This is a genomic window from Emticicia agri (assembly GCF_004168285.1).
Lineage (GTDB): Bacteria > Bacteroidota > Bacteroidia > Cytophagales > Spirosomataceae > Emticicia > Emticicia agri.
On sequence record NZ_SEWF01000022.1, the window covers coordinates 57,672 to 115,342 of the forward strand.

Sequence of the window (57,671 nt, forward strand, 5' to 3'; positions counted from 1 at the left end):
CAACCCGCACCAATTTTGAGGCAAGTATGGGGGGTATCTATACAGTAACCATTACAACAGCAGCCAGTGCAGGAGGATGTAGCGTAACAGCCACTACAGAGGTGATTCCTGCCAATTGTGATATTTACATAAAGGCCACTAACCCTGCAAATAATCAGGAAGTTTATAGCCTGCCTCGTAAAACAGGTGGAGGTTTTAACCCTCTCACACTCAAAATTGAAAACCTGAATGGTACAACTGCCAATTTAACCCCATACAATATTCAATGGATGCTGAATGGTAACCCAATGGTAGATGCGCCAAATGCCCCTACCCTAAGCATTGATAAAATAGGAGAATATGTAGCCATATTAAGTCTAAAACTCAGACCGGAGAATACTTGCACTGCTAAAGTAGATATTAATGCCATCCCTTGTAAAGTATATGATCAGGTACCAACTTGCGGTACTGCACCAGGAAATATTGAAGTTCCTTCTACCACAGCAGCAGGCATCAATCTTGCTTCAGGAGATAAATTTACTGTAGCTGATTATACGGTAGTTGTAACAGAGATAACAAATGGTGGTGCGGGAGGATGGAATGGGAAAGGCTATATTGAATTTAGGTTGATAAATAATATAGCTATTAGTAAAGTTTCTGTATTGTTAGAAAATGCAGTAATCAATGAATGTTATCAGCTCGCTGGAGGAAAGATAATAACTGAATATGATAATGAATGGAAAGGTATTTTAGATGTTGATAATGCCATAGCTGAAGCTAAAGCATTTTTTGAAGGAATAGGGGATGTATTAGATGATTTGCGACTTTGGGGAAACCAATTTACTGATTCAGAAGAAGATAAGGATGCGATTAGAGAGTTATTATCGAAACTTAAAGAGTTTAGAAAAGAAATAGTTGAGGACATTGATTACAATCAGACCCAGATTAATGCCATACTAGTTGAACTAGATGCTGAAATAGCAGCTATAGATGATTATCTGTCAACTGCAGGAGGTAGGATGGCTAATCAAAGAACCAAAGAAGAATCTGCTGCTTTAGCAGATAAAGTTCAAGTGATTAAAGCCAAAGCTGGGAGCTTAGAAGCAAAAATTTGGCAACCAATTGTCAATGGCATTTGTGATAAGGGGCATAATGAAGTTGTTTATTATTGTGGTAGTTCTGATGGTATTATTGCACCGGGACAATGTGGGTTAATACCGGTTTGTGTGTGGGCAGATAGACAATATGTTTTCCCAAGTACTACAGCATTTGCTTGTGGAGTAATTGACGGATTTTACAATGACATTAAAAGTCAGGTGGAATCTACGGCTAATCTTTTTAGTTGTATAACTGCCATAGTTAGTAACCCAAGTTCTGCCCCTAAAAATCCTTCTTGCCGCAAAGCTATGGATCAATTTGCAGCTCCAATGAAAATGATTCTAGGTTTATGGCAAAGTGAAAATAGAAGACAACTCTGGGAAGGTGCAAAGAAACAGTTTAGTAATTATGTAGGCTTGTTTACATGTACAGGAAGTTATGCTTTTCCTAATGAATGTGATTATTTACAAGGGAGAATTGCAGGAGAATTTGTATCCGGATTCCTGATTAATCCGGGAGGTATTGCCATGAAAGGGACAAAAATGGCTTTAACAGCAGCTAAACTTGGAGGAGCCATCAAGGTAATAGACCAAGTTGCAGAGGTTCCTGCAAAAATATCCAGAGCTGTTATGAATACGGGTGGAAGGGTAGCAAAAGGCGTAACTAAACAAACAGCAAAATACTTATCATCCACTGGACAATTATTAGGAGAGTGGGTAGGTGGTGTATTTAAATTTACAAAGTCAACGGAAATAAATCCAGCAACTTGGAAGAAAGTAAGAACAATAGGAAATGTAGAGTTTGATGAATTAGGAACAGGTGGACAAGGCCGTAAAGTAGGAACAATTGAGGTTTGGCAAGAATGCGTAACAGGTGGTAGCGGAGGACGTTTAGCTTCTCCTAGTGGATGTAAAGAAGCAATAAAAGCTATAGCGGGAAGTGTTAGTAAATTTACAAAAGCATCAGAATGGTTTACTTTTATACGAGGTTGTAATAATTGCAAGTTATGGAACACTTTACTTGAAAAGTACAAGAATTGGGGAAGAAAATCAATAGATCATTTAGATGACATTGATAAAATAAAGAAAAAGTTCGGAGATGGTTTAAAAGTAGTTTATAACTGTTTTGGTTTTCCAGACTTTTCACCTTTTATTCCTAATATTGGAGGTTTTGAAGCTGCTGTTGAAATAACCATGAATAATGATAGGAGTAATGCAGATTATAAGAATGCTTATGAAAAGCTGACTGAAGAATTAACTAAAAGGAATATACCAGTTCCAAGTCATAAAAATTATATACCAATTATTATTGACTCAGACGGTTCACAGATAACTTATACTTGGCACCACCATGAGGATGGAAAGCATATGTTATTAGTTCCTCATTCTATAAATTCAGAATTTGATCATATTGGAGGGAAAGCAATTGTACAAGCAGGTCTTAAGGATAAATTGCCAGAATTTCGTAGTAAAGGAATTTGCGATTAAACTAAAAATATTACAATCATGAACTTGAATAATTTTATTTCAAAAAACTTTTTAATAGAGTATAACCTTCCCGAAAACTTAGAAAATATTGAAAAGTTTGAAGGGAATTGGGAAATTGTTATACCAGATTCTTATAAAAACTGGTTGCAGTCTTCCTCTTCAACGTTATTCAACTCTAATAGTAAAACTCTCTCTGAAAATGTGAATATTGGAGAAAGAATAAAGTTATATTCTATTAAAATGATAGAGTATAATTTAAAAGAACGAAGGCCTTTCAGACAAGAAGCAAAGATAATTTTTGAAAGTGAGGATAATATGCTTCAAATAGGAAAAACTGATTACGGACAATCTATATTTATAGGTATTAAAGGGAGTGAAGAAGGAAAAATATTCATGTTTGAAGATATGAATGATAGTGATATAATAGAAAATGAAGATGGTTTCTTCTTATTCCCAAGCTTTAAAATTAGCAATACTTTTGAAGATTTTCTTGAGTTAATTTTTGCGATATCGGAACCTTACTAATGAAGCTGTTTAAACTTTTCAAAAGTATCCCCAAATAGGTGTTAATTTTGAGGTGCGAATCACAAGATAAAACACCTAATGGGAATACTCAACAAAAGTACTATTGAAAAGTGGATTTTACCTAATTTAACAATTGGAAAGCGTGGATTTGAGACAACAGCACCTTTAATTGAAGTTGTTGAATGTATTTTTCACCGATTAAAAACAGGCTGTCAATGGAGAGAATTACCCACAAAAGAATTCTTTACAACGAAGCAATTGTCATGGCAATCTGTGTATTACTATCGCCGGGCGACCCCGTTTAATAAGTGGTCAAAAAGTGGATGTTGGCAAAAAGTTTGGATAGATATATTAAGTTCAAATCGGCACTATTTAGATTTATCCAGTATTGAATTTGATGGGTCTCACACACCTGCTAAGAATGGTGGTGATGCTATTGGTTATCAGGGACGTAAAGCATGTAATACAACAAATGCGCTATTTATGTCTGATAATCAAGGTATTGTGCTTGGGATGTCAACTCCTCAAGCAGGACAACATCATGATTTGTTTGAAATAGAATTCCTATTCAAAGAAATATGCAACCTTTTGAAAAAGGCAGGAGTAAACCTTAATGGACTATTTTTAAACGCTGACCCAGGTTTTGATGGAGAGAATTTTCGTAAAACCTGTGAAAATGAAAATATAATACCGAATATTAAGCCAAATCCAAGAAATAATTCAAAGGCACAAAGCTTTGAATCATTTCAAAAAGGTACTCACATATTCGATGAAGAATTCTACAAGAATAGGTCAGTTATTGAGCATTCAAATGCGTGGATTGATGGGTTTAAAGCTCTGTTAGTGAGGTTTGAGTTTTCAGTTAAAAATTGGGTATCATTCCATTTTATCGCATTCTCAGTTATCTTTTTACGTAAAATCAATAAAAAAAGAAAAGTTTAAACAGCCTCAATAATAAAAAATGCAAAAACAATAATGCAAAAAAAACTATCCATAGTACTTATTACCCTAAGCATACTATGGGGCTGTGCAGATGAATTGCTTCCCACTCCTACAGGCAATCAGCTAAAAGGAGTGATTAAAACTTTTGTCCTGAAAACAGCATTAGCTACAACCAAAACTATCTGGGAGTATGAGGAGAAAACCAAAAGAATAACAGGCTTTAAAACATATAATGTAGCCGATAATGCTTTACTGAATAGTGAGACTTATATAAGAGATACCAGTGGCAAAGTATTATCAGCAAAAGTAGTCTTTGCCGATGCCAAACAAAACTATGAACGTACTTACGAGTACAATAATCAGGGTAGGCTGGCAAAAATAACAGAAACACTGGGCTGATTCAGGCTTATACACACAGAAGAATCTCTTCTACATTAGTAACCCAACCCTTTTAGCATGCAGAATAGCTTCATCTGTATGCTTAAACTGGCAGATATGAATGTTTTTATTGGTGATGGCATTCAGCATTTCTAAGGTAATATTTTCTTTTTCTGCACTGATGTTTCTGATATATATAGCTGTAATCTGCTCAGGATATTTATTAGCAATAGCCCTATAAATTTCGGGGTCTTTTTGTGAGTTGTCGCCTAATAAAACAAATTTTTGTTTCGGAAAAGCATGCAGAATTCTTATGACCCGAGCCAGTTTTCCCTGATGTTTGGTTTGACCGGTTTTCAATAATTGATACCATTTTTTTATCTGATTCAGTAAAAAGGCTCCTTTGGGTAAGTCGTTATGCTTGAAAAATTCATTCAGGTAATCATACAGATTCCATTCGCTACTTGAAACATAAAAAAACGGATTGAGTAAATCAGGAGTTGTATAGGTCAGCGAAAGCAATTGATAAAATTTCACTACATCTGCAAAAGTTTTTCGGCTACGAGGATTTTTAGTAAACATCACCCGCAGTTTTTTACCCGTATTGGCAGAGTGAGAAACAAGCACAGTATCGTCAATATCAGAGATAAAACCATACTGAGTTGAATGTGGTATAAAAATTTTGCCTTTACCCGAAACAATTGACTGGTTTTGCTCATTTACTACATGAATGGTTATTTCGTGCCACCCGGCGTCCACTTCGGTGTCAGATTGCCATTCAAATTTAAAAAAACCATCCGATTCGGTCGTATTATACAATTGCTTATTACCCCATTGCAAACTTACACGAATATTAGCTAATGGTTTTACAAAAAACAGCCTTACTAATTGCAGCGTATTAATAATAAGATTATCACTGAATTTATCCGGTTTAGCGGGTTTCCCTGCAAGTACATGCCCATAAACAACCAGATTATGAGTATGACCGTAGCCATGATATACCTTTACGAAAACATCTGAATTTTTAATTTCCATATGACACAAACTAATACTAAAATACTTTTTATAGTTAATCCTGTTTCAGGGAGGAATAATACCAACTGGGCTGCTTTAATAACTGATTATTTTAAATCAACACAACACTCCATTCAAATTTACGAGCTGACAAAAACCTGTAATATAGAAACAATAAAAGAGCAGATTAAGTTATTTGCTCCTTATCAGGTGGTTGCTGTCGGGGGTGATGGTACAATAAAATTAGTGGCTGAATGTCTGCTTAATACCCATATTAAGTTAGGCATTTTTCCGGCTGGTTCAGCCAATGGAATGGCCGCTGAATTTAAAATCAATGCAGAGAATGCGCTGGATGTCATTGCCAGAGGCTTTTCAAAAAAAATCCACTTAACTAATATCAACAATCAGTTATGTATCCATTTAAGTGATATTGGGCTGAATGCCTATGCCATGAAAAGGTTTAAAAATCAGAAAGTAAGAGGGATGTGGGGATATTTTATTGCTTCTCTGAAAGTATTGGCTCAGAATCCAAAAATGGAAATCAGCATGCGTATAGACAAAAAAGTTGTTAAAGTAGAAGCTGAAATGATTGTCATTGCCAATGCCACGCAATACGGCACAGGTGCCGTTATCAATCCGGTTGGGCGATTGGATGATGAATTATTTGAGGTAGTGGTGATTAAGAAAATATCTATCCGGGAGGTTTTCAAAATGGTTTTTACACATAAGGAATATGATTTGAATAAAACCGAAGTTTTTCAGGCCACTTCGTTAGCCATGCACTCTGCCAGAAAGGTACATTTTCAGATTGATGGAGAATATCTCGGCAAAATACAAAGCCTGAAAGTTGAAATTATCCCCGATGCGCTCGAAGTAGTTGTACCGGAGGAAGAATAAAGAGATTCAGATAATAATCATTTATACATCAACAAAAAAGCACCTAACATTTCTGCTAAGTGCTTGATTATCAGTGTGGGAGTTGAGGGATTCGAACCCCCGGCCCTCTGCTTGTAAGGCAGTATTTTAAATAATAATACAACCTATCGAATCATTATAAAATATTGGTTATTAGTAATTTACAAAAAATATATTATAAATTTTTATCTTCATTTATCTATTTTTATTACTTTTGTTTACACCATGTTTACACCAAAATATTCAAATGGCTTCAATAAAAGTAATACTTTATACTTCAAAGACTCTTAGTAATGGAGAACACCCTATTGTCATTCAATTGATAAAAGACCGAAAAATTAAGAAAATTTCGATTGGTCATAGTTGTAAAGCTGAGCAGTGGGACTTTAAAGCAAACTTACCCAAGAAAAAACACCCTCAATATAGAGAATTAGAGATACTGATTGAAAAGAAAAAGAATGAAGCTAAAGCTTTACTCTTAACACTTGAGACAGAAAAAAATGACTTTTCATTTATTGAATATGAAAAGAAGTATCATAATAAGAATAAGCGAATCACAGTTTTTACTTTTCTTGATAAGATTGTTGAAGATTTAATTAAGGCAAATAGAGTTGGTAATTCAGATGTTTACAAAGATTTAAAACGTAAACTTTCAAGACATACAAATGGAAAAGACTTAACCTTCTCAGAAATTGACCAACTTTTTCTTAATAAGCTTGAACAGGACTTTAGAGAAAGAAAAATGTCTGAAGTATCAATGAGTACTTATTTTCGCACTTTAAGAGCTACCTATAACAAAGCTATTTCAGAGGGATATGCTAAAAGAACAGATTATCCGTTTGAAATTTTCAAAATAGCTAAGTTCAACACTAAAACTCAGAAAAGAGCAATATCACAGGATGATATTGAAAAAATCATCAATTTCTCTGCTGAAATCGGGTCAAAGCTATATGATTCCAAAAGTATTTTTATTTTTAGTTATTATGCTTGGGGTATCAACTTCAATGATATAGCGAAACTTGAATGGAAGAATTTTCATGAAGGAACATTAAATTATATTCGTTCAAAGACTAAAAAGCCACAAAGTGTTTTTTTATTGCCCCCTGCTATTGAAATTATGGAGTACTATCGAGAATACAGAGCAGATAATTACATTTTTCCAATTCTTGATTTTAAAGTTCATACTACGCCTGTGAGTATAAAATATAGAATCAAAAAAATGATGAAACAGGTTAATAAGGACATTAAGTATATTGCCCAACAAGTGGGTATTAAAGAAGATATTACTACCTACGTTGCACGCCATACTTTTGCTACAGTTATGAAACGAAATGGTACTTCAATTACAATAATTAAAGATTTATTGGGTCATGGTACAGAGCAAGAAACAAAAATATATTTGGACGATTTTGCAAGTGATACCCTTTATAAAGCTACTGAAGTATTAATCAGGAAGAGCTAGGGAGGAAAATGGAATTGTGTTAATTTTATAGATAAATCAATGAATTAGAAATAATTCAATCTCTCTTTAAAAATAATGTATAGGATAGAAGTATCTAAACTCCAATTGTGAAGTGGAATTGTCTATTTTTTAAAGAAATTTTGAACTACTAAATTCATCATGGCAGCATTGAAAATAAATAGGGAAACCTGATTATACACAAGTAACTAACTATCAAGAGTTTATACAAAAGAACAACCCCGAAAACAGCCAATTTCTTGAAATTTCGGGGTTTTTGTTGTATCTTAAGGTATCTCACACCATAAAATACAATTTGAAATACTCTATGCTTTAATAAGGTTACCCTATTCAGTTCTGAAGTCTGAATTGAGAGAATTGGATGAAGTAATTGAATAATTTCTTAAAACACTTATCTCAAAAGACTTACCATGTCTCTCCTTTCAAATTTTTCTCCATTGCTAAAAGATGCTATAACTACATAATTGTATTGTCCCATAGGTAAAGGCTGCGTAAGATCATTTTTCCAGCCACCATTCCATTTTGTATTTAAAGTGTTTGACTCAAAAACAATCTCCCCCCATCTGTTATAGATGACAAAAATAAACGTATCTACACTTTTACCAAATATTTCTAATTCATCATTGAGGCCATCCTTATTAGGTGAAAAGGCAGTTGGGATATATAGTTGTAAGTCTCTTTCACAAATAGTTAATTTTACGTCTGCCGATTCAATCTCTTTTGCACATACACTATTATAACTTTTTATTACCTTATAGATGCCTTCCTGATTAGTAGCCAATGTGCTGGATGTGGCATTGGGGATATTAACCCCGTCTTTCTGCCATTGAAAGAACCATGTTGGGTCATTGTCTGTCTCTAATAATGCATCTCCTGTTGCACAATGCTCTATATCAGGCATTACAACATTATTGTACTTAATCAAAGGGGCAGGAGGCGCTAAAGAGCAATCTACTACCGGAAATTGAAAATCAAGTCTGGTAAGTCCGATTTTTATGCCATTTCTTAATTCAGTACATTCAATAGAGAATACAAACAATCCTGTCTCACTTGCTTTTACTTTTATTTCACCCGTAGTAGAATTAATAATTAAGGAAGGAGTTCCAGGAATTGCCTCATTTTCAGAAAAACCTGACAACCATTGCACTAAAGGATATGGTCCTGATTGCACTAAATCACTATAATTATCTAAATTATTATACCCGTTTATAGGTGTAACTATTTTATAATTCAATTGGTCATTATCAGTATCAGTTGCATTTAATTTAAAAGTAAAATCTTTATCAAGACAAATATACTCACTCTGTGTTAAGGAAAACTCAGGAGAAGAATATTGAGGATATTTTTTTAGAGATGGAAACTCCATATACAAGACCATACTTGCATTATAAGCATCTTTAATATTATCAATATCATCGTTGCGACAGCAGCGCTCCCAAGCTATATAATAACCTTCATCATCACTATATATATTGGGATCAAGAGTAATGGGTAATGAATAATTATACGCCCTTACTTTAACATCTCGTAATTTTGAGCAAACAGGATAATCTTTAAACGTTACCTCAGTGTAGTTACTATAGGGAATAACTAAATCAGCAATTGGTGTATTGTTTTTTTTTTCTGAAAATCCGGGCTTCAATAAAATAGTCTGATTCTAATTGAGGGAGAGAAGCTGGAACTAAGGCATTTAAGTCGACCAATAAGGTTAGATTAACCATATACCTGCCCGGAATATTGTTAGTTTGAGTTAGTGCAATAGAGCCTCCTATAATATAAGAAGCCCTGGAGGTTTGCATTCCTAACAAACTAATAATAATTAACCAGGCAAATTTATTTTTATAAAATTTACGCATTTAATAGATTAGGGAGTTTCAATCTCAGCTGTATAATCTGCATTGTCTTCTGTAATAAAACCCTCTTCAAAAATAATTTCATAGCAGGCTTTATCTACTTTTACCTGTCCGGCTGAAATCAATCCGTTTTTAATTAACTGAAAGTTATTTGTACAATTGGCTGGTAGCATTATGTTAAGAGGCTTCCATTCGGTAGCAGTACCATTGCTCAAAATTGCCCGGATTTCATACTTATAGACATTCTGTTGAGGAGTGTAACTGGGGTCTATTTTGGTTGTACTATTACCCGGTACAGTCACCCATAGCTTTAATGGTTCACTGCCCTGCCCTCTGCGAATTTCATATTTTACGACTTCTGGTGTGGCATATGAGAATGAAAGATTTATTTCTCTGTTCTTAACATCCAATTGACCCGTAAAATTAAGAGGAGGCGTTCCTGCACTTGATGTCGGCGTCGCATAATTATATTTGTAACTTTTTACCAATCGTCCTTCATTATCTTTAATATACTGTAATCTTCCTAAGTTGTCATATTCATAGGATGTTTTTAATCCTGAGGGTTGTATTACGCTACTAACACCAATTAAAGGGAAATAGTCATAGGTTGTAGCCTGAGGAGTTGAGGTTCCAGACCCTATTGTTTGAGTACGTAATAAATTCTTCTTACCTGCATCCAAATAATAGTCCATAGAAACCATTGCATTGTTATTCTCTTTATATTCATTCAGATTCCCGAATTGGTCGTATTCCGTAAGTTCAAGGTTTTTACTAAGATTTTCATACGAAGTCTCTTCTAACCAGGTCTTAACATAATTTGGTGCAAAAAAGCCATTGAGCCCTGCATAATTTTTCTCTTTATGCCATTTGTTAAAAGTTGTATTGCTTAGAGTAAGCATTTTGGTATTTATACCATCATTCAGCTCTACTTTTTCTTCTACTAGCGCCAGAATGTTCCTGTCTTTCATCTCGGTATTTATTTCTGAAGACGGATAATCAAAGGTATACTTATAACTGGTAATTATTTCTCTATCGTAAGTATCAGTAACTGCATCCATTAATTTACTTTTTCCATCAATGCGTTTCAAGACAGAGAGTTGGCGGTACTCCGCATTGTTATAAGTATATCTATCTCTTGTAACAACAAACTTGGTTTCATCTGTTGGGTCGTAAATTTTCTCTTTCTTTTCTGTTACATAAGTCCAGTCTACTTCATCTTTTGATTGGCCAAAGACAAAAACTGAACATCCAGTATTCAAACCTATATTACTATTTGCTACACAACCAATCTTTAAACCCGGGTTACCAGGCTTATGTCTTGTATCTCCTTTCGTATAAATTATTGAATTAGATTTAACCAATTTATAGTTAGAATTGATATAGGAAAAATCTTTTTGCTCTAATAATTTCCCTCGTCTCATCGGATAAGTATCAGGTCTTGCAAATGGAAAAGATAACTCGGAAACCTGTTCAGTATTATAAATATAAGCGGTTCTGATACCTGTAGTTGCTACTTCATTGGCTGTCTTAATTTCCTCTACATAAGTATACTCCACATGGTTACCATTATCGGCAAAAAGAGGCATCTGGCTGAAAGAAGAACGGTTAAATTCCAGACAAAGATTATTCTCACCATTATCAAGACCTATAAGGTTCTCGGATACATGTGCATAAATAGGTTTTTGTACCAAATTACCAGACGATTGATTAGTGCCTACATTCAGATAAACATATTTTGTAACTGAAGTAACATTTGTATTGTCTTTATTTACAATGCTTTCAATCCTTAGTCCTCCGATGATTTTATTATAAGGCTGTCCACCGCCGGAACATAAAGTTCCAAAATTCCCTGAATTATACTCAGAAGGATTAGGATTGCCGGTAAAAGAGGAACTTTGTGCTATTTTACATACTTCTAAAGAAATATCAGCAGGAGAATAATCCGGGTCTCTTACCTGAATTTTTAGTGAATAAGTACCATTAGCTAAAAATTTCTTGTTATCTGTCAACCCATTCAGGCTATAGTTAGTACTACCAAATGATAAGATAAAATTAGTATTACAACCTCCTTCACCTCTTTGATTCCACTTACAAGGTGTTGGGGTATAGGTATTAAACTCATACCAGTCGCCCTGTTGATTGTTATAACATTGTGTGCCATTTACTACCAATGGTTTAGTTGCTGTCATGGGGCCAGTAGACGGTACATCACTACGCGATAAAGTAATATTATCAATACAGTCTGCGGCTGTATTAATTTCGAAACCAAAATCACTTGCCCAGGCCTTGTGCGATTCATAGTTGAAAAAAGACTGGCCACCTGTAGGATATTTTATATTGGTTATGATACCTTTTTTAGCAAAGTTGAAATCAGAAAATCTCTTTGCTCCGGCAAGAATCTCCAGATTGTTTTGTGGTAGAGCGATGAGATATTCGGGTATTAATGTGGTGTTAGTGTTCTGACCATTATAGAAGCCCCAGTGGTCTTGAGCATATGAAAGTGAGTAGGGTAAATCTGCACCCTCATAAGTAAACACATATGGGTTAACAGATACATTGTTTTTCCCAAACTCCTGTACTTTATCTAACCTGAGTTTACCTTTTTTAGGTTTGTCGCAGTCTACAACAAATTGATTATGATAAGATGATAAATTAAAGTAGGAATGAGATAATTCAAAAGACTTAATGGTTTCACCTCCCAAGGTTGAGAGTGTAACCCTATCTAAATACCCATCATTACTTGGTGTATTACTATTAATATTTATTAAATCTTCACGGGGTATTCCTGAATAAGTAAAATCAACCCTCCCGTTATTAAATACAATCGAATAAATTTTCTTACCATTCACCAAAGTTTGATTGATAGTAGTTCTATTGACTGAATAATTTCCACATTCTTCGGCATTGCCATAACAATATACATTAAACTCATTAGAAAAGCCGCAGGTATTGGTAGTATAATCTAAATACGTAAAGCTTATCTGCTCACCATTAGTAAGGATGATTTGCTTCAATTGCCAGGCAGTGGGAAATAGCCTTTGTGCACCTGTGCCTTTTGGTTCACTTCTACCACCTCTTGATGTTGAATACGTAATTGATTTACTTTCAGAAGTTTCGCAAGCCCTATTGGCCGAACCCCCATCTAATGATTCTCCAAAAAAATATCTAGTCCCCTCTTCATCGGTTATTATCCATTGAAATCTATTATTGGTGGGAGCCAATAACATCCATTGGATTTTAAGATTACTTCCATCGATGGGGTAACATTCAAAACTTGATGAATTTATTTTTTTGACAATAAATTTACCTGACCTCCCTAAAAAATTAAAACTATAAGAATCCGGGTCTGCATCCAATTCTTCAATCTGTATCTTATTATACAATAAGCGTTGAGCTTCGATAGTATTCGGAAGAGTACTTAAATCTACATTATGTTTCAAGTATCCAAAGTCAGGATCTTCATCAGGTAGACCTCTTACAGTACGAGTAATTGACCCACCAGCATTTAAAGCCCAACCTATACCTATATTTGAAGCATCTTCACCAACTTTTATACCTCCCGCATGATAACTTATACCAATGGGAACTTTGACATTTTTAATCCCTACTTCAAAAAAAGGGATATCAATACTCGGAGTGCCAGAAAACATTGAAACAGGTATATCACCAAATTTTGCTATAGCTGCTGCGTTCGGAGACGGAGGGACTACATCTGTGTATTTTTTTTGAGAATATGTATATACATTAGTAAACAATAAGATAGCCAGAATAGAGTAACCTATTTTCATGTGAATTAAATTTTTTATCATTATATAACATGATTGCGTTTGACAATTTTTTTTCATAATAACTAATTATTTCATCCTAGTATCTATCTTACAAAAATATAACAGGGACATAAACTCTATTAAATTTCCTAAAATACATAGAAAGTTGATTTTTTCGGATGGCTTTCAACCATCCGAAGGACTGATGTTGAATACCTTGTAAGTTGTTATCGATTTGTATATTTGCACGTAACACAAATTTATCCTCTCTAATCAAAATCAACTCGCTTTCTACTGTTGATACGTCTGATTTTTCGTAACTAAGATAAAAATTTCGTTGCATTTCCTTTAGAAGTTCCTTATCTGTAGTTTCAAATACATTTCCATCAGGCATATCTATAGATAGGCTAGACATATCAGATTTGGCAATAACTAAATACATTTTCCAGTTACCTGTTTCGAAATCAAACCCTTTTATAATATTTAAGGAGTCGCCCTTATACATCGGTTTAGTATCAATAGGGTCATACCCTTTTTCAGTTAATATGACAATGGGATTGAAGCAAAAAAATAGTAATATACTGCTTACAACTATTAGAATCGATAGTTTTTTTATCATTATAGTTTTCCTTTTTTCGTAATAATTTGTCCATTATTAGCTTTTAGTAATTCTTGATCTGTTTTAACCCCGCCATCGTACTGCACTCGAACATCTGACCCGTTTACAGTAGATTTTTTGTCTACTTTCTCTATAAATTGATCTACTACGCTTTTTTCAAAAAATTTATCTCCATCAACTGCGGTTCTACACCCTGCAACTAAATTAATCCAAGCACCACTTGCGAAAGCACTACTTTTAAAATCTGAAACCTCTAAGTAATCTGAAGAAGAATTTTGATAACCCACTTCTAAATCACCTGGCGTAGCATGACCGACATAGTAAAAACTGGTTATTTTATCATTTGTACGAGAATCACCTCCAGTTTTTTCATTAACATATTTTGTTATGTCTTCAGAATTATTTACTACCTGCACATCTATTCCAAGTTTTTTTGCCTGCTCTTTATACGATGCCAGCATTTTCTTGTCATGTCCGTACTTAGTAGAATTATCATTATAAATCAGCCATGTGACTTTTTCTTCGTCAGATTGTCGTTTATTAAGAGCGCGTTTAGCCCTATCCAACCCATTTGCTAAAAAATGTGTTTTATTGTCATGTTTTCCGGGTTGTCCAGATACCACAATTCCTTCCTTACCATCAGGGTCTATAAATTTTAAAGGATTGTTAAAGACATAACAATATGGATTCCATACTGGCATCTTCTCAGCCAGCGGATCAATTACCCCCCATCTACCAATACTAGGGTCATACATTCTCACGCCATAGTCTAAATAGCCTAAGTTGCCTTGCATTTCTTTTCCATTGTAAGTAAATCTATCTTTAGTCTCAAAGTTTGGCAATTTATTCTTATCTGCCACTACCTCTTTTTCGATGGCTAAGCCCCAAGGGTCGTAGTGGTTTTCTTGTATCACCACTGTAGGATAAGCTTGATTAGAAGCTGTGGCATTTTCTTTCTCCAAGCATCGGCAAGATGCCCGCAAATTCCCTAAATGATCTTTTAATTGATATTCATATTTACCAAATTTGGCTGTTGGAGTAGTAATTGCCGACTTATCTGCTTTATAAGCTTTAAGTTGTTCTTTGGGTAACCAGCGACCTTCTGAATTGCTAACAAATTCTAATGTATTGTTTAAGTAAACTGCATTGCCAATATAATCATAAGTTTTTGCACCATCAGTCATACTCAATTTTTGTCCACTTGTTGTATAAATATACGAATAAGTGGTACTTCCTGCCTTTATTTTACTTACTAATTTTGCGCTATTGTAAGTAATCATGTTATCTCCGGTTGAGACTCCTCTACCTGCATCGGTTTTTACACTACCGTCAGAGTAATAAGTGTAGGTGGATGCTTTGGCATAAGGGTTACTATTGACTGTGGCATTTCCGTCACTGATACTTGCTAGTTTATTTATGTTAGCATAGGTATATCCTAAATTATCAATTAGAGTATAGCCACTACCATCTTTCACATGACGTTTCAAGGATTTAATATTGCCGTTATCGTCATAAGTAATACCGTCGTTTGTATTGGAAGTAGATTCGCCTAATAGAAGAACCATATTCTCTGTCCTTTTTAAGGCGGCACGTGTTAAACGTTTAAACTTGTCGTATTTATAATCATATGTAAACAATTCGCTTGGGTAAATATCATAAGGGTCTGTAAATAATCCGTTTGTATTGTATTGGGCTGTGGTGATAGCCGTTTTATACGTTTGTCCATTGATATTTCCATCACCGGTATAAGTAAGACTCATACCAAAGAAATCATATTCTTTTGTAGCAGTCACTTTCAGATTGGCCGGGTCGTTGATTTTTGTAAGCCATCCTCTGATATTATAAGCATAATCGACCACCTGCGTGCGGCATCCCAATATTTTCTGTACCATTTCGCCTATTTCATTATAATTATAATGAGCAATAGGTTCCCAGTTTTCTGAATAATTTCCGTTGTCTATTTTCTGACAAACAGCAGTTGGTCGACCTCCGTAATCATATCCCGTTTTGGTTTTGGTAACTAATAAACCTATATTATCAACACTCTGATAAGTGGCTAAGGCCCTACCACTGAAATCAAGTGCTGAGCTAAAATAATCTGTTCCTTGCTTATGATTTTTCTTGACGGTGTGTATTACCCGTTGCTTATTATCGTAATAGATAGTTGTTGGCAATGACTGGTCTGCTACGTTTCCGTCTGTATCATAAGTAGCCTCCCAAAAACCCACCATCACTCCTATAACATGATTTCTATCAACCTTCCATTCGGTATTATCAGGTCTTCTGGTATTATCCTCATCTAATCTATAGGCTGCATCTATGGCATCATAACTATCGTAGAAAATCTTTTTAGTAGTTTTCTCCGGAACACTTGCATCAATAGTGCCTTTTTTCTCTTTCGTTTCCAGCATACGGTTAATACCATCATAGCTCATGATAAGCGTTACTGGCTGGTCATTGCGGTAATCTGTGGTAGTTTTGAGTAAATCATTATCATAATAAGTCATAGTTACAGCAACGGCACCGGGCACTTTTTTTCTTGCCATTAAACCTCTGCCATTGAATTCGTACTGAAAAATACCTTCAAGAAAAGAATCAGTGCCAAAAAGAGTAAACTCACCTGGAATAGTTCCCTTACTCGATTCCGGAGGGATTACACTTACCAACTGGCCTAAATCATTATAAATATAGTAAGTTTTCTGCCCCCCTACATCTTTACACACTACTCTGCCATCTCGGTCTTTATACTCATTAGTTATTAATGATTCACCTATTCCTCCTCCGGACTCAGTCGATATTGTTTTATATAAAGTATTGGCCTGATAGGGATTTGTATCTTTTTTCACTTTTACAGATACTGACGTCACATTGTTTATAGTTTGAGTTACTTTTTCAACTTTAAACATCAAGACCTCATTAGTATTATTAGCATAAGTAAGGTCTGTAATAGTATTTAGCGCTGCATTATCGTGTCCTGCTCCCTTTTGACTTGTTGGTCGGCTTAATGGAGAAGTTTCTAAGTCAGTAACTGAAAAAGGGGTACTACTGCTCTTATTGCTCTGATACCAGGTAATTGTATTAGATATGGCAGTAGCAATAAATTTACCATTATTATTAATTACAGGATAAGGCAAATATCCAGTAGTTGTTCTTCCATAAGAGTCATACTCTATGGCTTGAACGATATCCTGTTGTTCAGGCCCTGCATGAATGGCTATTTTTTGTGCTGGTCTGCCTAAACCGTCTGTATAAGTAACAGACTGCACACCGGTAGAGGCAGATTCATCTAAATAAGTAGTTTCAACTACGTAATTTTTTTCATCATTAAATTCGTTGACAAGGCTTGGGTTTTGAACACTTATTTTATCACAATCACCGCCCTCACAATCACAACTGGCTGCGCTTACTCTGACCTTAATTTCTTTATAGCAAGTCGCTTTGTTAGAATAATATACCCGATATACTTTATCTTCGTAGGGACTAGTACCTATTTTAGTCGGGCGGATATATATCGGTACAGTACTGGCAGTAGTTCTGGTAGAAAGACCGCTTGTACCTTTAGGGTCGGTAAACAGAGCTCCTTGGGTTTGCTGGTCTTTCCATTCAAATGTATTAGTATTGCCATCTAAAGCCGTTGCAATTCCTTTAATGGCTGTTCCTTCGGTTATTTTATAAGGAATGGTTGATGGGTCAGATGAAAGATTTATAGCAGGCGTAGTAGCTAACTCAAATCTCGGACAAGGCGGGTCTAAGGTAGGCGATGATGGGTCTAAGTACTCGGCAGAAATCAATTGTTTTGTGCCACCGTTTAATTGCCACTCAATTTTAATAAAACTTGCGCTTATGCCTTGCTTATGATGGACTTCAAACTGATAGCTTGTTCCGGCATCCAGGTGAATAGATGCTGACGGGACAGGTGTATCGTGGGCATTAGGTTGATCTTGTACCCATACAATTCGCTGTAAACCGCTTCCGGTGTTAAGGTAGACTTTTGCGCTATTATCGGCGTATACATGAAAGATATAATCTCCACTTACTGGTGGGCATATACTACCTTTCATGCGAGCGATAAAATTCTGTGTTGCGGTGTTATGAATTTCAAACATTTTTTCAGCACTTTCAACAGATGGTGCAAAAGCTGAGAGGCTTTTCCCTTTATTGAATAAATTAGTCAAATAGGTATCATCAAAATTATCAATTTCAGTACCTTCTATATCATCCCATCTATCATAATTGAGTTTTTTCTGCACATTACATATAGAAGCACAAACCACTGATACCTCCTGTACATTGGCATAACAAATATCTGCCGAGCCCTGGTCAATAGGAACACCTGTTACCCTTGAACGTACATAGACCTTGTAAATACCGTTGAGCAGACTGATAAATTCATTTGAACTTTGCCAGGTAGTATTATTAATGCTGTATTCAACGGTTCGACCTGCGGTATTTCCCAAAACATTTACCGTAATTTTTCCTAAGTTATTGACGCAACTTGCCTCAGCACCTGCATCTAAATTACAGTTACTGATTAGTAATTTTACCGTGGCTGTAGCTGTACAGGTCAAGTTATTGGTTAATTCAGAGATGGTTAACTTATAAGTACCTTCTCTTGCAGCTTTTGTAACATTAGTCAATATGGGATCCTGCTTAGTCGAAGTGAAACTATTTGGCCCTGTCCAGTTAAAGGTAGGCGGAGTAGGGTTATCTCCTATTACTTTTCCGGTAAACTCAACAGTGGCTCCTGCTTTAGCCGGGTTTGGATTGGCTGTAACTACAAGCTTAGAAACCGGGTTATGTTTTACTGTTACGCGCTCAGTCTCATTCTTGCCTGTACTACAACCGTTGTTTGCTTTTGCGTAATATGCTCCATCGCCTTCTATACTACTCGGTACTGAAAGAGAGCTATAAAAAACTCCATTACTTGTATTAGTTGTTATACCTGTGGTAATAGCAGTTGTTCGACCTTCTTTATACCATACAATTTGAGTAGCTATCTTGCTACTTGCTGTTAACATAAGTGTGGCACCTTCGCATACCGTTTGCGTGGTAGTCGGAGAAATATCTATGCACCTCTCAATCTTAATAGTTTTTGAAGTTTCACAAGTCTGACCGTTTCCTTCATATCTTAAAACGTACTTTTGCCCATTAGCTTTAACAGCATCCAAGGGCATTGTATAAGAGTTGCCAGTACCTACAACCGCACCATTTAAAAGCCATGTATAATTTGGGTTTTGCGGTAGTTTATCTTCCTCGCTAGTTAGTAATCTACTTATGAGATCAACACGAACTGCTTCTTCAAAATTAAGAAGATGGTAAGGCGTTCCATCTACTGTATAGAGTGGATGAGCCGCATCCTCAAAAGACCAATAATCATGGCAATCTCCTGTATACAATGCAGGATTATTTCGTGCACTCATATATGTAGAAGAAAGAGCTGATGCTATTGCTGCAGGAGTAACTCCGATTACATTTTCCCATACTCTGATTTCGTCGATAAGACCAACGAAACCTGAGTTAGCAATTCGTCCCGCAGTAGCACTTATATTAGAAGGATTAGTATAATTGGACGGCAGATATGGCGTAAATATACTTTGTGTAGCTTTGCCGATAAATACACCATTCAAATATAGTTCTGGTATTCTATTTCTGTAAAAAATAGCTAAATGATTCCATCCGGCCAATGGTCTGTCATAAGAAATGGACACTCTTCTATCATTTTTTTCAGGAATGGATTCAATAAGAGTCATTCCATTAGAGCCTATCGACAATTGTGCAAAGAACGAATTGTCAGGCTGTGCCCAAATATTAAACAAGAATCGGTGTTTTTCACCGCTACCTATAAAACCTACTGTAATAGGATTATTTTTCTTTACAAAAACCCATGCCTCAAAACCAAAATTATTGCTGTTAATGCTTAACCCTTGATTTAATACGATGGCATTATTACCGTTTAACTCGGCGGCACGACCCAACCCACTTGGATTATTTGAACTCGTAGAAGTAGGTCCGGCAAAGAGCGTAGGAGTTATACCCGAACCCTCCATAATAACTCCGTCAGGAATTACGTTGATGTAAGGTGCTGATCCACAAATTGGTGGTATTTCACAATCACTTTCAAAATAAGTGGTTATGGTACAACCTTTTTGATTAGTATCTGTTCCTTCAACTATTTCGCATCTATAAAAACCTCTTTCTAAATTAGTAAACTGAATAATTCCCGCAACGGGGTCATTTGAAGGTGTATTGGGTGGAATATCAGGTATCCAATTAACCCAGTCTCCCGTAGGCGTATAGGCACTTGAATTACTGGCATTAAAGTTCGATTTAGAAAGTCTGTATTGGAGAATTTTATTCTGAGAATGATCTTTAAAATAAACCCTATAAATTCCCTTTTTGGTAACATCATTACATTTTACTTCATCCTGATCAAATTTTAAAGCACAACACTGTATGGAGGCAGGTGTAATACGGAAAGGATCGAGAAATGTATCGCCGTTGCTTCCTCCCGGAGGTAACTTAACCTGAACTTTATATAATATCCCATCTTTATATGGCCAAGTCCAATCGAAAGTATTATAAGATGTAATTTGTAGAGGTACATCAGGTAAGTTTGTAAATACGCCAGGCGTAGTTTCTTTTTTGATAACTAGTGTTGCATTTGGTAACTGAAAATCTTTATTGGCTGAGTCGTATATAAATCCTTTTATATTTTCACAAGAAGTATTTACAATGTTTCCATTATATGAAGGTGTAACTGGTACATGCACATCTAAATCACTATAATGCGTACATTGAGAATTACTCACTGCCAAGTGATATATACCAGAGGTACCTGACCCGTTTTGAATGCTAAAAGGTCCAGTATCTTTCCTTGTGCCTCCATTATTAGGCAATGTCCATAAGAATTCACAAGTAGGACATGGTTTGTTTAAATCTGCATATATAGTAATAGTACCATTTTGCGCAGTTCCGGTAAAATTATACTTAGGGGTTGCTACAAGGTTGCAATCACAGATTTCAACATCTATACTTTTTTTACACCAAATATTATCTCTTTTTACTTTTAAAGTATATTTACCTTTATTGGCTTCCTGAGCACCATTTGGGAATGTAAATTCTCCGATGGTAGTTATCCTATTATTTTCATCATTCCCAAAATACCAACCAATTTCGGTGGCAGGTGTACCACTTGATACCCCACCATGTAAAATAAGTGTTTCACCTAAAGAGACGCCACAATCAGTTGCAGTAGCATTTGACCAGGCGTATACATCATTACCGCATTCGCCAGGGGGACTTATACAAACCTTATTCGAAAAACAAGAATAAAAGTAACTATTGTTAATTTCTACCATACATCTTACCTGATAGCATCCTTGCTCTGCGCCTATGGCACTTCCACTTTTATAATACGAGCCATCTCTATACCATTCGAAAGAACCCTGGCCATTCTGATAAGAACAGGACGATGAGGTAGAAAGTGTAGGTAATTGGTCACCGGGAATAGTTGTACTATTCCCTTCATTAATAGTAGGTGGTGTTGAGATAGCACAGCCTCCTATGATAACAGGGTCAGATAATTCAGTATAACAATTATTATCCACATAACATTGTACTTCATATGTGCCATCAGAGTTAACAGTAATTGTTGAACCATTATCAAATGATTGATTGGAATTATCTTTATACCATCGTAAAAAGCCGGGAGTGACAGTCCCGTTGCTGCTGGTAGCAAAGCAAGTGCTATTGGTACTGAGTACATAATTACTGCCATTAGCTACAGGAGTATTTATCACTGGCTTCGGGTTAGTGCATCCGGCGTTGCTACTATAAAGAGTTAAAATATCTGAATAAGCGGAAGTACAGGTACTATTTTCTCTACATAAAACTCTGTAGGAACCTACCCCAACATCACTAAGGGTATTAACAGCTGGATTTCCGGATGTAATACCTGCTCCCAGATAATTATTATTACTTGCATTATACCATTCAAAACTACCTGGGCAAGTGTAGGTAGTTGAGATGTTAATTTTCTGCCCATTTGAAAGATAAATTCCACTGGAAGGTGTATTGATAGTTGGGGCAGCCAAGCTACAACTGCTGACAGTAACTGCAGTTGAAGTATCACTTATACAAGTTCCACTAATACACCAAACTTTATATGTTTGTCCTGGAGAACCCTGGATGGTATTTGTGGTGGCATTTGTAGACCACTTGGGCGTCCCTATATTACAATTCGTGCTTAGTGGTGTAGTTTGGCCGGACTGTACCGATGGAGGATTAGCGGGCGAAATAATAGGTTTGTTAGGCTTAGTACAAGAAGGCGGCACAGTCCCTGTAACTTGAATATCCTTTGATGTATAGCCACTTTCACAATTGCCTAATACACATTTCGCTTTAAAAGAATAGGTGCCAATTATAGTATTTTCGTCAGTTTTAAAATTTACCGTTGTGGTTTTGCCTTGTTGTTCCCATACAACATCCCCGCTTGGACAGTTAGCTGTCAAGGTAGCTGTTTCCCCTCTTTGTATTATGTCTTTTGATGCAGAAATACTCGGATTTAGAGGAAGGGTTGGACATTCTTCCACTTCTACTTTAAAAGTTTTAGACGGTGCTCCACAGTAGTCACAATTTACTTTATAAATAGTAGTTTCATTTAATGTTGGCTTAAAAGTAAACCCACTACCTACAATATTTTCTCCTTTTCTCCATACTGCTGAGCAATTTGAACTTAAATTTAATGAGGTATTCTGTTTAATAGGAGCTGATGGAATACCACTAATAATTGGAAGTTCATTGTTTTTGGCATTTAGTTCAATTGTAGTTTTTGATCCAGGACATGACTCAACTTGCCAAGTGTACTTTCCTGGTTCTTTATATTTTATTCTGATACTGTTATCTGTTATTTCAATAATTTCTATGGAAGGTACCTCATTAACAGATGTCAGGTTTTCTAAAGGGAACTTACATACTTTCCAATTTGATACATTAATGCTAAAACGAATTTCTGTAACGAAGTTTATTTCAACATATTTGCATGCGTAAATGTCGGGATTACAAATAACAATTTGTGTTTCTGAATTATTTGTAGTCTGATTAATAGCGCTTATTTCAACACTTTCACTTTTCTTTTTAAGTTGAATGATAGATGTCACATTAAGCCTTACAATAAACAAATCGTTTATAAAAGCGCCTTTATGGCTTCTTAGTAACCTAAAATCAGTATTGGTATAATCCTTATAATATCCTTTAATAGTGTATTCCTGTTTTGGATTTTCTCCAGTTACCTTACCCTCCATAAAATCATAATATGTACCTCCAGTTTGCACAAAGCCATTAGAAAAAAGCACTTTTAAAGTGTATTCATTTGAACCTTCAAATTGAAACATTAATGTAGGACTAACATCTAAAAACTCGGCAGTTATTTTTATTTCAAACTCCTCCCCAATCTCTACTGAATCTTTGTTGGTGCTCACTCTGAATCGAACCGGGTCAAATTCTATCTTTTTTTCTATATAATCAATTTTATTAAAAGTATGTTTTACTGAATCATATCTATAATATTCTTGCTCATTCAGTGGGTTTTCATCTGCATTTTCTATCAATTTTAAATTCAGCAGTTTTTCCCTTATTTTAATTGGCAAAGGTTTTATAGGTAAAGGCCTGATAGAATTAATACCTTTACCTATTCTGGCGTCATCAGCCGGATTATTTTTTGAAGCAGAATCAATACTATTAGTCGTTGTGATAAGATTGTTTTCATATGTAGCACTATTGGAAGCTACTGAAAAAGATTGCTTGGATTTTATCGGGTTGGAAGAAATTTTAATAGAATTTGGTATTAACAAGTTTTGGCTAGTTGAAGTTAGTTTTTCTTCAGCGAAAACTTTAATACTTTTCAAAGGTTTTGTAAAGCTTACCAACAGAAAAAAAGCTAATAAAGAACTGAACAAATGTCTGTGTCTAATGTTTTTCATGATTATAAATGGTAAAATCAGGGCAGTATAATTTACAGTCTCTTTATTTTTTCTCCATCTGTTCTACTTTTAGCTTTAGTGCTTTTATTTCTTTATTCTGCTCTATCATATATAAAGTCAGTTCTTCTATCTTCTTTAGAAGTAATCGATTCATTTCACCTAAATCTTGACCATCACTTTCAATCTCTTTAGCTGAAGGTATTTCAGGCAGATGGCTATTCTTTTTAGTAAATTGCTCAACATCTTCAAGACTCGGGAGTTTGTAATCTGGACTAAAAACATAGTCTGGCCATACACCACCCACTCGTTTTTTGACTTTTATTTTTTCAGCAATAATATTTCCTCCAACAGCAAGTTTATAATCAGTTGGTATATTTGTGGTACCTATTCCTACTTGTCCGTTAGATTTAAACAATGTTTCATACCCATTAGCACTTAATTTTAAATCTCCTACTCCTAAAGTTCTTAATACTATATTGCCATAGTTAGCTATATCAGCCTCACCATTTGTATATTTTGATAGCATAATATAATCCCCTCCTCCTCCTATTCCTCCATTAGAGGAATTACCATCTAAAGCCAAATAAGTGCGCCCGCCATTTACATTATCATGTGCGAAAATTGCACCTGTACTTGCGCCTCTAAATACTGCACTACCTTGAACAGTAAATTTATCAGTGGCCGGAGTAATTCCGACGCCTATATTGCCATTACCATCAATTATCATCCTTGACGTGTTATTTGTGCCAAATTGAAGAGCAGCATTTCTGTAGTTATAGATGCTCATTACATCACCAGACGAGCCACTTTCATATCCTATAAGTCCATAATTCGCATTTTCAGCCTTAAATAATGTGTACGGTCTTCCTCCTGTGCCTATAGTTTCAATAGTTTGAACAGCTGCACCAGTTATTGTATTTAATGTGATATGTAATTTCGTTAAAGGATTATTTGTGCCAATACCTAAATTGCCTGATCCGGCAAGTCTCATGCTTTCTCCAGAACCAGCATTAATACTATTTCCAAAAATAATAGGTTTAGAAATATCTGAGGTTGCCAATACTAGACCAGAGTAAGTTCCATCATATCCTATTTTACTTCTTCCGTCTTGAAACACTATCCCCGCATGCTCTGAACTTATTCCAGCTATGGACCTTATATTCATCGTAGAAATACCTGTGGCTCCTCTTAAATCTAAGGTAGAAGTGGGCGTTGTAGTTCCAATCCCTACTTTTCCACCATTGAAAGTAAAATTGGAATTATTAGTTACAAATCGCATGTGGCCTGTGTTGGCCTGATTTGCCTTAAAATAAATATCAGGTATTGTTCTATCTCTATATATGTCTAAATTATTTGAAGCATCATATCCTATTTTTAATGATGCTCGATTGTCAGGAGCGTCCCTGGCGTAAATAGCTAAATCTCCTCGGGTGGAATCAGCGGTAGAAAGAGCTGTGCCTAAAACTATATTCATATTTTTATCATACTTAACTAAAAGATTGTCATAAGCCTGTACAGCTTCTGGATGAAGAAGAAATAATTCAGAAATACCTAATCGACCATTTGTTCCGCTAGCTGTATAAAAAGTGAATCGTACTTTATTGGGAATTAAGCCAGTTACTTTCTTTAAATAATCCTGTTTGTTGTAACCTGTTGTATCAACTATAGTTGTCCAGGTATTGATAGGTACACCTGGGGATGAGTTATTAAAAGTATTAAAAATTTGTATTTTAAATTTAGTTGGCCCCCAAGACCTTGTTGACCATCCAATCCATACACCAGCTTGTGTATGATATGATGTTGTTATATCATGTATAGTTATGGCAATTGAATCGGTAATTCCTGATGATGTAAAAGAAGGAAAAAAGCTACCATTAAATAACTCATCTATATTGAGTTTAGACGAATCGGTTCCAGTTCCTGTCTGCTCAACCAGTTTTCTTTTCTGGATATTAAAAAGGAGATTCTTTTCTAAAGTTGAGATAGTCTTATTTGAAGGATATAAATCTTGAGCTAAAACATTTAAACTACAGAATGTTATAGTTATTAGTAATAAAAATCTTTTCATTTTACTGTTCTCTTAGGGTGGTTAATTTCTTCTTGTATTTTTTATCTGAGAAACCTATTCTAAATTTTCCTTTCTTATAGTTAATTCTTCTGCTTTTTTGAGCAATAACTGAGTTGCACCTCCTAATTTCTATTTTTTATTTTCTTTTTTTATTCTATAAATTTTTAGATATTGGATGAATATAGTTAGCTCTATATATGTAAATTGGTTTACCTATATTTGCTTTTATTTTCTGCAATAATCCCCCTTAAGACAACTAATTTTAGCTGACGGATATAGCAATTATATCTAATAATATTACTCTTTCCGGGTAGTTTCTGGCTCTATAATCTATATACTAAATTCAACGAGAAGTGCTAGTAATCTATCTTTAGACACATACTTATTAGCGGCTAAACAACAAAGAAAAATGCAAACTCCGTTTTAGAAGGCACTAAACTATCTATACCTAAATTATTGAGTAAAACAACTAAATTGACAATTGTATAAAATAGTTGCATCTATATGAAATGTACCATTACTAACGAATCTCTGATTTATAGGTGAATTTGTTAGTACGCATTATATTAATTGTATACAAATTCTTTATGCGTTTTTAGCAATGAAACGCTTTAAAGAAAGGGTAAAATCTTTCTAAAAGCTTCAAGTCTTTCTATACAATAAAAAATGGCTTTGGTAGTATGATTTTAACTTTTACCATTAAAATTTAGAATTGCTTTTTGGTTACGCTACTTACTGTTGTCGGAATTTTTACCTTTTATAATAGTATTTATACCGAATAAGGTTTTAATAGATAACTTTTAAACTGATAGCTCGTAAACTCTTACTCGGTATAAACTTTAATATTAGTCTTTAATTAAACCCAATAATAATAATATAATCTCATTAAACATAAAAAACTTTTTTTACGGTACTTTTTCAAAAATAAATATCTATTTACAGGATAACTCCTATCTCAAAACAATTTTTGCTTTTTGACTAAGAATCAACATATTCATTTAACAAGTGTTTTTAAGTGATTTATATATATATACTTTAAGAGGTTTTTTGACATTATTTCGTAAATCGTTAAAAGGTAATGAATCCCTGCGCCTGTGGCTATAATAATCATCCAGAAAAACAGTTTACCTGCCTTCCGGGTGCAGTAGGCAAATACTTAAATAAAATATCAGGACCTTTATTAGACATAATTGATTTGCATGAGATTCCTCAATTATTTATTTATTTCTTCAATTACCTTATTTTCTTCTGCTTCCATAAAACTATTAAGCCTCTTTTTAATAGTATCCCAGTGAAACCCAACTAAGAAGATAATGCATCCAATAGCCAAAAATAGAAGCAACTTTAATATTGTATTTCCTAAAGAAGATTCTTTGTTTGATGAATGGACATAATTGTAATCATAGTAATTTGCTCCCGAAGGAGCTTCACTTTCTACAGACCAATCTCCCATATAGTCTGAAAGAGTCATATTTTCTATATTCATAATTTTAGGATAGTTTTTTGATGTATATTATGTTGTTTGTGGAGATATTTAGAGCGTAATCATCATAAACAAATTCCTGCTTCTGTCCCATTCTGCTAACATAAGCAAATTGGAAACCTGCTCTGTTAAGAAGAGTTTCTTGAATAGGATTATTTCCAAATAATTGATATAAATGAGCCAGTATATTTCTATTATATTTCACTTGGTCAAAAGCTTGTTTAAGGCTTTTATTGCGTTCACGAGCTAAGTCATTATTGAATTCAGACTTACATCCAGTGGAGCAAAAAAGGCGATTACGTCTTCCCTCAAAAGTATTGTTGCAATTTTTACATTTGATTGTTTTCATTTTTCAGATTTTAAAATTTATTCAGATAAATTCGTATTTATACGGATATATTTGATTTTAAGAGGTATCCCAGAATACTGGATAATTATGGTCTGTTAATGCCCAACCGTATTTCTCATCTCTTCTTATTAAAAAATCGCTGATGTCTAAGCCAGATTCTCTCTCACTCAAACTAGCTTTTTGTTCCAATAAATCAGAAATAATTACTTGGCAGCCTAAATGTTTTTTAAGTAATTCTCCTTTATTTAACCAAGTATCATAAGGTGTTAACCCTTTTATATTTCTTATGCCCAAATCTGGATACAATATTAGTTTTCTACCTGTTAATACCTCACACCGTTCTACTGTTAAATTCGATAAGCTACCTACAGCAAGCCATAAAAGGTCAGGAAGTAATACGCTTGCTATAACTGCTGTTTTTTCTGACTCCACTAAGGCAATTACTTTATCAGGTTGGTACTTATTTATAAGATGTTCTCCAAATAAGCACTGAGATAAGTTGAATTTTTTCAATACAAGATTTCTCTCTAATTTAGTGTGTACCCATGAAATATGAGGAAAAGGTTCTTTAACTCGTTTTCCTGATACTGAATTATACAGAATAACTTTTCCTGTATGTGCTTTAGAATTACCATCAATTTGCCAAAAAATGGTCGCTCCTCTCCAGCAATCAGATGTACCTATTTTGTAAGTTTTCATCAGTTTCTCACTCACTTCCTTTCCAAAAAGACTTTTTACGTAGATGCCAAAGTTATTTTCTTTATTATTAAATGAAGCTTCAACATATTCACTTGCTATAAAATCTCCCTGTCTTTTAACTTCATTGAATGTTTTAGGAGACTGGTAGAAAAGCACTTTTGAATTAGGATTTTCTTCAAAAAATTGTTTAGGAGAATAATGGTAATTGCATTTTACTATTCTATTGCACTTACCTACATGATTTGATAAGTATGCATCCGTTTCATTATTTTTGTAAAGTTTAAATTCTTTTTTTCCGCAAGCAGGGCAGACAAATAATTTAATTGCCCTTACATTATCGAGACTATATTGGTATTGATTCATAAAATTAATGTGTTTTGCATTTTGCATTTCTTGCACTTTGTGCACTTTAAAAGCAGAAAATGCAAAAAGTGCACAAAATGCAAAGTGCAATTTGTCTTAGTATAACTTTTCATATTCTCCATGTGAAACCTTAGCAAAAAGGTCTTTGTCGTTTAGCCAGTTCTTGAAATTTCGTTCTTTTAAGCCATTCACGAGAGCTATTTTTAGCCCAATTTCTGTCTTAAATTTTTCAGGCAAGACTTCATAAACTTTTAATTTATCTTTTGAGAGTTTATCCTTAGGGCTATTTCTATTGATAGTGTAATAAACTTTTTCAGCAGTTTTTCTGAAATATTCAGTTAGAGCAATTGCTTTAATAATTGTGTCTTTAGAGATTATATCTTTTCCTTCTTCACCAGCAGCCCACTTCGCTAATTGAAGAATCAAGCAAAATCTTGAAATATATACTTCAAGCTTACTATAAATACCCTCTAATGATTCATTATCAACCGAACGACATAAGTCCGTATTTTTTCTTTGCCATTCAAATAGTAATTCTTTAGCTTCATTTGAAAACTCTACGATAGTTGCAATAGGCCTATGATATTCATCTTTGAATATGGGCATATCTAATAGTTGATTAATGAAATTCGTGTAGTCAGTAACTGTTTCAGAAGAAATATTAATATCAGTCCAATATTCCTTTTGTAAACTATCAGGTATTGCAAAGAGAATTCTATCAATAAAACCACTATCCCCTCTTGATTCCTTAATAATTTCGTTAAGTCTGGCTATTTGTATAGTACCAATGACTGAAATAAATGGGCTTGAAATATATATTGGGTCACCTGTTTTACGGTCAGAAATAATGGATTTGCCACTCCAGTTACTAAGCCATGATTCCTGTTCATTCCCTTTATTATATCTATTAAAGTTTTTAAACCAGCCAACAAACTCATCCATATAAATCCCTAAACCTTTTAAGTTATTTTGATGGATTTCAATAATTACTTCTGGCGTATAATCTGACAATATTGTTTTTTGCAAGATTGGTTTTAACGGTTCTTCTTCGTTTTTCTCCTGCTTCTTCATTTCCTTAATCTTAATATATTCAAGCATTTCGGCTTTATATTTTTGGCTTAAAAGGAAATCTTTATCCAATATTGGTTTTAAGGCGAAGCTAAGTGGATGTGATTTATTTGTTCCTGCTCTACCAGCCAAGCATACATACACTACAGCATTTTCTAACCATGATTCTTTAATTTTGATTTTGTGTGTATTCCCAATAGATATGGAGATAGCATATAATATAGCAGAGCTAATGAAGTCAATTGGATATTTTAAACACTCATGCGTTGCAAGAATAACATATTGTAAAGATTCTGGGAAAACATGAATCGGGAAGGGCTCTACATTATATTCCTCATTAGATAATTGATAAAATCTATTTTGATTTTGCTCAATGTCTTCGATAAATTCTGTGTGTGAAATTCGAGTGGTCATTGTCTTATTTCTTTTTATTTGATTTCATAGAAGTATTATCAGCTTGATAAATTTCATTAATGGTTTTTCGTTTTCCATCTTCAACCCATTTTGTTAGCTCTTCAACTTTAAAATACAGTTTCCCACTCCTTTTGTAGTGGGGTATTTCTCTTTCAGATACTAATTGATAAATTGTTTGCTTAGCCATTCCAAGAAATTTGGCAGTATCTTGTATGCTAATCAACTCATTAATAGACTGAGGATTTGCGTTTGTTTTCGCAATTTCTTCTCTCATTATGTCTCTCAATGAATTTAAGAATTCATTGACTTCGATGCCATTTAGTATTATACTTTTCATATACATTTTTGTTATAAATCAACATTATATCAACATTTTTATTAAAATTTTTTACCTTATTGAGTCCTCTAAGATATGTGTTATTGTATTTATTATAGGCATAATATCACGTACTAAAAGTCCCTTGCTTCTTAATTTTTCTTTCATTTCTATTTGAGTGGCATCAGAAAGCCAGTTTGTAACGGTTGGCGTATACGTCAAGCGAATAATATTAAAAGTGTCCATATAAATTTGATAAGCCTTAAAATCCTCTGCAAATTCATCCCCTGCAATTTTATTAAAGTTTGGAATAAGTTGCTGGCAAACTTTTACTAATGTCTCAGCTTGATTATTTGGGGCGTATTTACCAATGTTTATTATGTTTATTACTGGATTATTATTGATTCTACCTAATATTCTTTTTACTCTACTTCTAATATGTTCATCTAAACAAATATGAACACCTTTTGAATAGGTTTCATATTTATTTTTAAGTTTTTTCAAATCAAAATCACCTATTAATCCATCTGTTTCATACTCTACAATAGAACGAAGTAAACTCTCTTCTTCTTCCAATATTCTTTTAGGTACATCTTCAATTTCTTTATAGCTATCTTCAAATCTACTTTTAATCATCGTTCCTTCCCTATTATAGGTAACTCTATAATACAGAGGGTAATATTTTATTATTTTGCCTCGAAAACCTGTTTCTTCTTTAACAGGTTTGAGCTTATCATTTAGGAATGATGTTATACTAAGAGTTCGTTTTTTTGCCATAACATCACAAATGTATAATTTGTTGATATATAACACAAATAAATCAACAAATATTTTTAAAAAAATCTATAAATCAATAAAAAGCAAAACTGAAAGTCGAAAATATTAAGAATAACTGAGAGTAGAATTGTTTACACCATGTTTACACCGGAGATTTCTACTAAAAACAGTAAAAAATAAAAAAGCCTGACAATCGATTGATTATCAGGCTTTTACTGTAGTGGGAGTTGAGGGATTCGAACCCCCGGCCCTCTGCTTGTAAGGCAGATGCTCTGAACCAGCTGAGCTAAACTCCCATATCCCCGTTGTGATTTGGGACTGCAAAGGTGCAGTCTTATTTTTTTTAATCCAAATTTTATCTCAAAAAAAAATCAAAATTCTTCATTTTCTTTATAAAATTATATTCTGCATTTACAAATTACAAAAACCACGCTATTTCCTCCTGAATTAATGCCTGCTCTTGTCAAAAAAGTACTTAATTTTATCAAAATATTATTTGAAGACTTAGGTACTTAAACCTAATTTTGTACATCACCATTTCAACCTTATACTTATGGCTCTTGAGCAAACCTGGCGCTGGTTCGGCCCAAACGACCCTGTTAGTTTATCTGACGTAAAACAGGCAGGAGCTACAGGAATAGTGTCGGCACTCCATCATATTCCAAACGGACAAGTCTGGACAAAATCTGAAATACAAACCCGAAAAGCAGAAATAGAAAAGGCAGGCCTCAGTTGGTCGGTGGTAGAAAGCGTACCAGTGCATGAAGACATTAAAAAGGCTTCTGGTAATTATAAGCAATATATCGAAAATTATAAAGAAAGTCTGGCAAATCTGGCTGCCTGTGGCATTGATACGGTATGCTATAATTTTATGCCTATTCTGGACTGGACACGTACAGATTTGGATTACCCAATGCCCGATGGCTCAACGGCTCTTAGATTTGACATGAATGAGTTCTGCGCTTTTGAGGTACATATCTTAAAAAGAAAAGACGCAGAAAAGTCGTATTCAGAAAGCCACCTAAAAAAAGCAAAAGAATGGTTTGAAAAAGCCAGCGAAACTGACATTCATCGGTTAACCCGAAATATCATTGCAGGGTTACCGGGTAGTGAAGAGAGTTTTACAATAGAGGATTTCCGCGATATACTGGATACTTATAAATACATTGGCGATAAAGAGCTTCGCCAGAATTTATATGATTTTATCAAAGCTATTACTCCAGTGGCCGAAGAAAATGGCGTTTTATTGTCTATTCATCCGGATGACCCTCCCTACCCTATTTTAGGTTTGCCTCGTGTGGTGAGTACAGAGGCTGATGCTAAAATGCTACTGGAGGCTGCCGAAAGCAAATACAATGGTTTGTGTTTTTGTACTGGCAGCTATGGGGTAAGAGCCGATAATGACCTGGTGGGAATGGTAGAAAGGTTAGGTAACAGAATAAACTTTATACATCTGCGAGCGACGAAACGTGATGCCGAAGGGAATTTCTACGAAGCAGACCACCTGACAGGTGATGTAGATATGTTTGGCGTAATGAAAGCTTTGCTTACTGAGCAAAAAAGAAGAATAGACGATGGCCGAAAAGACATAAGACTGCCATTCAGACCTGACCATGGACACAAGATGCTTGACGACCTTAATGCAGGCAAACGAACAAACCCCGGCTATACAGCTATTGGCCGTTTACGTGGTTTAGCCGAGTTACGAGGATTAGAGTTGGGTATCAGCCGTACTTACTTTCATAAGTAGAATTAATCCTTACATTTGTTAGAATATTCAGTATTAAGATATAGCACATACGCAAATGCCTAAAATCGTAACCTTTGGCGAAATATTACTTCGTCTGTCAACCCCTAATTTTCAGAAAATCGAGCAGGCACAATCTTTCAATGCTACTTTTGGTGGTACTGAAATGAATGTGGGCGCCTCTTTGGTAAAATTTGGTTTTGACGCTACACATGTAACCTGTTTCCCAGATAACCTGATGGGACAAAAAGCCAAAGCGTATTTACGTTTTTTAGGGATAGATACCAGTCATGTAAAATTACAAGGCGATAGAATCGGTGTTTTCTTTTTAGAGACAGGTGCCGTGATGCGTGCAAGTCAGATTGTATATGACCGCATGGATTCGGCCTTTGCTAACCTGGACCCCTCTTGGTTTAATTGGGAAGAGATTCTGAAAGGAGCCGACTGGTTCCATTGGTGTGGCATTACTCCAGCTTTATCAGAAGGAGCAGCAAAGGCTTGTTTAGAGGCCGTAAAAACGGCCAAGAAATTAGGCATTACTGTTTCATCAGATATTTATTACCGCAGTAATTTATGGAAATATGGTAAAACTCCACAGGATATTCTACCTGAATTGGCTTCTTATTCCGACATCATTTTGGCCAGCAGAAAGAATATTGAAGAAATATTCTCTATGAAAGTAACCGCCGAGAAAGGCAAATTTGTGGAGGCATGTAAAATGCTGATGGAGAAATATCCGAACATAAAAAGGGTAATCGATACCGACCGGGTACAGGTAAGCGCTTCACATAATCAGTATAACGGTAAAATGTGGACCGGAGAAGAATTAATAGAAACCGATTATCAGGATATTACGCATATTGTGGATAGAATCGGTACCGGCGATGCTTTCTTAGGTGGCTTTATCTATGGACAGGTAGTTTTACAGGACGACCTGAAATCTTTGCAGTTTGGTGTAGCCGCAGGTGCTTTGAAACATACCATTGAAGGCGACCAGAATCTGGTAACTGTGCCGGAAGTAGAATCTGTGATGAGTGGCGATAAATCGGGTCGCTTAAAACGTTAATTATAACAAAGAACTCCAAGGAAATAAGTAATCAATACAGCATGGCACGGTTTGATAAAAATACAACTCTGGCACAGGTGAGTGCAACAGGCTTAGTGCCTCTATTTACACATAATGACCTCGACATCTGTCTGGGCGTATTACGTGCCTGTTATGCGGCAGGTGTACGGGTTTTTGAGTTTACCAACCGTACTGAAAATTCATATACTAATTTCAAAGAATTAATCAGTATAGCAGAAACCGAAATGCCTGAAATGATTCTGGGTATTGGTACTATTTATGATGCTGCCACAGCTAAAAAATACATAGAAATAGGTACAAACTTTATTGTAGCACCCATCATGAATCCTGAGGTAGGGGCTGTTTGTCAGGAAGCGGGTATTCCGTGGATGCCGGGTGTCATGACTGTTACAGAGATTTACAATGCTCGTGTGGCAGGTGCAGAATTTATCAAGGTATTCCCGGGTGAAGTATTAGGACCAGCGTTTGTAAAAGCATTAAAAGGACCAATGGCTGATGTACAGGTAATGGTAACAGGCGGGGTATCTCCTACCAGCGAAAGTCTGAAAACATGGTTTGGTGCAGGAGCAACCGCTGTAGGCATAGGGTCGCAATTGGTGCCTAAAGAAGTACTGGCAAGTAAAAACTTTGCAGAAGTTACCAACATTGTTGGCTACGCATTAAATATTATCAAAGAGTTAAAAGCATAGTATTATTAAATACACAGGTAAAAAGTGGTAAGGTCTCGTGTATGAGTACTTACCACTTTGTTCTTTAGGCATTATACGAAATTTTATTTCTAAACTTTTTGCTTCTCAAAAAGCAAAAATATATCTTTGCGGCACAAAACTATAAAAGGCCCATGTATATGACCGCTTCAGTTCGCATCCGTTAAAGACGGATTATTTTCTTTCTCTTTTTTACTAAAGTTGCTCTTGTAACTTTTAGTAGTCTTATTTCTTATATCCTTTCATTAGAACTATTATTTATATCACCCAATAGGGCGGTGTTGTGCCGTTTTTTATTGGCTGTAAATTGTTTAATCCCATGCGGAATTTTTTTAAATTGTTAATGCAAGCCATTCGTGGCGAAGAACAAAACTATACAGAATTAAATATCAACCGTGCTATTTTTCTATTGTCAGTACCTATGATATTAGAGATGGTCGGAGAATCACTCTTTGCTATTGTTGATGCCTTTTTTGTAGCTCGTTATGTAGGTGTTGAGGGTGTGGCTACTGTTGGACTCACAGAGTCGGTACTTACCTTAATTTACTCAGTCGCTATCGGGCTTAGTACAGCCGCTACAGCTGTAGTGGCACGCCGTGTGGGTGAGGGCAATAAAAAAGAAGCCGGATTGGCTATGGCTCAGGTAATTATTATTTCATTGATTTTTGGAATAATAGTAGGCATATTGGGTTTTGTTTTTGCCGAAGATATTCTGCGACTCATGGGTGGTGATCAGCATCTGATTGATAATGGAGCTAATTTTACCAGAATTATCTTTGCCAGTAGTCCTTCTATTATCTTGCTGTATACTTTAAGTGGAGCTTTGCGTGGTGCCGGCGACGCTTCTACAGCGATGAGGTCTATTATTCTGGCTAATTTTATCAATATAGGCATGGACTTCCTGCTGATTCCGGTCATGGGAATGGGTGTAGAAGGAGCAGCCATTGCCACTACTATCGGGCGTACCATTGGGGTTATTTATCAGTTATATGCCATCCTTCGTGGAAACGGGAATATGCAGATTGAAAAAAGCCAGTTTGCTCCTAATGGAGAGGTAATTAAAAGCCTTGTGAATATCGGAGCAGGTGGCACAGGCCAGTTTTTGATTCAATCGGCCAGTTGGATTTTCCTGACACGTATTCTCTCAAGTTTTGGAAGCGATGTAGTAGCAGGTTATACCATTGCCATCAGAATCATCGTCTTTACTATTCTGCCATCGTGGGGGCTATCAAATGCAGCCTCAACATTGGTTGGACAAAACTTAGGTGCTGGAAAACCCGAACGAGCAGAAGCTTCGGTATGGAGAGTAGGTCTCTATAATATGGGTTTCTTACTCTTAGTTGGTATTATATTCTCAGTATTTGCAAAGGATTTTATCAGTATTTTTAACGATAATCCAAAGGTAGTTGATGTAGGCGTAGTGTGTTTGCAGATTATTTGTTTAGGCTATGTTTTCTTTGGCTATGGCATGGTAATCGGGCAATCACTGAATGGTGCAGGCGATACCAGAACACCAACCATCATGAACCTGATTTGTTTCTGGGCACTTGAAATACCCTTAGCTTATCTTTTTGCTAATGTATTTAACTGGGGGCCATCAGGCGTGTTTTGGTCAATTGCCATTAGCGAGTCTATACTGGCGGTTATGGCCATTTTTGTGTTCAGAATGGGAAGATGGAAAACCAAGCAGGTGTAAAGGCATGGAGCAATGGGCATCGGGTCTGTTTATGTTGTTGAAAGTGAGAGAAGTATAAAAATAAAGCCCATCCGTTGGATGGGCTTGCACTTCATTCAGTTAAAACTCACTTTTTCAAAAGCTGCCCTCGGATTTCGCCGGAAGGTGATTTCGATGAGTGGATATTTACATAATACATTCCATTCATTAAGTCTGTCTCTTGCTCAGTTGTCAGTGCAATAGTTGCGGCATTAAAAGGGGAAGTAAAGGTTTGTCCGAAATTGAATACAACAGGGCCTGTTGAACCCATTGCTCCTTTATGGATATGCCAGGCTGTAGGTGTAATACCTGTGTAGGTAACAGTGTAAGTCAGAATTTTTGTTTCTTTGTTGTAAGTGGCTTCGTAAGTTCCTGTGGCATCTGTTGTTACAGCCGGAACCTCTTCAGAACCTTTCAGAGTTGCACCAAATTTTACTTCGTTAGAATCTACCTCGTCTTTTTTACATGACACAACGAGCATAATTGATAAGATAGAAGCAATTACAAGGATTTTTTTCATGGCTAATAAACGCTTTTAGAATGATTAATAATGCCAATACGGATGTTTAAATGCAAGGGTTGCGTAGACAGATGAAAATAGCTTAAATTTCCATAAAGTGCTTTTTAGTGTTATTGAACCTGTTTAAACTTATTTCTTTCGACTACAAATGGCCTTTTTTTGATTATACTTCAGATAAAATTTCGCACGTAGTTCTACTACGCTCTCAATTTTTATCTTCGTCTAATTAAAAAAATGCACATTTTCGTTACTAAATAAAAAGTTTAAACAGGTTCATTAGTAGTATTATCCTGCGTTCTTTCCGAACTTTGCAGCTTTTAAAATTGTAGTATTTAGAAACTCTGAAAAAAGAGTTGATGTGAGCCTCAATGAAGAATTACCTCAGATTACTTTCGTATGCCAGACCTTTAGGAAATTTCGTTGTTCCGTTTCTGATTACGTCTTTGTTAGCAAGTATTTTCGGCGTACTGAATTTTACCTTATTGACCCCTATATTAAACGTCCTTTTCGACCAGGTTGATGCAAAAGAAATGAACGAAATGCTTTCGCCGGGTCAGGGCTTTAGTGTCATTAAAGAATTTAATTTCTATTTTGCAAAATTTTTAAGTCAACATGGTAAACAAGGGGCCTTATTATTTGTATGTGGGGTACTGGCGGTTACTATTATACTATCAAATATATTCAAGTATTTAAGTGTCAGGCTTTTAGAGCGGTTTAAATCTAATATGGTTGCCAATCTTCGTCAGGAAGTATTCAATAAGGCTGTTCAACTGCATCTTGGCTTTTTTAGTAACGAACGTAAAGGCAACTTGATTTCTCGTATTGTAACAGATGTGCAAGAGGTAGAAAATTCTATTGCTAATACTTTCTCTGCAGCTACCAAAGAAGTGTTTTTGTTCCTCTCTTTCATTTATGCTCTGTTTGCTATTTCCTGGAATCTTACGCTTTTTGCATTACTGGTTATCCCTATTTCAGGTATTTTTATTTCTACGCTGGTAAAAAAAATGAGGCATAATGCGGGCGAGGCTCAGCAAAGGTTAAGTAATTTAATCAGTCTGATGGATGAAGTATTTGGTGGTATGCGGGTAGTAAAAGGTTTTGTAGCAGAAGCTTTTGTTACAGACAAATTCAGAGAAGAAAACCAGGGATACCGTAAATCTATTTTCAGTTTAGCTGCCCGACGTGAAATGGCCTCACCATTTTCGGAAATTATGGGCGTATTTGTTGTAATAGGCATTTTGTTGTATGGAGGTTCACTGATTCTCTCGAACGATTCAAGCCTTGATGCCTCAGAATTCATGGCCTATATCGCCATTTTCTCACAGGTAATGCGTCCGGCAAAAGATATTTCTAATGCCTTTAGTTCTGCCCAGAGAGGATTAGCATCCGGTGAAAGAGTACTGAATCTGATAGACAGCGAATCTTTGATTAAAAATGCGCCTGATGCAGTAGAAATACATGAATTTAAGAAGGAAGTGGCTTTCAGTGGCGTAAATTTTTCTTACGACGAAAACATTCAGGTATTGAAGGATATTAACTTTACAATACCCAAGGGAAAAACCATAGCGCTGGTAGGTTCGTCAGGTGGAGGGAAATCTACGGTTGCCGACCTTGTTCCGAGGTTCTATGACCCAACAGGTGGCGAAATTCTGATAGATGGCATTAATCTGAAAAAGGTTTCTCAACAATCACTCCGTAATATAATGGGAATAGTTACGCAGGAAGCTGTTTTGTTTAATGATACCATTTTTAATAATATAGCCTTTGGTAAAAATGTTTCAGAAGCAGAGGTAACAAGAGCGGCCAGCATAGCCAATGCCCATGATTTTATTATGCAACAGGCCGATGGTTATCAGACCGTTATTGGCGATAGGGGAACCAAATTGTCGGGTGGACAACGCCAGCGTTTGTCTATTGCCCGGGCCATTTTACAGAATCCTCCGCTATTAATATTAGATGAAGCCACTTCGGCATTAGATACCGAATCTGAAAAACTGGTGCAGGATGCCTTGACAAACCTGATGAAGAACCGTACAACTTTAGTAATTGCCCATCGTTTAAGTACTATCCAGAATGCCGATGAGATTCTGGTTATTCATAAAGGAGAGGTTATTGAAAGAGGTACGCACGAAGACCTGTTGAAAATTCCTGATGGCTTCTATAAGAAATTAAGTTTGATGCAGACTTTATAAGCTATGATTATTCGGAAAGATGTTCTCATAAAAGCCGCCAATTTTTGTGCGTATCAGGAGCGTACACAGGCAGAAGTGCGTGAAAAACTGCAGAAGTTAGGGGTAGAAGGAGACGAAGCCGATGAGATAATTGTATATCTGATAGAAGAAAACTACCTGAACGAAGGGCGTTTTGCTAAAATATTTGCCGGGAGCAAATTCAGGGTAAAACATTGGGGCAGGCAAAAGATTCTCTACGAATTAAAAGCCCGTAAACTATCTGAACATTCAATCAGAGAAGGGCTTGCAGAAATTGATGACGAAGATTATATAGAAACCCTGAATACTCTGATTGAAAAGAAAAAAAGAGAATTACGTACTGAAAAACAACCTGCGGTTCTGAAACAGAAAGTAGCACGTTACGCCATGAGCAAAGGCTTTGAAAGCGATTTGATATGGACTATTCTTAATAAATCAGAAAAATAATAAAGCCGGGCTATGAAAATAACCCGGCTTTATTATTGATGGCGTTTTTATTGTTTGGTAAAACCCATTCTAACGGTGGTTGTTACACCTGCATCAGTTTCAGTGAATGTCCAGAACATCTGCTTACCACTGAAAGAAACAGGAACTTCTTCTGCTGTGCCAGATGAAGTAAGAATAAGTTTATCTCCTTTTACTTCATAAGTAGCATTGTCAACACCTCCAACGAAGTCCTCAGCATCATCCTGACAATCATTAGGAACAGACGAAGTGGCGGTTCCGTTTGATTTGAAAGTAATGGTAACATTTGAAATACAAGGAGAAGACAACAAAAGAAGCGGATATAAATCTTGTTCAGGGTCGCTTCCTTCCTTATAAAAAAGGTTAGAAATTTTCCAGGTACCAACTATTTGAGCCTCAGGGGTATCTTTATCCTTCGAACAGTTCATCACTGTTAAGGCTAATGTGGATAGCGCAAGCAATACGGTAAATTTACGGATTACAGAAGAAACTTTCATGAAAAATTGTCTTTGGATTAAAAAATATTAAACTGCTTCGAATATACAACTACGTTTGTGTAATACAAGGGGGTTGTTGAGAAAGACCTATAATTATTTATCAAGCGGTTGGTCAATCTGTACAAAGTCTTACTCTTATATCTTTCATCATTTACTAATGATTTGCTCAATATTCACTATTAAATACTTATCTTTTGGTTTGCGCTATCGCATATATTTACTCATAGGGAATGATGAGAAAGCCATTGTTTGGTATAATGTTGCGTACTTATGTGCTCATAAAAACAAGAAAGCCTGAGAATCCTGCTTTCTTGTTAAAACTTTTTATTGTTTAGCAAATACAATTCTTCTTGTAACTCCGGAAGTTGTAGCACCTAAAATCATATCAGATCCACTAAAAGACAAATCAAACGTAGTTGAAGTACTGGCAGCTGTGGTGATAATCAGTTTATTGTCTTTTACTTCATATTTCAAATTCTCACTGCCGCCAAGTATAAGGGCAATAGCCACTTTACAGTCGTTAGTAAAAGTTCCGGCTAAGTTACCATTGTCCTGAAAGGTGAAACTTGCATCTTTTATACAAGGATATAACATTAAGTAAAGAGGCAATTGGTCGGTTTCGGCAGCGCTACCTTGTTTCTCATATACATTTTTAACTTTCCAGGTAGCTTTTATTTGTGTACTTAAGGTTGTATCAGGAGCAGGGTCTTCATCTTTTTTTGAGCAGTTCATTACAATTACTACGAATGACGACAACGCAAGCAATACAGTAAATTTACGGATTACAGAAGAAACTTTCATGGAAATTATCTTTGGATAAAAAATGATTAAACTGTTGCTAATATACGACTATGCTTCTTTACTACAAGAATGTTTTTTCTGAAACTGGTTCATCAGTATCCGACAGTCGTCAGGCCCGGAGTTTGTCTCGCTATTATTTTCTTCCGCTTCATTCATAATTTCTTGATGGTTTTCTAAATTAGGTCTCTATTTGTAGGGTGGAACGATAAAGAAAGACCGTTCTCACCTTTGTATAAGACACTAAATCGTCTCATTGACATCAAAATATGAAGAAGACCCTCATTTTTCTTTTCAGTACTACCACATTTCTGATTTCCTGCAACAGAGGTAACGATACGGCTACCTCTCCTAAATACCAGTCTTTGACCGAAGCAGTCTATGCTTCAGGAAATATATATCCTGAAAATGAATATAAACTTACGGCCAATGCGGATGGTTTTCTGGTACGTCAGACTGCCTTTGAAGGAGACTTGGTTACCAAAAATCAATTAATCTTTCAGTTAGAAAGTGTATCGCAAGATGCCCGTCTGGAAGCATCAGGGAATATTCTGCGTCAGGCAGAAGCTAACTATGGCGAAAACTCTCCGGTACTGGCCGAACTTAATACGCAATTGCGTAATGCCCGCACCAAGCTGGCCAATGACTCTGTCAATTTCAGTCGCCAGAAAGAACTCTATGACCGTAGCGCTACTACTAAAGTAGAATACGAACGTGCAGAATTGGCTTTTCAGACCTCAAAAAATGATGTAACAGCCCGACAAAAAGCATTACAAAGAACCAAGAGCCAGTTATATGTTGATTTGCAGAATTCTCAATCCAATTTTCGTGTCAATGCCCGTGAAGGAGATAATTTCAGAATTAAAACTTTTGAAGCCGGAAAGATTTATGAAATTTATAAAAAGCAAGGCGAACTGGTAAGAAGAGGCGAGCAGATAGCCCTGATAGGTGATGCCAATGAGATTTACGCCCAATTAGCCATTGATGAAAGCGATTTTGTAAAAGTAAAAATCGGGCAGGAAGTACTTGTAAAAATAGATGTTTATAAAGACAAAATATTTAAAGCTAAAGTAAGCAAACTCTATCCTAAGCTAAACAAAGCCGACCAGACTTTCAGGGTAGATGCCGAATTTGCCGATGAAAAGCCTAATGCCTATTATGGTATGACCGTAGAAGCTAATATTATTATTTCTCAGAATGAACGGGTGTTGACTATTCCTAAAAATTATCTGGTAGGCAACGATTCGGTCTGGGTTGAAGAAAATGGAGACAAAAAGAAAGTCAGAATTGCTAAAGGTGTAGAGAACCTTGACCTGGTTGAAGTAAAAGGCGGGTTGACTGAAAAATCAGTACTTGTGAGAGAAAACTAAGCATCAGCCGATATTTAACAGCAATAAAATGAACATACAAATATCGCTTCAGATAGCAAAAACACATTTGCTTACCAAAAAGAAACAGACATTGATTGCCATGTTGGGGGTTACCTTTGGGATAGCCATGTTTATTGTCATGATTTCTTTTATCAAGGGTGTCAATAAATTTTTAGAAGACTCGGCGCTTGATGCAACACCACACGTAAGAATCTATAAAGAAATTACGAGCAATCACCCAAGCCTGATAGAAGAAGCAAATCCAAAGGCGTTCAATGTCATACACCACCAGTTACCTAAAAACGAACTGGCTAATATCAAGAACGGGCTTCAGATTGTAGCTAATATTGAGAAAGACCCTGCTGTGCTGGGGGTTTCTCCACAAATTGGCTCACAGGTATTTTTCAATAAAGGGCCTATTCCGGTGGCAGGACAGATTGCAGGGGTGGATATTCTGAAAGAAGACAAACTCTATAGTATCAAGCGGCGGGTTAAATCGGGTAGTATGGAAGCCCTCTTATCTAACCCGAATGGTATTCTGATGGGGACTATCTTAGCCAGAAACCTGAATGTAAAAGTAGGCGATAAACTCACGATAACTACTCCGACCGGAAATCTGAAACTGGTAAAAGTAGTGGGTATTTACGGGTTTGGTATCCAGACGGTTGATGGGGTAAGATGCTATGCAAATATGTCGATGGTGCAAGAGATTCTGCAGAAAGATAAAAGTTATGTAACCGATATTCATATCAAAATGAAAGATTCACAGGCGGCTATTGACTATGCTAAAGTGCTAAAGAATCAGTATAGATACCAGACACAAGACTGGGCAGAAGCTAACTCGGCATTTATGACAGGTGATAAAATACGGAACGCAATGGTAATTATCGTATCTATTACACTGTTGGTAGTAGCCGGTTTTGGTATCTACAATATCATGAATATGAATGTGATTAATAAAATGAAAGACATTGCTATTCTGAAAGCCACAGGCTTTGCAGGGAAAGATATTGTAGCGGTTTTTCTGATTCAGTCAATTATTATTGGGGTATTAGGTGCTTGCCTGGGGCTTCTTATAGGTTTTTCTTTAAGTTATCTGCTATCTATTACACCGTTTGATGCAGGTGATTTTCTGGCGGTAAAAACCTTCCCTGTTATTTTCAATATTAAGTATTATATCATGGGTCTGGCATTTGGCGTAATCACCACCATTTTAGCAGGCTATATGCCCGCCCGAAAAGCTTCAAAAATAGACCCTGTGGCTATTTTGAGAGGATAGTTAAATTTTATATAAAGCCAACAAATGAAAGTCTTATCAGCAAGTCATATAAACAAGTATTTCTACGAACCTGAAAAATTTCAGGTGCTGAAAAATATATCTTTTGAGGTCAGGAAAGGTGAATTTCTGTCATTAGTAGGAAAATCAGGGTGTGGTAAATCTACCTTACTCTATATTCTTTCTACCATGGATACAGATTACGAGGGCATATTAGAAATGAACGGTGAGAAACTCACAGGTAAAACACAAGACCAGTTGGCTGCTTTCCGGAACGAACATCTGGGTTTTGTTTTCCAGTTTCACTTTTTATTACCTGAGTTTACTGTTCTGCAAAACGTGATGCTTCCTGCCTTAAAGTTGGGAAAATATTCTGCTAAGGAAGTAGAAGAAAGAGCTTATCAGAAACTGAAATTAGTTGATATGGATGGACATGCTTTAAAGCAATCGTCAAAACTCTCGGGTGGCCAACAGCAGAGGGTTGCCATAGCCCGTGCTTTGATTAACGACCCCACAATTATTATGGGTGATGAACCAACGGGAAATCTGGATAAGAAAAATTCAGAAATAGTCTTTAATATATTTAAACAGATTGCCCACGAAAATCATCAGACCATTATTACTGTAACACATGACCCTGATTTTGCCAAAGGGTGCGATAGAATCATTGAAATGTCAGACGGACAGATTATTAAAAGTTGATGGAAAGAAAAAACAAAATAGTTGCTGTAATCGTATTGGCAGTTGTATGTATATCAACTCTCTTCAGATGGTATGTCTTTGAAGTTGACCATAAAACCAACCTGATACTTGCTGGTATTTCATCTTGTGTTTTAACTTGTACCATTATCTTTTTCCGTAGGCTTTATGCCTATTTCGACCATGTACTACCCTATGATTCAGGTATTGCCAAGCGCCTTATTTTGCAGATACTGATTACGTTTATTTTCCTGAATGTACTTACAGTATTTATCTTATATATGGCAACTCATCTATTTAAAATTGAGAAATTTGACTACCTCGTTCGTACGGAACTTACAAAATTAGCTAAAATTACAGGGTATTTCACACAGTTATTAGTAGTTATATTGCTCAATGTTGGTCATTTTACCTATTATTCGTTGCAGAAATGGCGTGAAAGTGCTTTGAGAGCCTCTAATCTTGAAAAAGAGAAGTCGCAGGTACAATTTGATAATCTGAAAAATCAGTTAAATCCTCATTTTTTATTCAATAGTCTTACCTCTTTAGATTCATTGATTCAGGAGAACCCGACTTTGGCGAGAGATTTTTTACAACAATTATCTAAAGTTTTCAGGTATGTTCTGAAAAACAAAGAGAAAGGATTAGTAAGTCTTGAAACTGAATTGGCGTTTATTAAAAACTATGTAAGTTTACTGAAAACCCGTTTTGGAGAATCTTTGCAGGTAAACTTCGCTATTGCCGATGATACTTTAGATTTGCAGGTTACGCCTGTTACCTTGCAGATATTGATTGAAAACGCTATCAAACATAATATCATCAACGAAAACAATCCATTGACCATCTATATTGAAAGCAAGGGAGATACCCTGATGATTGAGAATAATATGCAGAAAAAAAAGCAGGTAGAAACCTCTAACGGGCAAGGATTAATTAATTTAAGAACTTTGTATAGTTTTTTGAGCGACAGAGCTATAGAAGTATCTGCCAAAGAAGATGTTTTTTTAGTGAAAATCCCTTTGATTTAATATGCAAATACTCATTATAGAAGACGAACCACTGGTAGCTAAAAACCTTGAAAATCTGGTACACGAACTTGAGCCAAATGCCAATATAGTGGCTACTATTGGTAGTGTAAAAGAAACCTTAACCTGGTTCAGAGTTCACTCGACACCCGACTTGGTATTGTCTGATATTCAATTATCTGATGGAGTCAGCTTTGATATATTTCAGGAGGCTGACATCAATTGTCCTATTATTTTTACTACTGCCTACGATGAATATGCTATCCGGGCTTTTAAACTGAATAGTATTGATTATTTACTCAAACCTATTGATAAATCAGAACTGACATGTGCGTTTGAGAAATTCAGACGCAATAGCCATGTGGCTAAATCTGATACTTATCAGGAACAATTAGAGAACCTGCTTTCAGATTTAAAAAATCGTACAGCAACCCCAAAATATAAAACCCGTTTTACAGCTCATCATCACAGAAGCATTGTAGCCGTGCCCGATACTAAAGTAGCATGTTTTTACAGAGATGAGGTAATCTGGCTGCAAACCTTTTCGGTTGGAGATACCCAGAAACTGATAACAGACTACAATTCGTTAGATGAAATAGAAGACCTGCTCAATCCCGAGCAGTTTTTCAGGGCTAACCGTCAGTTTATTGTCAATAAAACTGCCATTGAAAGCTACCGCACACACTTTACAGGCAAAATAGAATTAAAACTGCTTGGAGGTACCAAAGAAGAAATTATCATCAGCAAAGAAAAGGCACATCAGTTTCGGGGCTGGTTTGAATTAGGTTGATAAGGCACACATATTAAACCTTTTTAAAACTGTATTCCGGTTTGTTCTTCTACAATTGGCAAGTATGGCTATAAAAAACAAATCGGTATCGAAGTATTCCGATACCGATTAACAGATTAATGTGAGTTATCTCTGACTATCTACACACGCTTGCTGATATTATCATACATCTGTGTTAGAGTTTCCTTTAAATCATACTTCCAGTTCCATTCCGGGTAATGGGTTTTAAACTTGGTAAGGTCAGAAATATACCAGATATGGTCGCCGCTACGGTTATCTTCTGCATAGCTGTATTTCATTTTATTTCCGGTGATTTCTTCACATAGTGCAATACCTTCCTGCATTGAACAGTTAGCAAAACGTCCACCGCCAGCATTATATACTTCACCCGGACGAGGCGCATTGTAATAATGCCAGAACATATTCACTAAGTCCCAGCTATGGATATTGTCACGAACCTGCTTGCCTTTGTATCCGAAAATAGTATAATGGTTTCCGGTAATGGCACATTTCATTAAGTAGGCCAGAAAACCATGTAACTGTGCCCCTGAGTGATTAGGACCTGTTAAACACCCCCCACGGAAAACAGCCGTTTTCATTCCGAAATAACGACCATACTCCTGCACCATTACATCAGCCGCAACTTTTGATGCGCCAAAAATAGAGTGTTTCGAGTGGTCAATAGACATTAACTCATCAATACCATTTTTGTAATAAGGGTGCGTCTGGTCTATTTCCCAACGGGTTTCCAGTTCTACCAATGGCAGGTAGTTAGGCGTATCGCCATACACTTTGTTGGTAGAAGTAAAGATAAATACGGCTTCAGGGCAATGTTGGCGAGTCATTTCAAGCATCACTAAGGTTCCATTGGCATTTACTGTAAAATCTGTAAATGGTTCACGGGCAGCCCAGTCATGGCTTGGTTGAGCAGCAGTATGCACAATCAGCTTAATATCGTTGCCATATTCTTTAAATATCTTACCGATTTGTTCTTCCGAACGGATATCTGCGTTGTAGTGCTTATAATTGCTGAATTTTTCTTCCAGACGATTGCGATTCCAGTCTGTTGAAGCTTCTGAACCGAAGAAATATGAACGAAGATTATTATCAATACCTATAACCAGGTCAAACTTTTCTGCAAAAAAGGCTACCGACTCGCTCCCAATCAAACCCGCCGAACCGGTTACTAATGCTATTTTCATTTTTGGCTTTGTTTTATTTATGAAAGTGTGAAAAATAAAAATAGGCATATTACAAGCTCACAATAGCTAAATGCCATGAAGACTGTAATTTGCCTATCTGATGAGCTATATAATTAAGCTCCGGTTTTTCCATACAACTTCTCGCGAATCTTGTTCGCTTCTACTTCAAGTTCTGGTCTGGCCGTGTATTTATTTTTTAATTGTCTGGCGGCAGAATCAGGGCTTACACCATATACCCACTCATCTCCTTTACGGACATCGTTCTGTTCGATTACATTGTTTTTTTGATACTTGCACGAAGCTAACGAAACCGCTACTACTGCAAATGCTAACACGCTTAACTTTCTCATGTTAAAAATGATGTTCTTTAAATTTGCACAAATTTAAGTTCACTAATCCAAACTGCCAAAATAAATTGTATTTTTTAAATGCCTAAATTTTCTTTCTTCAAAGTATTTAATAAATTTACACATGGCACAATCACAAGAAGAAAAACTACAGAAAAGCCTCACCCCTACTTTACTATGGGGTTTGGGGGTGGGTTACGTTATTTCAGGCATGTATTTTGGCTGGAATTTAGGGCTCGAAAAAGGCGGTACATTAGGTATGGCTATTGCTACCATTGTGGTAGTTATTTTATACATTACCTTTTCGTTGAGCTATGCCGAGTTAGCTTGCGCTATTCCGAAAGCCGGTGGTGCTTTTGATTATGCCAACAGAGCTTTAGGTAAGAAATGGGGGTTTCTGGCAGGTATGTCTCAGAATATCGAATTCCTTTTTGCACCACCCGCCATTGCTGTAGGCATAGGGTCTTATTTCAATGTTATTTTTCCCCAATTCTCGGTTACTGCTATTGCTATTACTGCTTATCTTCTTTTCACGGCATTAAACGTATTGGGTACTAAGTTAGCATCAACCTTCGAATTGGTGATTACAGTACTCGCAGTATTAGGCTTGATTATATTCTGGATAGTAGTTTTTCCTGACTTTGAGGTAAAAAACCTGAGCATTAATCTACTACCTAATGGCTGGGCAGGAAGTTTCGCCGCTTTACCTTTTGCTATCTGGTTTTTTTTAGGAATTGAGGGACTGGCTAACGTAGCCGAAGAATCTGTGCATCCGCAAAAAGACATTACCTGGGGCTTTGGCTCTGCCATGACTACCTTAGTCATTCTATGCTTGTTTACTTTTCTTGGGGCAGTAGGCGTAAATGGTTGGGAAACCATTGTTTTTAAAGCCGATGGAAGCACTTCTGACTCACCACTACCGATGGCCATGAGTAAAGTTATCAGTGATAGTAGTGTTATTTATCAGGTGATTGTAGGTATTGGTACCTGCGGTTTAATTGCCTCTTTTCATGGGTTGGTTTTAGCCGCCGGACGCTCAACCTTTGAGTTTGGACGTGTAGGTAATGCCCCGCTTTTCTTAGGGAAAGTTCATGCTAAATTTAAAACCCCGGCCAATGCTTTGCTGATAAACATGGTTTTAGGGATAGCAGCCTTGCTTACCAACTCAACTGCCGATATTATTATACTTTCGGCTTTTGGTGCCTTAACCATGTATATTTTCTCGGTTGTTTCTCTGTTGGTACTTCGCAAAAAAGAGCCTGAATTGCACCGACCTTTTCATGTGCCGCTTTATCCGCTTTCTCCGATAGTAGCTTTAGTCATTGCATCTGTTGCGTTATTGGCCATGACCATTTATAACCCCATGCTGGCTCTTATTTTCTTTGCTATATTGATCGGAAGTTTTTTATTGGCGATGTTGTTGAAGAGGGTGTAAATTTGTATCTCGATTTTTCAATCGATTATCTCCTGTAAATATAAAAGCGACCAATGTTCAAACACATTGGTCGCTTTTGTAATAAGTAGTATATGCTACACCCTCAAAAATATCTTCCTGTCATACATAAACTTAAGAAATACCCATTTGACGGCTATTACCCCTGCGGCAATTACTACCCCATAATAATCCTCACCAACAATATCGCCCAACCATTGAAATAATCCTTTAGAAGTATAATACCAGTTAATGAATTTGACTGACATATAAATCAGAATCGAGTTCATACCAATTACTGTAAAGAAAAACGCCCACCGACGGAAGCCTAACACATCAATGATATAATAGAAAATAGCTAAAAGTAATAGGCTACATCCCCCTACATACAATACAAACGAGCTTGTCCAGAGGTTTTTGTTAATAGGAAAGAACAAATCCCAGAAACCACCAACAATTAAACAGACAACGCCTGCCAATGCTAACGAAGGGGCTTTTCTGGCTTTATCCATTGGATTGTTTTTCAGGAAATTTCCGGCAAAAATGCCTAATAGACCTGTACCGATGGCCGGAATAGCTGATACCAGACCCTCTGGGTCATGAATTTCCCGGTGCAATCGTCCGGGAAGAATAGTTCTGTCAAGCCATGAAGCAAAGTTGCCTTCCATTGTTAAATCGCCCACCGGAAAACCAGGGGCAGAAGTGAATTTTAACAATAACCAATAACCTATTAGCACACCTGCAAACCAAATGTATTGAAACCGCTGGCTGGCATATAAATAAATGATACTGGCAAACATATACGCTATACCTATACGGCCTAATACACTCGGAAAACGTACCTCCGAAAGTGGCTTGATGTGTAAACCATTATTATAAATAATCCCTAACACTACCAGAATAAGCCCCCGTTTCATAATCCGCATCAATAATTTAGACCTGTCTGTTCCTTTTTCCATATCACGCCCTACCGAATAAGGCGTTGATACACCTGACATAAACAGGAATAACGGAAAAATAAGGTCATAAAAGCGAAAGCCATTCCAGTCAACGTGGGAAAGTTGCATAGCTATCCAGGAAGCTACAGGGTGATGGGTGGCCTCCATTAATTCATGGAAAAAATCTTCTGCACCCATTATCCAGAACATATCAAAACCTCGGAGTGCATCAAGCGAATAAAGTCTTTGTGAAGAAGAACTTTCACTCATTTTTTTAGGGCTTAGGTTTAAAACTTAAATGTAAACATTTTAACGTTTTATAATACATTAAAAACCATATTTCTGACTACTAAATTGATAGATTAATCATTGATTATTTCTATAAAGTGATTGCAAACGTTTTAAATCTATTTTTAGCTGTTTTTGGTATTGCACCAAAGCAGAATATGTCATTTATTTGTAAAACCATTATTCAAATATGCTGATAAGACTTGCTAACTCAGCCGATGCACCTCGCTTGCGTGAACTCGCAGAAATCACTTTTCGGGATACTTATACTATCTATAATACTTCTGAAAATATGGAGAAACACGTGGCTAAAAATTTCTCTTTACAACAAATCGACACAGAGTTACAGGACTCAGCAAACCAGTATATAGTTTGTGAAAATGAAGATAATTTAATATCCTTTGTCAAATTGGTGAAGAATCATTCAACTAAAGGATTAGTAGAAGAAAAAGTAGTAGAAATAGAGCGGATTTATGTGAGAAAGGAATTTCATGGACAGCAATTAGGCAGAAAACTGATTGATTTCTGTACTGATTGGGCGAAAAAACAAGGCTTTGTCGTAATATGGCTGGGTGTTTGGGAACATAACCCCAATGCTATAAAATTCTATGAAAAGATGGGATATGTACGTTTTGGCGAACATACCTTTCTATTAGGCGATGATGTGCAGACGGATTATTTGATGAAGAAATACATACGATAGATTTAAAACCATTTTTGTAGAGACGCCATGTTGGCGTCTTCATTGGCCTATCCAACCCAATAAATGTAGTTTTACAAATAAAATAATAGACATTTTTCTTGTGCATACAAGCCAACGGAGACGCCATGCTGGCGTCTCTACGAGAATGGATTTTATTAAATTTTTTATTTTGAGGTTTAATAATTCTGAACAAACCTACTCCAGTATTTCCATCCGAATCCGCCATTCTTTAGGCAGATAGTTATTGATTCTATTGCCTATTACTTTCATAAATCCTAAATTTAAGCCTTGATAACGAGCTAATAGCCAGCCTTTGGGTTGTTCAGATAAATCAACGCCCAGATTTTCTCTTTTCAAAAATTTCAAAGCATCTTCTTTCGATAATTCTACTGCTGGTAAATCTTTGGCAATAGCAGTACTTAAAGCTAAATCATGACTCGGAATAAAATCGTTGCCCTTAAATTGTCCGATTTCCAAGCCTGATGAGCGTTTATGTAAGGCTCTGAAAAGAACTGCGTACTCATTGCTTAAATGAGTTGGAATAGCTACTATCTGGCCGTCAGGTTTTTCAAAGTATTCAAATACATCCGGTGTTTGCAACCATTCTTTCAATACCTCTACTTTTTTCTGTGGTAATCGGTTGAGCTTAATCTTCCCTCTTGCTTCCTGTTGCTCTCCTCTCGTTTTTCTGAAAACTGATAGGTAAAACCCTTCACCCCGTACTTTATGCGGAAAAAACTGATAGCCAAACTTCCTTTCTACAATTCCCCACTCGGCAGGTATTTTTAGTTTTATATGCTCAAAGTCGGCAACCTGTGTCAGCCATTGGGCATTCAGTTCGTTTTCTTTTTCATTATAAGTACAGGTAGAATAGCACAGAATACCCCCGGGTGCTACGAGCATTGCTGCTGCCTGCAAAATCCTTTTCTGACGGGCACAGCATAGTTGCACGTTATTTTCTGACCACTCATTCATGGCGTTGGGGTCTTTTCTGAATAAACCCTCTCCCGAACAAGGGGCGTCAGTCAGCACTACATCAAAGAACCCTTCTAAATCTATCATTTCTTCAGGGTCATGATTGCTGACTATATAGTTCGGGAAACCCCATTTCTCTAAATTTTCTTTCAACACGCCTACCCTGCTTTTAATCACCTCGTTAGCTACCAAAAGACTTTTATCGTTGATGAGTGAAGCTAAAAGTGTGCTTTTTCCACCGGGGGCAGCACATAAATCCATCACTTTGAGCGATTTATTCAAGTCTGTTGTCTGCCTGATAGCCTCGGCTACAAACATAGAAGACGCCTCTTGTACATAATAGGCGCCTGCATGAAATGCGGGGTCAAGGGTAAAAACAGGGCGTTCGGCTAAATAATGGGCATCCGCATGCCAGGCAACATTCCCCTGCGTGATGACAGGGTCTGTTGTCTTTTTTCTTTGATTCAACCTGACGGTAACAGGCGTAGGTGCTGACAAACTTTCTACAAAAGCCTGGTATTCCTCGCCTAAAATGTGCTGCATTTGCAGCGAAAATGCTTCCGGTAATTTCATTAACTTTTCATTAACAACAATTCTGCAACGCTGCCAGTCTAAACGACATCTTGCTTACATAATCATTATTTCTAAATACTAAGCGCATCAGCCTATTGTAAGACCAATACTCGTTTTTTTTACAAATTTATAAAACCTGAATTAAAATGAGAACCATTTTCAAAACACTTGCATTGCTGCTATTCGCTCATCTATCATTCGGCCAAAGTATTCAGATTGGCGCAAGAGGCGGAGCTAACTGGTCGACCATGACTAAATTTGATTTGATTGAAAACATTACGCCTACTTTCAGACTCATGCCCTCGGCTGGTGCCGCCATCTTCGCTGAATTTCCGATTACAGAACAGTTCTCTATCAGACCCGAATTGGCTTATACCCAGAAAGGATTCTTAGTAAAAGAATCTTTGAACATGAGTGGAACAGAGTTTTTAGGGGTTGATATTCCGATAGGTGGTACTTTGGCTTTTAAAACCAACTATATCGAACTACCTGTATTAGCCAAACTCAAATTAGGCGACCCTTCACTTCCTCATGCTTATCTGCTTCTCGGGCCTTCTGTGGGTTATATGACCGATGCCAAAGCAATTATTCGTGTACTTGGGCTTTTTCCGCTACGCCCATCTATTGGTACAGGCTTTTTTCATCAATTCGAGCTCAGTGGCGTAGGAGCTTTAGGTGTTGAGTTTCCGGTCGGTAATGGGAATATTTTTCTTGAAGGTCGTTATCAGCATGGCTTTTCAAGAGTATTAGATATTCCTTTGTTAGAATTACCTGTTCGCAACCGTACAGTAGGCGTTTCGGCAGGTTTCTCATTTCCGATTGGCTATCGTGGATAAAAAAGAAAGCCCCTCTTGCGAGAGGGGCTAATTTTACTTAAACAACGAATCAAAATCATGTAACAAATTAGATTTGTACACGTTTGAATGCTGTAACTTTCAAACCTTTTTGTGTATTCTCAAGTAATTGAGCAATATTGATAGAGTTGTCTTTTACGAACTCCTGGTTCAACAAAGTATTTTCTTTGTAGAATTTACCTAATTTACCCATCGCAATTTTCTCTAACATTGCCTCTGGTTTTCCTTCCTGACGAGCAATATCCATTCCGATTTCGATTTCTTTCTGCACAATCGCCGGATCAACATCGTCTTTATCTAAACCTACTGGTTTCATAGCAGCAATCTGCATGGCAATATCTTTACCTACTTCCGTTACATCACCTTGTGTATTGCCAAATGCTACTAATACGCCTAATTTACCTGTTGAGTGGTTGTAAGAAACAACCTGATCTGCTTCTACCTGCGCATACTCAGTAATCACTAATTTCTCACCGATTTTACCAACCAATTCAGTAATGCTTTCTTCTACTGTACGGCCATCTGCTAATGTGAAAGCCAATAAAGTTTCTTTATCTTTTATGTTGTTAGCTACACCAGCCGCCAGAATATCATCGGCCAATGTACGGAAAGCCTCTACTTTAGAAACTGGTTCAGTTTCACAGGCAAGCGCTAAAATAGTAGCGGTTTTACCGTCTTCGCTTACGTTTGTTAATACAATACCTTCTTTGGTCTCGTTGTCAGCACGTTTAGCTGCTACTTTCTGACCTGCTTTACGAAGAATCTCTACGGCTTTTTCGAAATCGCCTTCTGCTTCAGTTAAAGCTTTTTTGCAGTCCATCATACCAGCTCCTGTCATCTGACGGAGTTTATTTACATCTGCTGCTGTAATATTCATGTTTTTATAAAATATAAAGAGTTTCTAAAAAGATTTAATCAATGAAAAACATTGATTTTTCACGAAAAAGCCTTAAAGGCTTCTATTCGGGGTGCAAAATTACAAGTTTTTTTGGTAAAACCAAAGTGTAATCTTTTTAGAAAAAGAATTTATAAATAGATAATATGGGGATATTATTAACTAAACAGCTAATAATGTAAGTGTATTTAAGATGGTAGGTGTAAAATAATATATCTGGTATGATAAAACCTCACTTTCTCTATTCTTCTCTTCAACTGTGGAGAATAGTATTTTACTGATTTCTCCACAGTTGGGAAGATTGAAAATGAGGTTAAATCTTCGTAAAATCTATCATAAATTCGAGAAAAGAGCTACTACAAAAACCACTACTATTATACCTAACAACAGAAGGGCAGCGCCTAAAACAATACCTATTACGGCTAATATTCTTTTAGAAGTACTTCTTAAACTGATAATACCTGTAATCATAGCCGCCAGACCAAGCACAATCCCTACCCAGCCTCCAACGAGTAAGGCTACTATACCTACTAATCCCAGAACCAAAGAGACTATTGCCAGAGTATCGTCAACATTTGATTTTGGATTGGTAGAACCGGAAGAAGTAGCCGATTTTTTAGAAACATATTTCGATAGCTTATTAAGTTGTCGGATTGTTTTTACTTTCTCAACAAGCGTCATTTTTTTCTTGCCTGTTAAATCTATATTTAGCGGCTTTGTCTCGGCGAATACAGGTTTTTCGGCTATGGGTGCTACTTCTGCCTCTACACTTGTAATATTTTCGGTAGTAGCAGAAACGTTTTCAACAGGGGCAACAGGTAATACTATTTCTTCAGTTGCTTCTACGTCAGCTATTTTTTCTTCAGTTTTTACAGAATTGTGCGAATATTGGGGTTGAGCACTATTTTGAAAAGAAGCATATTGTTTCTTCTGGCATGACATCAACGAAAGTAAACAAAAGCTAAAAAGGAAAAGGAGAGTTTGCTTCATGTGAGTAATAGGTTTGTAATGATTATATTGACTGGATTTTATTAAGAACAGGAATCATCCTAAATTGTTAGATTATTTTACAATTTTAATAATTTGTATGAATCAATCCGGATATTACCTAATTTTTGGTTTTTCCTTTATCAGAATAAGGGAAAGTTAATTTTTATTATAACAGATAAATAATGTATTCATAGGCAGTATAACATTCTTTCATTAGCTGTAAATAGCTTTATTTAGCTACAAAAACCTACTTTGTGCCGACGCTTATAAAAATCCATTCAGTAAATTTTAATAAAAAATATTTTTAAAAAAAAGCGTTTTTTTAAAATACCATAGTATATTGCGGCAATAATAAAAAACTATTCTTTTGACCATTTTTAAAACCATTTAAGTAAATGAAAGGAAAATTATCTATTATCTTCGCAACAGCCATTTCTTTCTTCTTTGTAGCTTGCCAAAAGAAACAATACGCTTATGTTCAACAAGGAAAAGTTGAGACTTATGCTTCTACGCAGGCTCCAAAAGCAAAGTTATCAGTAGCAGAAGCTACTCCGGTTGCGGTTGAAGCTACACCAGTAGCTGTTTCTGAAGAGGTTTCTACTGCCGCTATTGCAAACCCTACAGAAACATTCACAGCATCTAACGATGTTACTACTCCTCAAGTTGAAGCATTGAAATATGATGAGAAAAGCATCAATGCTGAATTTGAAAAATTAAACAAACTGGAAGAATATGTAAATACCAACGAAGGTACTACATTGGCCGATGTACAAGAAACAGAGTTAGCTAAAGATTTAAAATTAGATACTAATGTAACTTCTACAGTTGCCGCAGGCGATCTTCCATTAAACATTCCTGCATTCTGGTGGGGTTGTGTATTGGGCTTAGTTGGTGTATTAGTTGTTTATATCGTAACTGACCAAGACAAAGATCAAACTAAAAAAGCATTATATGGCTGTTTAGTTTGGGTTGGTGTATGGTTATTGTGGTGGATTTTCGTTGTATTAATCGGTGGCGGAAGCTTCTTCTTTTAATTGATAAAAAATTAACACTGGAAAGCCCAACCCCTTGTTGGGCTTTCTTCGTTTAAGTGCTTACTGAATAATGAAAAAATTAGCTTTTTTAGTCTTTCTCTTTAGTTTTCAAAATAGTTTCGGACAGGAGTTTTTTCGTCTGAAAGCTGATGTATCTATCAAAGATAAATTAGCCACAGGAGCATATCGTCTTACAGTCGGAAAAGTCTATTACGATAAACCCTCAATGGGTCTGATTTATAAACTACACTTCCCACAGGAAGAAACGATTATTATCAAAGATACTACACTCTACAGATTAAATAAAAAAGACTCGCTGTTAGCTTCACAGACTGTTACCATCATGAACGAGTTTTCGATATTTCATTTGTCGTTATCAGGTAAATTAGCTGATTACGGTATCAATTCAGGGAAAATAAATGGCGTATATAAGATAGAAAAAGTAGAAAAAGATGCTGACGGAAGAGTAATAACTACATGGAAAGTAGTAGAAAAACGTTTATTGAAGATTCTTGGTAAAATAAAAATGGCTAATATTGACAAAAAATTAGATGCCATAGCGTTTTATGATGTGTCGGATAAACTATTAAGCCAACAGTTTTTTAAAGATTATGTAAACGTGAAAGGCGTAGTTTTTCCACAGCAGGTTACCCAGATTTCTTATAATTCTGATGGTACACAGAATATCCAGCAGACAACCTATAAAAATATTGTTATCGATGAAAATGGCCAGGATACTATCTACAACCACCCTATTCCTGTTGTTGCTTTGCCTAAATCAGGCAATAGCCCAAAGCAAAAATGAGATAAGTCTTCACAGAGGTGTGATACAACAGGCTCCCAAAAAAGTTTATAAAGAAGCAAAAGGCAATAAAAATGAGGTACAATACCTGTTCTCGGGTCTTTTTTTGTTTTACAAAACCTTCTTTTCTTCACAGGACTTAACTGTTTGTACCTTTAC

The 57,671-nt window shown here is 36.1% G+C and carries 44 protein-coding genes, 1 tRNA gene and 1 pseudogene (2 of these 46 cut by a window edge); 24 read left to right on the forward strand and 22 right to left on the reverse strand.

Annotation, left to right across the window (positions count from 1 at the left end; genetic code table 11):
- From EWM59_RS15490 to EWM59_RS15505, 4 genes are all read left to right on the forward strand, one after another.
- Positions 1–2,564: the 3' portion of an HNH endonuclease gene (locus EWM59_RS15490; RefSeq protein ID WP_130022142.1), read on the forward strand. The gene continues 916 nt to the left of window position 1, outside the view; only the last 2,564 of its 3,480 coding nucleotides appear in the window; its start codon lies off the left edge, out of view; its stop codon occupies positions 2,562–2,564.
- A gap of 18 nt (positions 2,565–2,582) precedes the next feature.
- On the forward strand, positions 2,583–3,089 hold the full coding sequence (locus EWM59_RS15495; protein ID WP_130022143.1) for an SMI1/KNR4 family protein: 507 nt from the start codon (positions 2,583–2,585) through the stop codon (positions 3,087–3,089).
- Between the two features lie 78 nt (positions 3,090–3,167).
- Positions 3,168–4,031: a transposase gene (locus EWM59_RS15500; protein ID WP_130022144.1), complete on the forward strand. Its 864-nt coding sequence runs from the start codon at positions 3,168–3,170 to the stop codon at positions 4,029–4,031.
- 33 nt (positions 4,032–4,064) lie between these two features.
- Positions 4,065–4,430: a hypothetical protein gene (locus EWM59_RS15505; RefSeq protein ID WP_130022145.1), complete on the forward strand. Its 366-nt coding sequence runs from the start codon at positions 4,065–4,067 to the stop codon at positions 4,428–4,430.
- A 30-nt stretch (positions 4,431–4,460) separates the two neighbouring features.
- Here EWM59_RS15505 and EWM59_RS15510 read toward each other — a convergent pair whose 3' ends face one another.
- The gene (locus EWM59_RS15510; protein WP_130022146.1) at positions 4,461–5,444 is read right to left on the reverse strand and encodes an App1 family protein phosphatidate phosphatase; all 984 of its coding nucleotides are present in this window, start codon (positions 5,442–5,444) and stop codon (positions 4,461–4,463) included.
- On the opposite strand from EWM59_RS15510, the gene EWM59_RS15515 reads away from it, so the two are divergent.
- Complete coding sequence (locus tag EWM59_RS15515; protein ID WP_130022147.1) at positions 5,445–6,320, forward strand: diacylglycerol/lipid kinase family protein; 876 nt, start codon at positions 5,445–5,447, stop codon at positions 6,318–6,320.
- A 265-nt stretch (positions 6,321–6,585) separates the two neighbouring features.
- Positions 6,586–7,800, forward strand: coding sequence for a site-specific integrase (locus tag EWM59_RS15520; RefSeq protein ID WP_130022148.1), 1,215 nt, complete (start codon positions 6,586–6,588; stop codon positions 7,798–7,800).
- A 409-nt stretch (positions 7,801–8,209) separates the two neighbouring features.
- Here EWM59_RS15520 and EWM59_RS15525 read toward each other — a convergent pair whose 3' ends face one another.
- The 5 genes from EWM59_RS15525 to EWM59_RS15545 all read right to left on the reverse strand — a co-directional run bounded on the left by EWM59_RS15525 (position 8,210) and on the right by EWM59_RS15545 (position 26,105).
- Positions 8,210–9,460 carry a T9SS type B sorting domain-containing protein gene (locus tag EWM59_RS15525; protein ID WP_130022149.1) on the reverse strand — a complete coding sequence of 417 codons (1,251 nt, stop codon included), beginning with the start codon at positions 9,458–9,460 and terminating at the stop codon, positions 8,210–8,212.
- 222 nt (positions 9,461–9,682) lie between these two features.
- A complete protein-coding gene (locus EWM59_RS15530; RefSeq protein ID WP_130022150.1) occupies positions 9,683–13,459 on the reverse strand; it encodes an RHS repeat protein in 3,777 nt (1,258 codons plus the stop codon).
- A gap of 88 nt (positions 13,460–13,547) precedes the next feature.
- A complete protein-coding gene (locus EWM59_RS15535) occupies positions 13,548–14,057 on the reverse strand; it encodes a hypothetical protein (RefSeq protein ID WP_130022151.1) in 510 nt (169 codons plus the stop codon).
- A complete protein-coding gene (locus tag EWM59_RS15540) occupies positions 14,057–23,908 on the reverse strand; it encodes a DUF6443 domain-containing protein (protein ID WP_165372191.1) in 9,852 nt (3,283 codons plus the stop codon). The genes EWM59_RS15535 and EWM59_RS15540 overlap by 1 nt, the downstream gene beginning before the upstream one ends.
- Before the next feature lie 172 nt (positions 23,909–24,080).
- A complete protein-coding gene (locus tag EWM59_RS15545; RefSeq protein ID WP_130022153.1) occupies positions 24,081–26,105 on the reverse strand; it encodes a hypothetical protein in 2,025 nt (674 codons plus the stop codon).
- A gap of 1,078 nt (positions 26,106–27,183) precedes the next feature.
- Here EWM59_RS15545 and EWM59_RS15550 point away from each other — a divergent pair.
- A pseudogene (locus tag EWM59_RS15550) lies at positions 27,184–27,306 on the forward strand (ATP-binding protein); the annotation flags it as partial.
- 12 nt (positions 27,307–27,318) lie between these two features.
- Here the strand turns inward: EWM59_RS15550 and EWM59_RS27645 are convergent.
- The 7 genes from EWM59_RS27645 to EWM59_RS15580 all read right to left on the reverse strand — a co-directional run bounded on the left by EWM59_RS27645 (position 27,319) and on the right by EWM59_RS15580 (position 31,870).
- On the reverse strand, positions 27,319–27,591 hold the full coding sequence (locus EWM59_RS27645) for a hypothetical protein (protein ID WP_165372189.1): 273 nt from the start codon (positions 27,589–27,591) through the stop codon (positions 27,319–27,321).
- Between the two features lie 4 nt (positions 27,592–27,595).
- On the reverse strand, positions 27,596–27,937 hold the full coding sequence (locus tag EWM59_RS15555) for a hypothetical protein (protein WP_130022154.1): 342 nt from the start codon (positions 27,935–27,937) through the stop codon (positions 27,596–27,598).
- 57 nt (positions 27,938–27,994) lie between these two features.
- Positions 27,995–28,999, reverse strand: a complete 1,005-nt coding sequence (locus EWM59_RS15560; RefSeq protein WP_130022155.1) for a DUF6371 domain-containing protein — start codon at positions 28,997–28,999, stop codon at positions 27,995–27,997.
- Positions 29,000–29,095: 96 nt separating this feature from the next.
- Positions 29,096–30,481, reverse strand: coding sequence for a DUF3987 domain-containing protein (locus EWM59_RS15565; protein WP_130022156.1), 1,386 nt, complete (start codon positions 30,479–30,481; stop codon positions 29,096–29,098).
- A gap of 4 nt (positions 30,482–30,485) precedes the next feature.
- On the reverse strand, positions 30,486–30,818 hold the full coding sequence (locus EWM59_RS15570; RefSeq protein ID WP_207219993.1) for a helix-turn-helix domain-containing protein: 333 nt from the start codon (positions 30,816–30,818) through the stop codon (positions 30,486–30,488).
- Positions 30,819–30,869: 51 nt separating this feature from the next.
- The gene (locus EWM59_RS15575; protein WP_130022158.1) at positions 30,870–31,574 is read right to left on the reverse strand and encodes a hypothetical protein; all 705 of its coding nucleotides are present in this window, start codon (positions 31,572–31,574) and stop codon (positions 30,870–30,872) included.
- Between the two features lie 221 nt (positions 31,575–31,795).
- Positions 31,796–31,870: transfer RNA gene (locus tag EWM59_RS15580), tRNA-Val, on the reverse strand.
- Between the two features lie 257 nt (positions 31,871–32,127).
- On the opposite strand from EWM59_RS15580, the gene uxuA reads away from it, so the two are divergent.
- The 4 genes from uxuA to EWM59_RS15600 all read left to right on the forward strand — a co-directional run bounded on the left by uxuA (position 32,128) and on the right by EWM59_RS15600 (position 36,811).
- The gene (uxuA, locus tag EWM59_RS15585) at positions 32,128–33,324 is read left to right on the forward strand and encodes a mannonate dehydratase (RefSeq protein ID WP_130022159.1); all 1,197 of its coding nucleotides are present in this window, start codon (positions 32,128–32,130) and stop codon (positions 33,322–33,324) included.
- A gap of 55 nt (positions 33,325–33,379) precedes the next feature.
- Positions 33,380–34,387, forward strand: a complete 1,008-nt coding sequence (locus tag EWM59_RS15590; protein WP_130022160.1) for a sugar kinase — start codon at positions 33,380–33,382, stop codon at positions 34,385–34,387.
- A 41-nt stretch (positions 34,388–34,428) separates the two neighbouring features.
- On the forward strand, positions 34,429–35,097 hold the full coding sequence (locus EWM59_RS15595) for a bifunctional 4-hydroxy-2-oxoglutarate aldolase/2-dehydro-3-deoxy-phosphogluconate aldolase (protein WP_130022161.1): 669 nt from the start codon (positions 34,429–34,431) through the stop codon (positions 35,095–35,097).
- A 337-nt stretch (positions 35,098–35,434) separates the two neighbouring features.
- A complete protein-coding gene (locus tag EWM59_RS15600; RefSeq protein WP_130022162.1) occupies positions 35,435–36,811 on the forward strand; it encodes an MATE family efflux transporter in 1,377 nt (458 codons plus the stop codon).
- 106 nt (positions 36,812–36,917) lie between these two features.
- Here EWM59_RS15600 and EWM59_RS15605 read toward each other — a convergent pair whose 3' ends face one another.
- Positions 36,918–37,349 (reverse strand): CHRD domain-containing protein, encoded by a 432-nt coding sequence (locus EWM59_RS15605; protein ID WP_130022163.1) that lies wholly within the window; start codon positions 37,347–37,349, stop codon positions 36,918–36,920.
- A 368-nt stretch (positions 37,350–37,717) separates the two neighbouring features.
- Between EWM59_RS15605 and EWM59_RS15610 the strand changes: the two genes are divergently transcribed.
- Together EWM59_RS15610 and EWM59_RS15615 are read left to right on the forward strand one after the other, a co-directional pair.
- Positions 37,718–39,541, forward strand: a complete 1,824-nt coding sequence (locus EWM59_RS15610; RefSeq protein WP_130022164.1) for an ABC transporter ATP-binding protein — start codon at positions 37,718–37,720, stop codon at positions 39,539–39,541.
- Positions 39,542–39,544: 3 nt separating this feature from the next.
- The gene (locus EWM59_RS15615; protein WP_130022165.1) at positions 39,545–40,006 is read left to right on the forward strand and encodes a regulatory protein RecX; all 462 of its coding nucleotides are present in this window, start codon (positions 39,545–39,547) and stop codon (positions 40,004–40,006) included.
- Between the two features lie 47 nt (positions 40,007–40,053).
- On the opposite strand, the gene EWM59_RS15620 is transcribed toward EWM59_RS15615, so the two are convergent.
- Together EWM59_RS15620 and EWM59_RS15625 are read right to left on the reverse strand one after the other, a co-directional pair.
- Positions 40,054–40,521 (reverse strand): lipocalin family protein, encoded by a 468-nt coding sequence (locus EWM59_RS15620; RefSeq protein ID WP_130022166.1) that lies wholly within the window; start codon positions 40,519–40,521, stop codon positions 40,054–40,056.
- Between the two features lie 324 nt (positions 40,522–40,845).
- The gene (locus EWM59_RS15625) at positions 40,846–41,322 is read right to left on the reverse strand and encodes a lipocalin family protein (RefSeq protein WP_130022167.1); all 477 of its coding nucleotides are present in this window, start codon (positions 41,320–41,322) and stop codon (positions 40,846–40,848) included.
- A gap of 266 nt (positions 41,323–41,588) precedes the next feature.
- Between EWM59_RS15625 and EWM59_RS15630 the strand changes: the two genes are divergently transcribed.
- Genes EWM59_RS15630 through EWM59_RS15650 form a run of 5 tightly spaced genes read left to right on the forward strand, consistent with a single transcriptional unit; the run spans position 41,589 to position 46,479 of the window.
- Entirely contained in the window at positions 41,589–42,689 is a 1,101-nt protein-coding gene (locus EWM59_RS15630; RefSeq protein WP_130022168.1) for an efflux RND transporter periplasmic adaptor subunit, read from the forward strand.
- A 28-nt stretch (positions 42,690–42,717) separates the two neighbouring features.
- The gene (locus tag EWM59_RS15635; protein WP_130022169.1) at positions 42,718–43,968 is read left to right on the forward strand and encodes an ABC transporter permease; all 1,251 of its coding nucleotides are present in this window, start codon (positions 42,718–42,720) and stop codon (positions 43,966–43,968) included.
- A 24-nt stretch (positions 43,969–43,992) separates the two neighbouring features.
- Positions 43,993–44,667: an ABC transporter ATP-binding protein gene (locus EWM59_RS15640; protein WP_130022170.1), complete on the forward strand. Its 675-nt coding sequence runs from the start codon at positions 43,993–43,995 to the stop codon at positions 44,665–44,667.
- Positions 44,667–45,692: a sensor histidine kinase gene (locus EWM59_RS15645; protein WP_130022171.1), complete on the forward strand. Its 1,026-nt coding sequence runs from the start codon at positions 44,667–44,669 to the stop codon at positions 45,690–45,692. The genes EWM59_RS15640 and EWM59_RS15645 overlap by 1 nt, the downstream gene beginning before the upstream one ends.
- A gap of 1 nt (position 45,693) precedes the next feature.
- The gene (locus tag EWM59_RS15650) at positions 45,694–46,479 is read left to right on the forward strand and encodes a LytR/AlgR family response regulator transcription factor (protein ID WP_130022172.1); all 786 of its coding nucleotides are present in this window, start codon (positions 45,694–45,696) and stop codon (positions 46,477–46,479) included.
- A 140-nt stretch (positions 46,480–46,619) separates the two neighbouring features.
- On the opposite strand, the gene EWM59_RS15655 is transcribed toward EWM59_RS15650, so the two are convergent.
- Complete coding sequence (locus EWM59_RS15655) at positions 46,620–47,681, reverse strand: NAD-dependent epimerase/dehydratase family protein (protein WP_130022173.1); 1,062 nt, start codon at positions 47,679–47,681, stop codon at positions 46,620–46,622.
- A 113-nt stretch (positions 47,682–47,794) separates the two neighbouring features.
- Complete coding sequence (locus EWM59_RS15660; protein ID WP_130022174.1) at positions 47,795–48,031, reverse strand: hypothetical protein; 237 nt, start codon at positions 48,029–48,031, stop codon at positions 47,795–47,797.
- A 121-nt stretch (positions 48,032–48,152) separates the two neighbouring features.
- On the opposite strand from EWM59_RS15660, the gene eat reads away from it, so the two are divergent.
- The gene (eat, locus tag EWM59_RS15665; RefSeq protein ID WP_130022175.1) at positions 48,153–49,463 is read left to right on the forward strand and encodes an ethanolamine permease; all 1,311 of its coding nucleotides are present in this window, start codon (positions 48,153–48,155) and stop codon (positions 49,461–49,463) included.
- A 95-nt stretch (positions 49,464–49,558) separates the two neighbouring features.
- Here eat and EWM59_RS15670 read toward each other — a convergent pair whose 3' ends face one another.
- Positions 49,559–50,668 carry an acyltransferase family protein gene (locus tag EWM59_RS15670; RefSeq protein ID WP_130022176.1) on the reverse strand — a complete coding sequence of 370 codons (1,110 nt, stop codon included), beginning with the start codon at positions 50,666–50,668 and terminating at the stop codon, positions 49,559–49,561.
- Between the two features lie 208 nt (positions 50,669–50,876).
- Here EWM59_RS15670 and EWM59_RS15675 point away from each other — a divergent pair, with 208 nt between their 5' ends.
- Positions 50,877–51,389 carry a GNAT family N-acetyltransferase gene (locus EWM59_RS15675; RefSeq protein WP_130022177.1) on the forward strand — a complete coding sequence of 171 codons (513 nt, stop codon included), beginning with the start codon at positions 50,877–50,879 and terminating at the stop codon, positions 51,387–51,389.
- A gap of 195 nt (positions 51,390–51,584) precedes the next feature.
- Here EWM59_RS15675 and EWM59_RS15680 read toward each other — a convergent pair whose 3' ends face one another.
- Positions 51,585–52,937, reverse strand: coding sequence for a methyltransferase RsmF C-terminal domain-like protein (locus tag EWM59_RS15680; protein ID WP_130022178.1), 1,353 nt, complete (start codon positions 52,935–52,937; stop codon positions 51,585–51,587).
- A 146-nt stretch (positions 52,938–53,083) separates the two neighbouring features.
- On the opposite strand from EWM59_RS15680, the gene EWM59_RS15685 reads away from it, so the two are divergent.
- Positions 53,084–53,773 (forward strand): porin family protein, encoded by a 690-nt coding sequence (locus EWM59_RS15685; RefSeq protein WP_130022179.1) that lies wholly within the window; start codon positions 53,084–53,086, stop codon positions 53,771–53,773.
- A gap of 67 nt (positions 53,774–53,840) precedes the next feature.
- On the opposite strand, the gene tsf is transcribed toward EWM59_RS15685, so the two are convergent.
- Entirely contained in the window at positions 53,841–54,668 is an 828-nt protein-coding gene (gene tsf / locus EWM59_RS15690; protein ID WP_130022180.1) for a translation elongation factor Ts, read from the reverse strand.
- A 351-nt stretch (positions 54,669–55,019) separates the two neighbouring features.
- Positions 55,020–55,676, reverse strand: a complete 657-nt coding sequence (locus EWM59_RS28260; RefSeq protein ID WP_207219994.1) for a DUF4190 domain-containing protein — start codon at positions 55,674–55,676, stop codon at positions 55,020–55,022.
- A 395-nt stretch (positions 55,677–56,071) separates the two neighbouring features.
- Between EWM59_RS28260 and EWM59_RS15700 the strand changes: the two genes are divergently transcribed.
- The 3 genes from EWM59_RS15700 to yidD all read left to right on the forward strand — a co-directional run.
- Positions 56,072–56,710, forward strand: coding sequence for a hypothetical protein (locus tag EWM59_RS15700; protein WP_130022181.1), 639 nt, complete (start codon positions 56,072–56,074; stop codon positions 56,708–56,710).
- Between the two features lie 70 nt (positions 56,711–56,780).
- Complete coding sequence (locus tag EWM59_RS15705) at positions 56,781–57,515, forward strand: hypothetical protein (protein WP_130022182.1); 735 nt, start codon at positions 56,781–56,783, stop codon at positions 57,513–57,515.
- 19 nt (positions 57,516–57,534) lie between these two features.
- Positions 57,535–57,671, forward strand: the beginning of a protein-coding gene (yidD, locus tag EWM59_RS15710; RefSeq protein ID WP_229239370.1) for a membrane protein insertion efficiency factor YidD. 157 nt of this gene lie beyond the right edge of the window; only the first 137 of its 294 coding nucleotides appear in the window; its start codon is at positions 57,535–57,537; its stop codon lies off the right edge, out of view.

What these genes read in the sequence shown, in the direction of transcription:
- EWM59_RS15495 (WP_130022143.1), top strand. Translation starts at nt 2,583, where the DNA reads ATGAACTTGAATAATTTTATTTCAAAAAACTTTTTAATAGAGTATAAC.
- EWM59_RS15500 (WP_130022144.1), top strand. Translation starts at nt 3,168, where the DNA reads ATGGGAATACTCAACAAAAGTACTATTGAAAAGTGGATTTTACCTAAT.
- EWM59_RS15505 (WP_130022145.1), top strand. Translation starts at nt 4,065, where the DNA reads ATGCAAAAAAAACTATCCATAGTACTTATTACCCTAAGCATACTATGG.
- EWM59_RS15510 (WP_130022146.1), bottom strand. Translation starts at nt 5,444, where the DNA reads ATGGAAATTAAAAATTCAGATGTTTTCGTAAAGGTATATCATGGCTAC.
- EWM59_RS15515 (WP_130022147.1), top strand. Translation starts at nt 5,445, where the DNA reads ATGACACAAACTAATACTAAAATACTTTTTATAGTTAATCCTGTTTCA.
- EWM59_RS15520 (WP_130022148.1), top strand. Translation starts at nt 6,586, where the DNA reads ATGGCTTCAATAAAAGTAATACTTTATACTTCAAAGACTCTTAGTAAT.
- EWM59_RS15530 (WP_130022150.1), bottom strand. Translation starts at nt 13,459, where the DNA reads ATGAAAATAGGTTACTCTATTCTGGCTATCTTATTGTTTACTAATGTA.
- EWM59_RS15535 (WP_130022151.1), bottom strand. Translation starts at nt 14,057, where the DNA reads ATGATAAAAAAACTATCGATTCTAATAGTTGTAAGCAGTATATTACTA.
- EWM59_RS15545 (WP_130022153.1), bottom strand. Translation starts at nt 26,105, where the DNA reads ATGAAAAGATTTTTATTACTAATAACTATAACATTCTGTAGTTTAAAT.
- EWM59_RS27645 (WP_165372189.1), bottom strand. Translation starts at nt 27,591, where the DNA reads ATGAATATAGAAAATATGACTCTTTCAGACTATATGGGAGATTGGTCT.
- EWM59_RS15555 (WP_130022154.1), bottom strand. Translation starts at nt 27,937, where the DNA reads ATGAAAACAATCAAATGTAAAAATTGCAACAATACTTTTGAGGGAAGA.
- EWM59_RS15560 (WP_130022155.1), bottom strand. Translation starts at nt 28,999, where the DNA reads ATGAATCAATACCAATATAGTCTCGATAATGTAAGGGCAATTAAATTA.
- EWM59_RS15565 (WP_130022156.1), bottom strand. Translation starts at nt 30,481, where the DNA reads ATGACCACTCGAATTTCACACACAGAATTTATCGAAGACATTGAGCAA.
- EWM59_RS15570 (WP_207219993.1), bottom strand. Translation starts at nt 30,818, where the DNA reads ATGAAAAGTATAATACTAAATGGCATCGAAGTCAATGAATTCTTAAAT.
- EWM59_RS15575 (WP_130022158.1), bottom strand. Translation starts at nt 31,574, where the DNA reads ATGGCAAAAAAACGAACTCTTAGTATAACATCATTCCTAAATGATAAG.
- uxuA (WP_130022159.1), top strand. Translation starts at nt 32,128, where the DNA reads ATGGCTCTTGAGCAAACCTGGCGCTGGTTCGGCCCAAACGACCCTGTT.
- EWM59_RS15590 (WP_130022160.1), top strand. Translation starts at nt 33,380, where the DNA reads ATGCCTAAAATCGTAACCTTTGGCGAAATATTACTTCGTCTGTCAACC.
- EWM59_RS15595 (WP_130022161.1), top strand. Translation starts at nt 34,429, where the DNA reads ATGGCACGGTTTGATAAAAATACAACTCTGGCACAGGTGAGTGCAACA.
- EWM59_RS15600 (WP_130022162.1), top strand. Translation starts at nt 35,435, where the DNA reads ATGCGGAATTTTTTTAAATTGTTAATGCAAGCCATTCGTGGCGAAGAA.
- EWM59_RS15605 (WP_130022163.1), bottom strand. Translation starts at nt 37,349, where the DNA reads ATGAAAAAAATCCTTGTAATTGCTTCTATCTTATCAATTATGCTCGTT.
- EWM59_RS15610 (WP_130022164.1), top strand. Translation starts at nt 37,718, where the DNA reads ATGAAGAATTACCTCAGATTACTTTCGTATGCCAGACCTTTAGGAAAT.
- EWM59_RS15615 (WP_130022165.1), top strand. Translation starts at nt 39,545, where the DNA reads ATGATTATTCGGAAAGATGTTCTCATAAAAGCCGCCAATTTTTGTGCG.
- EWM59_RS15620 (WP_130022166.1), bottom strand. Translation starts at nt 40,521, where the DNA reads ATGAAAGTTTCTTCTGTAATCCGTAAATTTACCGTATTGCTTGCGCTA.
- EWM59_RS15625 (WP_130022167.1), bottom strand. Translation starts at nt 41,322, where the DNA reads ATGAAAGTTTCTTCTGTAATCCGTAAATTTACTGTATTGCTTGCGTTG.
- EWM59_RS15630 (WP_130022168.1), top strand. Translation starts at nt 41,589, where the DNA reads ATGAAGAAGACCCTCATTTTTCTTTTCAGTACTACCACATTTCTGATT.
- EWM59_RS15635 (WP_130022169.1), top strand. Translation starts at nt 42,718, where the DNA reads ATGAACATACAAATATCGCTTCAGATAGCAAAAACACATTTGCTTACC.
- EWM59_RS15640 (WP_130022170.1), top strand. Translation starts at nt 43,993, where the DNA reads ATGAAAGTCTTATCAGCAAGTCATATAAACAAGTATTTCTACGAACCT.
- EWM59_RS15645 (WP_130022171.1), top strand. Translation starts at nt 44,667, where the DNA reads ATGGAAAGAAAAAACAAAATAGTTGCTGTAATCGTATTGGCAGTTGTA.
- EWM59_RS15650 (WP_130022172.1), top strand. Translation starts at nt 45,694, where the DNA reads ATGCAAATACTCATTATAGAAGACGAACCACTGGTAGCTAAAAACCTT.
- EWM59_RS15655 (WP_130022173.1), bottom strand. Translation starts at nt 47,681, where the DNA reads ATGAAAATAGCATTAGTAACCGGTTCGGCGGGTTTGATTGGGAGCGAG.
- EWM59_RS15660 (WP_130022174.1), bottom strand. Translation starts at nt 48,031, where the DNA reads ATGAGAAAGTTAAGCGTGTTAGCATTTGCAGTAGTAGCGGTTTCGTTA.
- eat (WP_130022175.1), top strand. Translation starts at nt 48,153, where the DNA reads ATGGCACAATCACAAGAAGAAAAACTACAGAAAAGCCTCACCCCTACT.
- EWM59_RS15670 (WP_130022176.1), bottom strand. Translation starts at nt 50,668, where the DNA reads ATGAGTGAAAGTTCTTCTTCACAAAGACTTTATTCGCTTGATGCACTC.
- EWM59_RS15675 (WP_130022177.1), top strand. Translation starts at nt 50,877, where the DNA reads ATGCTGATAAGACTTGCTAACTCAGCCGATGCACCTCGCTTGCGTGAA.
- EWM59_RS15680 (WP_130022178.1), bottom strand. Translation starts at nt 52,937, where the DNA reads ATGAAATTACCGGAAGCATTTTCGCTGCAAATGCAGCACATTTTAGGC.
- EWM59_RS15685 (WP_130022179.1), top strand. Translation starts at nt 53,084, where the DNA reads ATGAGAACCATTTTCAAAACACTTGCATTGCTGCTATTCGCTCATCTA.
- tsf (WP_130022180.1), bottom strand. Translation starts at nt 54,668, where the DNA reads ATGAATATTACAGCAGCAGATGTAAATAAACTCCGTCAGATGACAGGA.
- EWM59_RS28260 (WP_207219994.1), bottom strand. Translation starts at nt 55,676, where the DNA reads ATGAAGCAAACTCTCCTTTTCCTTTTTAGCTTTTGTTTACTTTCGTTG.
- EWM59_RS15700 (WP_130022181.1), top strand. Translation starts at nt 56,072, where the DNA reads ATGAAAGGAAAATTATCTATTATCTTCGCAACAGCCATTTCTTTCTTC.
- EWM59_RS15705 (WP_130022182.1), top strand. Translation starts at nt 56,781, where the DNA reads ATGAAAAAATTAGCTTTTTTAGTCTTTCTCTTTAGTTTTCAAAATAGT.